The organism is Fibrella musci (genome assembly GCF_041321105.1).
GTDB lineage: Bacteria > Bacteroidota > Bacteroidia > Cytophagales > Spirosomataceae > Fibrella > Fibrella musci.
This window is the reverse complement of the sequence record NZ_JBGGWD010000004.1, coordinates 634,387-676,454: the sequence shown is the minus strand read 5'-3', so window position 1 is coordinate 676,454 and position 42,068 is coordinate 634,387. Positions and strand designations below refer to the sequence as shown.

The 42,068-nt window shown below is 56.7% G+C and carries 30 protein-coding genes; 13 read left to right on the top strand and 17 right to left on the bottom strand.

The window, feature by feature from the left end; translation table 11 throughout:
• Together ACAW74_RS15990 and ACAW74_RS15985 are read left to right on the top strand one after the other, a co-directional pair.
• A partial coding sequence (locus tag ACAW74_RS15990; RefSeq protein ID WP_370699210.1) for an RICIN domain-containing protein occupies nucleotides 1–1,702 on the top strand: 1,702 nt, incomplete at its 5' end.
• Nucleotides 1,703–2,005: 303 nt separating this feature from the next.
• Nucleotides 2,006–4,507: a zinc-dependent metalloprotease gene (locus tag ACAW74_RS15985; protein ID WP_370699209.1), complete on the top strand. Its 2,502-nt coding sequence runs from the start codon at nucleotides 2,006–2,008 to the stop codon at nucleotides 4,505–4,507.
• A 92-nt stretch (nucleotides 4,508–4,599) separates the two neighbouring features.
• Here the strand turns inward: ACAW74_RS15985 and ACAW74_RS15980 are convergent, their stop codons facing one another.
• Nucleotides 4,600–6,087 (bottom strand): mandelate racemase/muconate lactonizing enzyme family protein, encoded by a 1,488-nt coding sequence (locus ACAW74_RS15980; protein WP_370699208.1) that lies wholly within the window; start codon nucleotides 6,085–6,087, stop codon nucleotides 4,600–4,602.
• A 124-nt stretch (nucleotides 6,088–6,211) separates the two neighbouring features.
• On the opposite strand from ACAW74_RS15980, the gene ACAW74_RS15975 reads away from it, so the two are divergent.
• Together ACAW74_RS15975 and ACAW74_RS15970 are read left to right on the top strand one after the other, a co-directional pair.
• Complete coding sequence (locus tag ACAW74_RS15975) at nucleotides 6,212–7,132, top strand: RraA family protein (RefSeq protein ID WP_370699207.1); 921 nt, start codon at nucleotides 6,212–6,214, stop codon at nucleotides 7,130–7,132.
• A gap of 83 nt (nucleotides 7,133–7,215) precedes the next feature.
• Nucleotides 7,216–7,644: a GNAT family N-acetyltransferase gene (locus ACAW74_RS15970; RefSeq protein WP_370699206.1), complete on the top strand. Its 429-nt coding sequence runs from the start codon at nucleotides 7,216–7,218 to the stop codon at nucleotides 7,642–7,644.
• A 24-nt stretch (nucleotides 7,645–7,668) separates the two neighbouring features.
• Here ACAW74_RS15970 and ACAW74_RS15965 read toward each other — a convergent pair whose 3' ends face one another.
• Nucleotides 7,669–8,943: a hypothetical protein gene (locus tag ACAW74_RS15965; protein ID WP_370699205.1), complete on the bottom strand. Its 1,275-nt coding sequence runs from the start codon at nucleotides 8,941–8,943 to the stop codon at nucleotides 7,669–7,671.
• A 364-nt stretch (nucleotides 8,944–9,307) separates the two neighbouring features.
• On the opposite strand from ACAW74_RS15965, the gene ACAW74_RS15960 reads away from it, so the two are divergent.
• Both ACAW74_RS15960 and ACAW74_RS15955 read left to right on the top strand, forming a co-directional pair.
• A complete protein-coding gene (locus ACAW74_RS15960; protein ID WP_370699204.1) occupies nucleotides 9,308–10,336 on the top strand; it encodes an NAD-dependent epimerase/dehydratase family protein in 1,029 nt (342 codons plus the stop codon).
• Between the two features lie 333 nt (nucleotides 10,337–10,669).
• A complete protein-coding gene (locus tag ACAW74_RS15955) occupies nucleotides 10,670–12,073 on the top strand; it encodes a tetratricopeptide repeat protein (RefSeq protein WP_370699203.1) in 1,404 nt (467 codons plus the stop codon).
• Nucleotides 12,074–12,133: 60 nt separating this feature from the next.
• Here ACAW74_RS15955 and ACAW74_RS15950 read toward each other — a convergent pair whose 3' ends face one another.
• Nucleotides 12,134–12,529, bottom strand: coding sequence for a Dabb family protein (locus tag ACAW74_RS15950; RefSeq protein ID WP_370699202.1), 396 nt, complete (start codon nucleotides 12,527–12,529; stop codon nucleotides 12,134–12,136).
• A 284-nt stretch (nucleotides 12,530–12,813) separates the two neighbouring features.
• On the opposite strand from ACAW74_RS15950, the gene ACAW74_RS15945 reads away from it, so the two are divergent.
• Nucleotides 12,814–13,557, top strand: coding sequence for a ferritin-like domain-containing protein (locus ACAW74_RS15945; protein WP_370699201.1), 744 nt, complete (start codon nucleotides 12,814–12,816; stop codon nucleotides 13,555–13,557).
• Between the two features lie 18 nt (nucleotides 13,558–13,575).
• Nucleotides 13,576–14,385: a ferritin-like domain-containing protein gene (locus ACAW74_RS15940; RefSeq protein WP_370699200.1), complete on the top strand. Its 810-nt coding sequence runs from the start codon at nucleotides 13,576–13,578 to the stop codon at nucleotides 14,383–14,385.
• 80 nt (nucleotides 14,386–14,465) lie between these two features.
• On the opposite strand, the gene ACAW74_RS15935 is transcribed toward ACAW74_RS15940, so the two are convergent.
• The 10 genes from ACAW74_RS15935 to ACAW74_RS15890 all read right to left on the bottom strand — a co-directional run bounded on the left by ACAW74_RS15935 (nucleotide 14,466) and on the right by ACAW74_RS15890 (nucleotide 29,147).
• The gene (locus tag ACAW74_RS15935) at nucleotides 14,466–15,563 is read right to left on the bottom strand and encodes an ABC transporter ATP-binding protein (RefSeq protein WP_370699199.1); all 1,098 of its coding nucleotides are present in this window, start codon (nucleotides 15,561–15,563) and stop codon (nucleotides 14,466–14,468) included.
• Nucleotides 15,564–15,637: 74 nt separating this feature from the next.
• Nucleotides 15,638–16,930 (bottom strand): hypothetical protein, encoded by a 1,293-nt coding sequence (locus tag ACAW74_RS15930; RefSeq protein ID WP_370699198.1) that lies wholly within the window; start codon nucleotides 16,928–16,930, stop codon nucleotides 15,638–15,640.
• Nucleotides 16,931–17,041: 111 nt separating this feature from the next.
• Nucleotides 17,042–17,851 carry a carbohydrate ABC transporter permease gene (locus ACAW74_RS15925; RefSeq protein ID WP_370699197.1) on the bottom strand — a complete coding sequence of 270 codons (810 nt, stop codon included), beginning with the start codon at nucleotides 17,849–17,851 and terminating at the stop codon, nucleotides 17,042–17,044.
• Nucleotides 17,852–17,992: 141 nt separating this feature from the next.
• Nucleotides 17,993–18,844 carry a carbohydrate ABC transporter permease gene (locus ACAW74_RS15920; RefSeq protein WP_370699196.1) on the bottom strand — a complete coding sequence of 284 codons (852 nt, stop codon included), beginning with the start codon at nucleotides 18,842–18,844 and terminating at the stop codon, nucleotides 17,993–17,995.
• Nucleotides 18,845–18,941: 97 nt separating this feature from the next.
• Complete coding sequence (locus tag ACAW74_RS15915) at nucleotides 18,942–20,243, bottom strand: extracellular solute-binding protein (RefSeq protein WP_370699195.1); 1,302 nt, start codon at nucleotides 20,241–20,243, stop codon at nucleotides 18,942–18,944.
• A gap of 69 nt (nucleotides 20,244–20,312) precedes the next feature.
• The gene (locus ACAW74_RS15910; protein ID WP_370699194.1) at nucleotides 20,313–21,407 is read right to left on the bottom strand and encodes a LamG domain-containing protein; all 1,095 of its coding nucleotides are present in this window, start codon (nucleotides 21,405–21,407) and stop codon (nucleotides 20,313–20,315) included.
• An 87-nt stretch (nucleotides 21,408–21,494) separates the two neighbouring features.
• Nucleotides 21,495–22,997, bottom strand: coding sequence for a RagB/SusD family nutrient uptake outer membrane protein (locus ACAW74_RS15905; protein WP_370699193.1), 1,503 nt, complete (start codon nucleotides 22,995–22,997; stop codon nucleotides 21,495–21,497).
• An 18-nt stretch (nucleotides 22,998–23,015) separates the two neighbouring features.
• Nucleotides 23,016–26,153, bottom strand: a complete 3,138-nt coding sequence (locus ACAW74_RS15900; RefSeq protein ID WP_370699192.1) for a SusC/RagA family TonB-linked outer membrane protein — start codon at nucleotides 26,151–26,153, stop codon at nucleotides 23,016–23,018.
• Between the two features lie 189 nt (nucleotides 26,154–26,342).
• Nucleotides 26,343–27,740, bottom strand: a complete 1,398-nt coding sequence (locus tag ACAW74_RS15895) for a mercuric reductase (RefSeq protein ID WP_370699191.1) — start codon at nucleotides 27,738–27,740, stop codon at nucleotides 26,343–26,345.
• 189 nt (nucleotides 27,741–27,929) lie between these two features.
• Entirely contained in the window at nucleotides 27,930–29,147 is a 1,218-nt protein-coding gene (locus ACAW74_RS15890) for an NADP-dependent isocitrate dehydrogenase (protein WP_370699190.1), read from the bottom strand.
• A gap of 232 nt (nucleotides 29,148–29,379) precedes the next feature.
• Here ACAW74_RS15890 and ACAW74_RS15885 point away from each other — a divergent pair, with 232 nt between their 5' ends.
• Both ACAW74_RS15885 and ACAW74_RS15880 read left to right on the top strand, forming a co-directional pair.
• Entirely contained in the window at nucleotides 29,380–30,813 is a 1,434-nt protein-coding gene (locus ACAW74_RS15885; protein WP_370699189.1) for an amidohydrolase, read from the top strand.
• Nucleotides 30,814–30,861: 48 nt separating this feature from the next.
• Nucleotides 30,862–32,514 carry an amidohydrolase gene (locus ACAW74_RS15880; protein WP_370699188.1) on the top strand — a complete coding sequence of 551 codons (1,653 nt, stop codon included), beginning with the start codon at nucleotides 30,862–30,864 and terminating at the stop codon, nucleotides 32,512–32,514.
• 226 nt (nucleotides 32,515–32,740) lie between these two features.
• Here ACAW74_RS15880 and ACAW74_RS15875 read toward each other — a convergent pair whose 3' ends face one another.
• Entirely contained in the window at nucleotides 32,741–33,211 is a 471-nt protein-coding gene (locus ACAW74_RS15875; protein ID WP_370699187.1) for a hypothetical protein, read from the bottom strand.
• Between the two features lie 80 nt (nucleotides 33,212–33,291).
• On the opposite strand from ACAW74_RS15875, the gene ACAW74_RS15870 reads away from it, so the two are divergent.
• The gene (locus ACAW74_RS15870; protein ID WP_370699186.1) at nucleotides 33,292–35,175 is read left to right on the top strand and encodes a glycoside hydrolase family 127 protein; all 1,884 of its coding nucleotides are present in this window, start codon (nucleotides 33,292–33,294) and stop codon (nucleotides 35,173–35,175) included.
• A gap of 180 nt (nucleotides 35,176–35,355) precedes the next feature.
• Here the strand turns inward: ACAW74_RS15870 and ACAW74_RS15865 are convergent, their stop codons facing one another.
• From ACAW74_RS15865 to ACAW74_RS15855, 3 genes are all read right to left on the bottom strand, one after another.
• Complete coding sequence (locus tag ACAW74_RS15865; protein WP_370699185.1) at nucleotides 35,356–37,860, bottom strand: glutaminase family protein; 2,505 nt, start codon at nucleotides 37,858–37,860, stop codon at nucleotides 35,356–35,358.
• A 212-nt stretch (nucleotides 37,861–38,072) separates the two neighbouring features.
• Nucleotides 38,073–38,774, bottom strand: a complete 702-nt coding sequence (locus tag ACAW74_RS15860) for a hypothetical protein (RefSeq protein WP_370699184.1) — start codon at nucleotides 38,772–38,774, stop codon at nucleotides 38,073–38,075.
• 54 nt (nucleotides 38,775–38,828) lie between these two features.
• Entirely contained in the window at nucleotides 38,829–39,503 is a 675-nt protein-coding gene (locus ACAW74_RS15855) for a hypothetical protein (RefSeq protein ID WP_370699183.1), read from the bottom strand.
• Nucleotides 39,504–39,679: 176 nt separating this feature from the next.
• On the opposite strand from ACAW74_RS15855, the gene ACAW74_RS15850 reads away from it, so the two are divergent.
• Both ACAW74_RS15850 and ACAW74_RS15845 read left to right on the top strand, forming a co-directional pair.
• Nucleotides 39,680–40,294: an RNA polymerase sigma factor gene (locus ACAW74_RS15850; protein ID WP_370699182.1), complete on the top strand. Its 615-nt coding sequence runs from the start codon at nucleotides 39,680–39,682 to the stop codon at nucleotides 40,292–40,294.
• Nucleotides 40,287–42,032, top strand: a complete 1,746-nt coding sequence (locus ACAW74_RS15845) for a hypothetical protein (protein ID WP_370699181.1) — start codon at nucleotides 40,287–40,289, stop codon at nucleotides 42,030–42,032. Before ACAW74_RS15850 ends, ACAW74_RS15845 begins: the two co-directional genes overlap by 8 nt.
• The last annotated feature ends 36 nt before the right edge of the window (nucleotides 42,033–42,068 follow it).

The following is a 42,068-nucleotide window of genomic DNA, read 5'->3' as shown; positions in this document are numbered from 1 at the left end:
TTCTACTCAGGCTAACCCCGTGCTGACGTTCACGCCACAAACACCCCGGGCCAACACGGTCATCACTAATTTCAACGTCCAGCTCGTAGTGCGGGACAGCAAGGGGCTGGCCACGTCCAGCCAGGTGTTCAAGGTGTCGCTCACCGCCGCCAACCGACCGCCCGTAGTCGTCGCCACGTCAACCTCACTAACGGGTGCCTCGCCTCTGTCAGTGACCTTCACCGGCAGCGGTAGCAGCGACCCCGATGGTGACGCGCTCACTTATGAGTGGCGGGACGCTGACAACTTCAGCACGCTTTCTACTCAGGCTAACCCCGTGCTGACGTTCACGCCACAAACACCCCGGGCCAACACGGTCATCACTAATTTCAACGTCCAGCTCGTAGTGCGGGACAGCAAGGGGCTGGCCACGTCCAGCCAAGTGTTTAAAGTCTCCCTAACTACTACACCACCCACGGGGGTTACCGCCGTCGATCCCAGCAAGTGTTACCGGCTCGTATCGCGAGTCAGTGGAAAAGTGATGGGCGTAGAAGGCAATTCACTAACCGACGGGGCGCAGGTACGTCAGCGGAGCGATGCTAACCAGTTGGCGCAACGGTGGCGGTTTGAGTCGGTCGGCGATGGCTACTACAAAATTGGCGCAGTACACAGCAACAAAGCGCTCGACGTAATCTGGGGATCGCAGGATAACGGTATCGGCCTTCAGCAATGGACCTTCAACGGCAACTGGAGCTACAACCAGCATTTTGCCCTGCAACGCAACGCCAACGGGTTCTTCCAGATCACGGCCCGCCACTCCGGAAAGGCGCTCGACGTGCAGAACGGCAATACCGACGAGGGGGGGCTGATCGTTCAGTACACTCCCAACGGAGCGGTCAGCCAGCAGTGGACCCTCGAAGAAAGCGCTTGCACAACGGGCAGCAGCTCGACCACGACTACGCCGCCTGTATCGTCGACGGGTATCGATGTAGCCAAATGTTACCGTATCCAATCGCGCAGCAGCGGTCTGGTTCTGAACGTGCCGTCTGGCCTGGGCAACGATGGAATTTACCTGCGCCAGAACACTAACGCTGACAAACTCTGGCAGAAATGGCGCTTCACGGTAGTCGATGGCGATTATTACCGGATCTCGGTGCAGCACAACCAAAAAAGCATCCAGGTTGCCAACTCGTCGATGGCCGATAACGCGCCGCTGGAACAGTGGACCTATTGGGGCGGTAGCCATCAGCAATGGAAAGCTCAGCGCACGGCCGACGGTTTTTATACACTCACAAACCGCAACTCAGGCAAGGCTATCACTGTGCAAAATGCCAGCACGGCCGAAGGAGGCGACATCACGCAGCAAACGCTGGGTACAGGGGCTCACCAACAGTGGAGACTCACAGAAACAGCTTGCCCAACCGGCGGCCGGATGGCTGCTGCCGAACCTACGGCAGTATTCAGTTTGTGGCCCAACCCCGCCCGCGACCACGTACTTGTCGACCTCAGCCTCGCTACTGGCCAGCCAGTAGGCCTGACTATGACCGATTTGCAAGGGCGTTCACGCCAGCAGACGTACCTGGAAGCCGCTCCGGCAGAACCCTATCGACTCGACCTCGGCAGTTTGCCCGATGGCCTTTACCTGCTTCGGGTCGCTCCTGGCCAGTCAACCGCTGGCTCTGTAATTAACCCAACTACGTTGCGCGTCCTGATTCAGCGCTAAATTCATTACCCCTCCGCTTTTAGTTTCATACTGAAAGCGGAGAGAAACCAGTGTATGCACTGTCGAGAACGTACCTAAGCGCTGCTTATCGTAGTATAAGTAACGCTCAGGTACGTTCCTGTTTAGCTTCGGTAGCGTAGTACAAAAACGGGTTCCAGGTCCCGTACATTCTGCTTAGAGAAAGCAGGTAACAATCATCGAAAATGAGCCTTTTCAGCTGGATGAGCGTGTCATAAAAGGGAGTTAATCGGCGTAGAGCGTCCGTTTTGGGCGTATTTTGCCTACTTAACCGACTTCTTTATCATGCGCTTCTGCTACTCGGCTCTGCTTTGGCTGCTGACGACTTCGCTTTTCGCCCAGTCCAACGCGCCTGCTGCCTCCCCCACCATTACCTCCTTCACGAAGGACATGGACAAACGGGCGGGCTTTCTGACGTTTTACTGGGATGCCAAAAAAGGCAAAATCTGGCTCGAAATCGACCGATTCGGGCAGGAAATGCTTTATTATCCCACACTGGCGCAGGGTGTCGGCTCTAACGACATCGGCCTTGACCGGGGCCGGCTAGGTGCCGAGCACGTGGTTAAGTTTGAACGGAGCGGTAACAAGGTGTTGCTGATTGAACCCAATTATGGGTACCGCGCCCTGAGTCGCGATTCGCTCGAGCGGCGGGCTGTTGCGGAGTCGTTTGCCCAATCGGTTCACGCCGGTTTTGAGATTGCCGCCGAAGAAGGCCAGAAAGTACTGGTCGATCTGACGCCGTTTCTAATGCAGGATGCCGTGGGAGCCGTGCAGGCCATCGCCCAGACCCGGCAGGGGTCATTCCGGGTTGACGCGGGCCGCTGCGCCATGTACCTACCCCACACCAAGGCCTTTCCGCAGAACACCGAGTTTGAAACTACCATCACACTGACGGGCGATTCGCCGGGCCAATACCTTCGGCAGGTAGTACCAACGCCCACCGCCGTGACCATGCGGCAGCACCACTCGTTTGTTGAACTGCCCCCGCTCGACGGCTCCTACCAGCCCCGCCTGTTCGACCCGCGCGCGGGCCTGAACAACATCGAGTTTTTCGATTACGCCACGCCTGTCAGTCAGCCCATTATCAAGCGCTACATTGTGCGGCACCGGCTGGCCAAAAAAGACCCAGCGGCGGCCATCAGCGACCCGGTGAAGCCCATCATTTATTACATGGACCCCGGCGCACCCGAGCCCATCCGGCAGGCCCTGATCGAAGGGACGAGCTGGTGGAATCAGGCGTTTGAGGCGGCGGGTTACCGCAATGCGTTCCAGGTGAAACTGCTGCCCGCCGACGCCGACCCGATGGACATTCGGTACAACCTGATTCAGTGGGTGCACCGCTCCACGCGCGGTTGGTCGTATGGCATGAGCATCATCGACCCGCGTACGGGTGAGATTCTGAAAGGGAAAGTGACGCTGGGCTCACTCCGGGTACGTCAGGATTACCTCATCGCACAGGGACTCACGGCCCGTTTCGAGAACAACAGCGCCGATACCGCCGCCCTGATGCCTATGGCCCTGGCTAGGCTCCGTCAGTTGGCGGCCCATGAAGTAGGGCACACGCTTGGCCTGCCGCACAACTACATCGCCAGCACAGTCAATCGCTCGTCGGTGATGGACTACCCACATCCGCTGGTGGGCATTTTGGCTAACAACAGGCTGACGCTCGACAGTGCCTACGCCACCGGCATTGGGGCCTGGGATAAAGTGGCCATCACCTACGGCTACCAGGATTTTCCGAAGGGAACGAACGAGAAAGCCGCACTGGACAAACTGATTGACGATTACGTAAAAAAAGGGCTGAAATTCCTGAGTGATCAGGATGCCCGTCCTGAAGGCAGCGCCCACCCCGACACGCACCTGTGGGACGGGCAGGCCGACGCCACCGACGAACTGACGCGCACCCTAGCCATTCGCCGGATTGCGCTGGATCAGTTTGACGCGCGCAAGATTCCGATGGGGATGCCGATGGCTACGCTGGAAGAGGTGCTGGTGCCCATGTATATGTTTCACCGCTACCAGACCGAAGCCGCCAGCAAAGTGGTGGGCGGTGTGCTTTACAGCTACGCCCTGCGGGGTGATGGGCAGGTGGTGGCCGAGCCAGTACCGGCCGCTCGGCAGCGGAAGGCTATCGATGCGCTGGTCGCGACGCTGCAACCGCGCATACTGGCGCTTCCCAAAGGCATTCTGGCTCTGATTCCGCCACGGGCGTTTGGCATCGATGCCAACCCACGCGAAGTATTCAAACGCCATACGGGCCTGACGTTCGATCCGTTGGGGCCGCCCGAAGCCGCTGCCAACCTGACGCTTCGGCTGCTGCTCAACCCCGAGCGCTGCGCCCGCCTGCTCAATCAGAAAGCTTTAGACTCGGCTATGCCCGGCCTGGGCGACCTGCTGACGAGCCTGATCAACGTGACATTTGAACCGATGCGCCGCAACATGGGCGAGGCACGTACCTACGACGAAGCCATTCAGCAACTAACGAGCCGCCGCCTGCTTGAGAGCCTGATTGAACTGGCTTCCAACAAGGAAGCCGATGGCCGGGTACGTTCCGTGGCGCACGACGCCATCCAGCACATCCGGTACAAGTACCTCGCGCAGCGGGCCACCGATGCCCCGTTCAGTTACGTCGTGAGCGACGCGTCGCCCAACCAACTGCTCTGGCTGATTCAGCAATACGAACGGAATCCGCAACAACCGGCCGTCGCCAGCAGCCCGCTCGTCGCTCCCGATGGTGCCCCCATCGATCCCGGCTACGATTGGCTGGACTGCGAAAAGGAGTTTTAAGTTTTTAGTTTCGGGTTTTCAGTTGGCTGGCACATGAGTATACCGGCGTCCGCCAACTGAAAACCCGAAACTAAAAACTTAAAACTCCTTTTTTAGCTCCACTCCCGGTCCCACGAATCTTTCGTGTTCCAGACGTCGGTGGGAGCAAACCAGGTAGAGCCTTTCTTGAGGAATTTTTTCGCGACGTCTTCGTTCAGTTCTACGCCCAGGCCGGGTTTATCGGGGACTTTTACGAAGCCTTTTTCCACGATGGGCTTCAGGCCGGTAACAATATCCTCCCAGCCGTCGACGTCAACGCCGTGGTGCTCGAGCGCGACGAAGTTTTCGGTGGCGGCGGCGCAATGGACGTTGGCCATCATGCAGATGGGCGAACCCGCGAAGTGCATCGCCATCGGGATACCCGATTCTTCGGCATAATCGCCGATCTTCTTCGTCTCCAGAATCCCGCCCGACGACGCTAGATCCGGGTGAATCATGTCGACGGCGCGCTTATCGATGAGCTTGATAAATTCTTCTTTCAGGAAAATGTCTTCACCCGTCAGCGTGGGCGTGTCGATGGCCTCGGTAATCTGTTTCCACTGATCGCCGTAGAACCAGGGTACGAGGTCTTCGAGCCACGCCAGCCGGAAGGGCTCCATCGCCTTACCCATCTGAATAGCCGTGTTCACGTCGAAATGCCCGAAATGGTCGGCGGCCAGGGGCGTATCGTAGCCCACAATGTCGCGCACCCGCCCCACGTGTTCGGCTAGTTTGTCGATCCCTTTCTTCGTGACCTGAATCCGCGTAAAGGGGTGACGGGTCATGCCGTAGTTACCCACTTTGCTCGTTTGGCTGTTGCCATATTGGTTGGCCACATCCCAGACATCGCTGCCTACGAGCATGCCTTTCTGCCCGGCCAGCATCCCGATGCCAAAGTCCATCTTCAGGAAAGTAAAGCCCTGGTCGGCCCGCTTTTTCATGTTGACGGCAAAGTCATCGTAGGTTTTCCCCTCGGGCGTATCGGCATACACACGTACGTAGTCGCGAAACTTACCGCCCAGCATCTGGTATACAGGTACGTTGTAGGCTTTGCCGGCCAGATCCCACAGCGCCATCTCGACGCCGCAGACACCACCCGCCGCCCGGCCATGACCGCCGAAAGGTTTGATCAGCTTGAAGAGTTGCTCTACGTTGCAGGGATTTTTACCCAACAGCCGTGATTTCAGCATCAGCGCATAGTTAGGGCTGGCGCCGTCGCGCACTTCGCCCCAGCCAACCAATCCCTGGTTGGTATCGATGCGAATAATCGGGCTGGTAAACGGCACACCAGCCAGATGGGCAATGCGCAGATCGGTGATTTTCAAATCCGACGGCGCGGCTAGCCGGTTGACGCGCTGCGTCGTGAATTCTAGCTCCTGATCGACCGCAAACGGGCTTTTCAATCGATCGAACACCAGTCCCACCGACAAACCGCCAAGAGCCGACTTCTGGAGAAAGTCGCGGCGCGAGGGTGGCGTCGAAGACGTAGTTACGGGTGGCGTTGACACGATGGCTGGCCGGTCGGGGGTGCTGCGGAGCAGATCGAGTATGGCTTTCTTCATAACAAGGGATGGGAATAAGCCCCGCCGGATTAAACGGGGTATTTCTATCAAAACCCTTTGTTGCCAGTATTTTACTTAATACCCAATCTTTTACCGGTAAAATACCAAACGTTCCACTGGCTTGATGAAAAAGATCTTCCTGACCACCTTGCTCTCGGCAGCACTGCTCCCGGCCGTTGCCCAAATTGAACTACCCAAAGACCAGCTTCAGTTCTACACCGCCAGTTGGAAAGGCGAACGTACGCCCGACGGTCGGCCGCGAGTATCCGACGCCTTGTTGAAACGCCTCAAAAACGTGTCGCTCGAAGAAGCCTGGGGCATCCTGCGCAACGAAGGGTACAACAATCAGTTCGATGGCAACTGGCAGATCATCCGACCCAGCGAGCCGATGGTCGGCCGCGTACTCACGGCCCAGTACATGCCCAGCCGCCCCGACATGGAAAAGCCCATCAAAGAACTGGGTAAAAATCAGGGGCGCAAAGGCAATACCAACTCGTGGCCTATCGACATGCTTCAGAATGGCGACGTGTATGTGGCCGATGGCATGGGTAAAATCGTGTGGGGCACGCTAATCGGCGATAACCTCGGCAACTCCATTTTTGCCAAATCAAAAACGGGTATCATCTTCGACGGCAGCGTGCGCGATCTCGAAGGTCTGGAAGCCATTGAGGGCTTCAACGGCTGGGTACGTGGTTTCGACCCCAGCTATATCCAGGACATGACCATGACCTGTGTAAACTGCCCCATCCGCATTGGCCGGGCCATTGTGCTGCCGGGCGACGTGGTACTGGCCAAAAAAGAAGGCGTCATTTTTATCCCGTCGCATCTGGCCGAAAAAGTAATTCTGAACTCAGAGTTTATTTCGTTGCAGGATGGATTCGGCCATCAGATGCTGCGCGAAGGCAAGTTCACGCCCGGTCAGATCGACCAGGCCTGGACACCCGACATCAAGCAGGCCTTTATCAAATGGATAGACGCCAATCCCGGCAAAGTACCGATGCCCCGGGCCGACCTCGACAAGCTGCTGAAAGACAAAAACTGGTAGGCGATATCAGGAAAGAATACCGTAAAATGGGCGTTGTTAATGCACCAACTGGTGAGTTAACAACGCCCATTTATCATTTACCCATGCTTCGCCCCGCAACCCTTGACGACCTGCCGTTTGTGTATGAAAGCCTCTGTGATCTGGAGGAAACCACACTCCCCTATCCGGCTTTCGAGCGTATTTACCGCGATAATCTGAGCAACCCGGCCATCAGGTACGTGCTTAGCGAGGTGGACAACGTACCGGTGGGGTTTGCCAGTTGCCATGTGCAACTGTTGCTCCACCACGCCGGGCCGGTGGCCGAGATTCAGGAACTGTACGTCCGACCCGAGTACCGCAGTCAAGGCATAGGCAGGCAGTTGATCGAACACATTATGCACATCGCCCGGCAGGAAGAGTGGGTTCATCTCGAGGTTACCTCGAACCGGAAGCGGCAACGTACCCACGCCTTTTACGAACAGTTAGGCCTTGTCTGGACGAGCCAGAAATTTGTCTGGAAGGTGGCTCCCTAATCACAAATCGCCATTCTGGCCAGATCAGGCGGCTTTGAGTTTCTGGTAGCTCAACCGCGTCAGCCACACCAGCAGGAATACCTCGATCACCTGAATGACATAATCGGCCAGGAAAACGGGGTTGCTCAGCATCGACAGGTTGGTATACTGCGCATTATTGGCATACACGATCATGATGATAGGCTGTACCGTCAGCAGCACGTTCAGGAAGGCCATGCGCAACCAGTGAGCAGGTTGGTCGTCGAGCATGAAAAACGTGAGTGCGGCCAGTTGCACGAAGATGTAGTAACCCGGCGACGAAGGTAACAGCAACATAAACAGCGTGAACAGGAAGCAGAAAAACGGTACAAAAGCCCGCTCATAGCCAATGTGCCGCGCCTGCCACGCCACCCACGAGCCCCCGCCGATGGTGCCCAGCAGGCCCAACCAGTTCAGGCTGGTGAGGGTAGTGGTGCCGAAAATACTATTCAATACGGGCCGCAACACGCTGGCAAAGTTGGGCGCCATCGGGTACGACGAGTGCTGAATCGGCATCAGAAATTTGTCGCCCATCAGACCGTACAAAATCAGGATGGTAGGCAGACCGATGGTGAGCAGCCCCAGCACAAACCAGAGCCGTTGACGAATAAGAAAAAACAGCGGGATGATGAGTACGATGAGCATAAACTTGATTACGATCATCGACAGTCCCCACAACAGGCCCGCCCGGTAGGCGAAGGCGCGCGTTTCGGCTTTCAGGCCACCCGCCAGCAAGCCCAGCGATATCAGCCCGAACCCCCAGAACCAAATATCTTCCTCACTGCTCAACACGATGGCAATGAACGGAATGGGCAACAGGTAATACAAGACATAGCGGAGTAATGCCTTGCCGGTGTCGTAGTTAACGCGGCGGCGCGCATACTGAAACGTGGCGTTCAGGATGATAAACTCCATCGCTGCCATCAGCAGGATAATCGACCGGGCGTTATTCCAGATCAGCAACGGCAGTACCGTCAGGTACGTGAACAAGGGCGCGTGAAACGACAGAAAATCGCGGTAGACCATCTTCCCTTCCAGCGCTGGCACGGCCCGTTCGTAGAAAAAAGCGACGTCGGAGCGGGGTTCCTGATCGAGGATAACATAAATGACCAGAAAGGGTAGCAGGCGCGTTCCGGCCAGACAGAGCCAACGAACGGCGCGTTCATGGGGAGCCAACTGGGGGATTAGCCGGTTGCGCTGCCACCACACGAGCAGCACAACTCCAGCTAATAAAACAGAAACAATAGTTTTGACGAGCGACGTAACGTCTAGTGAAATCATGGACCAAAGCTACGGCAAAGACGCTTTTCAGGTTGACTGTTTCTGGCCGACAACCGCCTTCCAGCCAAAGAATGTGATTCATTGGCTACGACATTGCGGGTTCAGGCTACTAAAAACTGATGGTCTACTGACTCGAAAACACGCTGACTTTTGTACCAGTTTTGATCAGGTGCCCGCCTTTTGATAAAGTACGTCAGCAGGTACGTATATGTTCAGTGGCTCATCAGCCGGGCGTATCGTCTCCGGATAAGTAGGGTTGTAGCGTAGGTACGTGGCGGCCACTAAGCACTCGGTGTTCATACATTCAGCTAGCAGCCGTACCTTGGGCCGCCAACCGGTTTGCCTACCCTCGAATACATTCTGAATGACCTCATCGTTACCGCGTAACCTTACTCTCGTAACTGGTGCCACGGGCCTGATTGGCTCACACGTTGTCCGTTATCTGCTTCAGTTAGGGCGACCCGTGGCGGCACTGTACCGACCCGAGAATGGCTATGGCCTGCTCACCGACGTAGCCGACCAACTAACTTGGCACGAGGGCGACGTACTTGATATTCCTTCGCTCGAAGCGGCGATTACCCCCGGTGCCGATGTGGTGCATTGCGCCGCCATCGTATCCTTTGTACCAAAAGACCGCGCCCGCATGGAGCAGGTCAATGAAGAAGGCACGGCCAACATCGTCAATGTTTGTTTGAAGGCGGGAGTCCGTAAGCTGGCGTACCTCAGCTCCGTGGCGGCCCTTGGTCGGCCCGAGGTGAAAGGAGGCGAACCCGATGCGTCGGCGGTTGGTTTGCCAGCCATTGTGGTTACGGAAGAGCAGAAATGGCAGGAGTCGCCGCTCAACTCGGCCTACGCCAAAACCAAGTACCGGGCCGAATTGCAGGTCTGGCGGGGCAGTGCCGAAGGGTTACCCGTGGTGATCGTCAACCCCAGCGTGGTGCTGGGCGCGGGCGACTGGACGCGCAGCAGCACCCAACTGATTAAATACGCCTACGATGAAAAGCCATTCTATACCGATGGCACCATCAATTACGTCGACGTGCTCGACGTAGCCGAAGCCATCGTGAAGCTGCTGCACAGCGAACTGGTCGATCAGCGGTTTATTCTGAACGCTGGCACCATCCCATACCGCGACTTTCTAACCCAGCTCGCGCAGGCACTGGGCAAACGTCCACCCAGCCGCCGGGTGCCGCCGGGCCTGGCTAATGTACTCTGGCGCGTGGAGGCGGTGCGGTCGTGGCTGACGGGCCGCGCCCCGCTGATCACCCGCGAAACAGCCCTCAGCGCCAGCCATCGGTATACGTACCCCGGCGACCCGATCACGAAAGCGATCGATTTCCGATATCACTCCCTCGCCGACACGCTGCATCGCATAGCGCAAACCATAAAATAAGGAACGTGTGGGTGACGGCCAGACCGATCAGGGTCAAAAGAACAACGTTTGGCGCAGGTCGTTGACTTATTTGTCGCTAAGTACCAAGCGATTACTCCCTATCGTCTTATTGCACCGCGCTTTGATCTTACCTGTTACCGTTGCCCCGCTTCTATCCTACGAAAAGTATTTGAACGCGTTTGTCGGGATTTCCGTTTTTCTACGTATATTTCTTAACAACATCGGATAAATCGCGCCGGTGGTGCGTCCCCTATCCCGTGCGGTACAACTTTCGACCGGCGTATTCCGCTTTTCGGCAAATCGCAGGTGGTGGTTGTGAATCGACACAGCTACATGGAGCAAGAATTTGACGAACGAGCTGGCGACATCAAAGAGAGCATCCAACGCTTTGAGCAAATGCTCGCCAGTGAAGAAAATTTTTATTTCGACCTCGACGTCTATGAGCGTCTGGTTGAACATTATCTCAACGAAGCTGACCTCGACCGGGCGTTTAAAGCGGCCGAGGCTGGCCTGGATCACTTTCCTTACGCGCTGGAACTGATGCTTGATCGGGCACAGATTCTGGCCAACTATCAACGATTTGACGAAAGTCTCGATCAACTGGACAAAGCCGGGTTGTTTAACCCCGGCGACCTCGACGTGCAGTACATGCGTGGGTCGGTGCTAAACATGGCCGGGCGGTTCGAAGAGTCCATCGAAACGCTTCAGGAAATGCTCGACCGCACCGACGATAAAGACGACGTGTACTTCCAGATGGCGCAGAGCTACCAGAACTGGGGTAAGTTCGACGAGGCGGTTACCTTCTATAAAAAGGCAATTGACCTGAATCCGGCCAATGAAGGGGCGCTCTACGAGTTGTCGTTTTGCCTCGACGTGGCGGGTAATCTGGAGGAGCATCTGCCCTACTACGAGTCACTGATCGATAAGGATCCGTATTCGTATAATGCCTGGTATAACCTCGGCATCGCCTATAGTAAGCTAAGCCGCTTTGTGGAAGCCGCCGAAGCCTACGACTATGCCATTATCATCAAGGATGATTTTGCATCGGCTCACTTCAACCTAGGCAACACCTATATGAATCTGGGGTTGTTTGAAAAGGCCGAAGCTGCTTACCGCGAAACACTCAAATACGAAGAAGCCACCGCCGACACCTATTGCCACCTCGGGGCCAGCCTCGAACGGCAGGATCGGCTCCCGGAGGCGATTAAGGAATACCGCGAGGCCGTGAAGCTCGACCCGCTCTGGGACGAAGCCTGGTATGGCATCGGCGCGTGTATGAGTGAGTTGGGCAAATGGTATGAAGCCGTGCCCTTCCTGCAAAAGGCGATCAAGCTAAACGATAACAACGCCGATTACCACATTATACTGGCCGAGACCGAGTACAAAATCGGGAATGTCATCGCCAGTGTCGATGCGTTTGAGAAAGCGGCAGAGATCGATCCGACCAACGCCGATGTATACCTGCTGTGGTCGCTGATTCCGTTTGATCAGGGCGATTTTGCGCAGGCGTACCAGACCATTCAGGCGGGCCTGAGCGAACTGCCACAGGAAGCTGATCTGTATTACCGGGCCGTGGTGTATCAGATCTACGCCGGCAACTACCGCGACGCGCTACTAAACCTGGAAACGGCCCTCACGCTCGACTACGACAGCCATGTACAGTTGTTTGAGTTCTTCCCCGAACTTGAAAAACAAAAGGCCCTGTACAAGATCATTCAGCAGTACCAGGCGAAATAGCCTGGGGTTAAACAAAAAAAGCCAACCTTAAACGGTTGGCTTTTTTTGTTTAACCCCAGGCTATTTCGCTTGATTAACGAAATCGACCACGGTGACGTCGGCCAGCCAGGGGCCAACTACCGAACCAAATTGTTTGTGGGCCGGATGCGGCAGGTACGTATCCCGATCTTTGACGCTATCGAACGTCAGGATGAAGGCGTGCGTCAGGCCCTTGTCCAGCTTCTCAGGGCTGTTGTTGGTGCCCCACTGGAAGCTTTTGATCTCTTTGATTTTCGAGGGTAGTGCTTCAAAGGCAGCTACGATCTCCGATACCTTCTCGGGCGTGGTTTCTGGCTTGAATTTGAACAGGACAATGTGTTGGAGCATGGCTTTGGGCGCTTGCTTTTTTGGAGGATCAGCCAGCGCCGTCGTGGCGAACAGCAGGGCGGCGCAGAGCGAGCAGAGTATCTGATTCATGAACGAATAGCGACTGGTAAAAAAGTCATCGATAGGGTAAGACACACGCTTTATGAACATACTGTTTACGTCGATTCGCAAAAAATAATTTTCACTTACCTGAAAGTATAAATTGACCAAAGAGTGTCCTACAACGCGCCAATTGTCCCGTTCCCTCGAAATGAAACGATTTTATGATTTTTCAATCATTTCCTTAAATCCATCCGATACCCAATCCCGTTCATAACGCTGAATTGCCTGAAGGTCGGGCGGATCTATTAATCAACAATTTCTTTTCAGGTACTATGGAAATCGGTACGAAAAAGACCCCTACCCCAACCACTCCGGGTGAGTTTGTGGAGCAGGTTGGCCGCCGTCGATTCCTGCGTTATGCAGGTTTTTCGGTAGCCATGACGTCAGTAATTCTGGCGGCGTGCGAAAATAAAGACAGCGCGGTTGCACCTGGTGCAGACCGGGGTGCACGGGCAGCTGGTGACACAGTTGACCTGGGTTCTGGTAACATTGCTATCCTGAACTACGCCTACGCTCTGGAGCAACTGGAGGCTGCGTTCTACGATCAAGTGATCAAAACCCCTTACAAAGACATTACCACTCGTGAGTTTGAACTGTTGAAAGAAATCCGCAACCACGAGATCGTGCACGCTGAGTTCTTCAAAGCCGCTCTGGGTGCTGCGGGTCTGCCGGCACTGACGCCTGACTTCAGCAGCATCGACTTCACCGACCGTCTGTTCGTTCTGAACCAGGCTCGTCAGTTTGAAGACGTAGGAGTTTCGGCTTACAATGGTGCAGGTCGCCTCCTGACGGACGCGTCTCTGTTGCTGGTTGCCGGGAAAATCGTGTCAGTTGAGGCACGGCACGCTGGTTTGATCCGTACGCTGACCCTCTCGCCAAGCACAGGTTTCTTTGCTGGTGACGATGTAGTCAACAACAACGGACTGGATGTGGTACGTACACCGGCTGAGGTGTTACCAATTGCGCAGCGCTATATCAAAGAAAAAATCACGGCCAATAGCGTGCCCGTGATGTAACCCCTCAACGGAACAGACATGAACCTATTTCAACTCTTCTCTGACATCGAAAAAGTCGATGCCGAGGCTAACGAGCGGCTCCAACACTCACGTCGGAACCTGCTAAAGAAAACGTTTGCTGCCGCTGCTGTGGGTACTCCTACGCTGCTGGCCGCATCGATGAACAAGGCGTTTGGTCAGTCGAACATCATCGTCGACGTACTGAATTTCGCCCTGACGCTCGAATACCTCGAGCGCGATTTCTACCGGGCCGGCCTGTTCTCAGGCATCGTTCCGGGTGCTGACCGCGATGGTATCGTAACGATCACCAAGCACGAAGCCCAACACGTTGATTTCCTGAATGCCGCTCTGGGCAGCGCTGCTATCCCCAAACCTGCGAAGTATGACTTCACGGCGGGTGGTGCTTTCCCGACGGTACTGACGAACTACCAGACGTTCCTGACGGTGGCTAACGCCCTGGAAGACACGGGTGTTCGTGCCTACAAAGGTCAGGCTGGTAACCTGATGAGCAACAAAGACGTACTGACGGCCGCCCTGCGGATTCACTCAGTAGAAGCCCGCCACGTGGCAGGTATCCGTCGTCTGCGTGGCATCGACTACGTTTACTCGTCTGATACGTTCCCAATGGGCGTACCGACGGCCGTTTACCAAAACGAAAGCCAATACAACCAGGCTGGTGTCGATCTGCTGCAAGTAGCCGACGCTAAAATCATCACGCGTGCGACCCCGCGCGTAGCTGAGAAAGCGCAGGTGGTATTCGAATCGTTTGATGAGCCGCTGTCGAAAGAGCAAGTACTGGCAATCGCCGGTCCGTTCCTGCCGAAGTGATCTGAACGTACCTGAATAAAAAGCCCCGCAACGTATTAGGTTGCGGGGCTTTTTTGTAGGCTATGAGGAACGTACCTGGCTTACAACCGCAGCTCGGTTTCAGCGTCGAACAGGTGGCATTTTTCCGTTTGCCAGTAGAGCGTAGCCGGTTCATTCAGTTGCAGACCAGAGTCGGCAGGGAGCCGAGCCACGAACCGATTGCCCCCCAGCATACCATAGGCAAACAGCTCGTTGCCCAGCTGCTCAAGCGCATCAATGGCCATTGGCTGAGCGTGGTAAGCCGGATTAGGTTGATCGGTCAGATTTTCGGCCCGAATGCCCAACACCACCGAACGCCCCAGGTACGTGCCGAATGCCTCCCGGTGCGGGTGCGCGCTCAGGTCGATCGTTATCTGATCCGTCTCATCAACAAACTGCACTGTACTCACAGACCCACTCAATTTTCCTTTCAGGAAATTCATGGGCGGCGAGCCAATAAAGCCAGCCACAAACAGATTGGCGGGTTGATTGTAGAGGGTCATAGGCGTGTCAAATTGCATGACGTCGCCGCCGCGCAACACGCAGATCCGGTTACCGAGCGTCATAGCCTCTACCTGATCGTGCGTAACATAGATGATCGTCGCCTGTAGCTCCCGGTGTAGTTTCTGCAACTCGATGCGCGTTTGACCCCGCAGCTTGGCGTCGAGGTTGCTGAGCGGCTCGTCGAACAAAAACACCTTAGGATCGCGTACGATTGCCCGCCCGATCGCTACCCGCTGCCGCTGCCCACCCGACATGTCTTTCGGTTTGCGGTCGAGCAGGTTCTGAATATCCAGAATGCTCGCCGCCTTCTCGACCCGTTGCCGAATGTCGGCCTTGCTGAACTTGCGCAGTTTTAGCCCGAAAGCCATGTTTTCGAACACAGTCATGTGCGGGTACAGCGCGTAGTTCTGAAACACCATCGCGATGTCGCGGTCTTTGGGCGGCAGGTCGTTGATGCGGTTGCCATCGAGCAGCAGATCGCCATCCGTGATGTCTTCCAGCCCCGCAATCATGCGCAACAGCGTCGATTTACCGCAGCCGCTCGGTCCGACGAACACCACGAATTCGCGGTCATCAACCGTCAGGCTGACATCACGAATCACGCGCGGGCCATTGGCGTAGGCTTTGGCAATATGGGAAAGCGAAATTTGAGCCATAAAAAGAGAATGAGTGAATGAGCAGTCCGCCTCTGCGGTGATAGCCGTTCCTCCGCATCAGCTTACTCGCCCTTTCACTCTTTAAATCCGTATTTCTCGGCCATTTGAATGGCCAGTAGTGCTTCAATGGTTGATTCGGCGCCGGCATTGCGGCTGACACTCGTTGCCGATGAAATGCCGTCATAGCCCCGGCCCGTCGCGCGGTCATACATGGTGGCGTTGGCGGGGTTGCTGCCCAAAAACCAGCGCGTCAGTTTCTCGGCCTGCGTCAGCCATTTAGCGTCGTTGGTTTGCTCGTATAGCGCCAGCGTAGCCCAGACCATCGGCCGAACGCCATAGGCAATCTGCGAAAACTTCGACCGTTTCAGCTCCGTAAACGATTGACCCGACTGCCGCACCGAAAAGGATTCCAGAAAGCCTTCGTTCAGAATATACGGGTAAAAGTTCTCGACCTCGCGCCGCCCCGCTGCGATCCACTCCGGTTTGTTGAGCGCCTTGCCGACCGTCAGCAGCGCATAGGCCTGATCGTTGCCATAGGCGTGCCAGCCGTTGTCGAAGCTCAGAAACGCGCCATACGGATACTGCCCGGCATCGCCTTTCTGCATGAGCAGAATACCCGCTGCCAGTTTCTCCATCAGGCTCAGCACGGCCGGGGTTTGGGTTTGTTTATATACGTTGTTCAGCCCCAGCAGCATAATTGCCGCCTGATCGGAACCTGAGCCGTAGGGCAACCACTTGGGCACGGCCACACCCTCCACAAAATTGGCGTCGGTAGGGCGCGCCCCAAAGTCACTGACCATCACCGTCACCAGCCGGGTTACACTCGTCTGAATCCGACTGGCCAGCGCTGCATCGGTCGATTGGTAATACGGACCGGCTTCGCTCAGCAGCCACAGCGCCCGCCACGACCACCAGTCGGCCACGTTCTGACTGGTACGGAACGTGGTGTTAATGCGGCCATCGGGCCAGAGGAAGTTGTAGAAATAGCCCGATGCTGATTGCATCTCGAGCACGAACGACACCAGTTTTTTGAGCTTGGTCTGTTTGTCGGCATTAGTGGCCAGATCGGATTCGCGTAACAGGAACAACCCCGCCCGCGTTACATCGTCCACGCAGGTAAACCCTTCATCATCGTCGTCGACGAGTTTATAGGCACCATTGGCCTGCGGTTCGGCGTAGATCCAGATGGTACCGACTTCAGCACCAGTGGTGGTCACTTTGGCAGCCTGATACAACGTACCCAGCAGGTGATCGGTGTTGACCAGCCGCGTGGCCGCAGGTACGTTGCCACCGTTGGGATTGACCGATTTCTTGCAGGACGGTGCCAGCAAAACGAGGGTTGCGACTAAAAGCGAAAGTTGTTTCATAACATTGGTGCGGCCCGCCGCTGCGGGTCATTTGCCTTTGGCGTCATTCGTTGTGAAAAACAATTAATGACAATCAATGACTACGAATGACGGCGCAGCCTATGACCCTTTCTAATCTTTCAGGCCGGACGAGGCCATACTGCGGATGAAATGTTTCTGGAAGAAGAGGTACAGGATAATCACGGGGATAGCCAGCATAACGGCCGCCGCAATCTTGACGGCCAGCTGGGAGTCGGCGCGACCACCGACCGAGAAGAGCGTAACGAGTTGCGGCATGGTCATCGTCGGTTCGTCGCGCACCACGATGAGCGGCCAGAGTGCGTCGTTCCAGATGCCCATGAACGTCAGGATGGTAATGGTCACGACGGTGGGGAGAATGTTGGGCACCAGAATCTGAAAAATGATGCGCAGTTCGCCCGCCCCATCCATGCGTGCCGCGTCGATCAGCGCCTGTGGCAAACCCATGAACGCCTGCCGGAACAGCAGAATCGCAAACGAATTCATCACGAACGGAACAATCAGCGCCAGGTACGTATCGACCCAACCCAACCGCACCATCGTGATGTAGTTGGGAATCAGGGTAATCTGAAACGGCAACGTCATGGTGAAGATGATGGCGAAGAACAGCAGTTGCTTCCCGCGAAACTCAAGCCGGGCCAAGGCGTAGCCGACCATCGCGCCCAGAATCAGCACAAGCGTGGTGGTAACCGTCACGACGAAGACACTATTGAGAAACGCCCGGCCCAAGGGGATACGCTCCAGCACCGTGCGGTAGTTGGCCAGCGTCGGCTCAACGGGTAACAGCCGCAAGTCGCCCAGCCCCGCTTCCGACGACAACGACGCGCTGATCATCCAGACAAACGGATACAGAAACGAAGCCGCCGCCAGAGTCAATAAAAGGTATGTCAGGGCTTTATTCATCGTTGTGTTGACCTCACCCCCAGCCCCTCTCCTTGAAATAAGGAGAGGGGAGTCGAGTCAGGAATTTCTTATCTCCTCAAGTAGCTCTACAAACAGATTATTTTCGTTAAGGCTCCCCTCCCCCTGCTTTAAAGGGTGGGGTTAATCGGTGGTTTCGACATAGCGTTTCTGAATGGCCACGACGGTCAGAATCAGCAGGGCGAAGCAGAAGCCGAGCGTGGCCGAGTAGCCCATGTGGTAATACTGAAACGCCTGCCGGTAAATGTACATGACCGCGGACAGGGTGCTGTTGAGCGGGCCGCCCTCGGTCATGATGTAGGGTTCGATGAAGAGCGAAAAACCGCCGATCGTCGACAGCACCACCACCATAAACAGCGTTGGATTGATCATCGGCAACGTGATGTATCGAAACTTCTGCCAGGCCGTTGCTCCTTCCAGATCGGCGGCTTCGTAATACTGCGTCGGTACGGTTTGCAGCCCCACCAGAAACAGGATGACATACAGACCTACATTCTTCCAGGTGGCCATCAGCGCAATTGAGTACATCGCGACGTCGGGGCTTTCAAGCCAGGGCACTTTCGGGATGCCGATGCCCGTCAGCAACCGATTGATCATGCCCGCGTTGAATCCCAGCAGTTGTTGCCAGAGAATCGTGACCACCACGCCCGACACAATCACGGGCAGGAAGAACGCCCCCCGAAAAAACGCCCGCCCTCGAATGGGGCTGTTGAGCATTTCGGCCAGCGCCAGCGCCACCACAATCTGAAGTGGAATGTGCAGCAGCAAGAACCGGATGGTGTTCCAGAGCGCCTGCCAGAACAGCCGGTCCTTCAGCAGACGTGCGTAATTGTCGAGCCCTACGTATTGCATCGGCGAGATGATGTTCCAGCTATGGAACGTCAGCACCACCGAGAACACCACCGGAAACAGCACAAACACCGCAAGGTGCAGCACGTAAGGCGCAATCAAGGTGTAGGGGACAAGGCGTTTCATATCGGTTTTATCTGTAGAGACGCAATCCCTTGCGTCTCAGCTGTTGCGTCAGTTCGTCGATTGGATGAGACGCAAGGGATTGCGTCTCTACGTACGATCAATTTCCTAACAGCACATCGACGGCTTTGGCGGCATCGCTGATGGCAGTTTCGGGGGGTTTGCGGTTATAAACAACGCAAGCTTCGTATTCCTGCGAGATAATGTCGAAGACTTCCACGATCAGTTCGTGGTTATCCACGCCTTTCAGGTAGCGGGCCTGTTCGGCGAAGGGCTTCAGGCGCGGATGCTGCGCCAGGAATGGCGTAAAGTATGGGTCGGTCGTCAGATTCTTGCGGCGGGGTAGTTGCCCGGTCAGTTCCAGCAGGCGCAAGTCACCGGGGCGATCGACCAACGTTTTCACGAAAGCCCAGGCCGCCGTCGGGCTGGGGCAGGTATTGAAGATGACGATGTTTTTAGGGTCGGCATAGGTGTATATCGGGCCCTGATGCGCGTCAGGAACGGGAACCGAATAAAATTGGTAGCGAAGGTCTGCGTCGCCGTATTTTTCGAGGAAACCTACCTGCCAGGGTCCCGTAAACAGCGTAGCGATGCGTTGCGCAATGAACGGGTCGCGGGTGGCCGATAACCGTTCTTTAGCGAAATAATTATTTCGGTACAGGGTCTGCAAAAAGCGGAATACGCCCACAGCCGCCGCGTTGTTGAAGGCCGCCCGCGCTTTCTGGCCCGGCTGCTGCGTCAGCAACGGGGCTCCACCCGAAGCCGCCAGATAGAGCGGGTAGAAGTTGAACAGCCGTTCGTACCAGATGGGGCGCACTTCGGTATAGCCCAGCCACTGATCAACGTACCCGTCGTGGTTAGCGTCTTTCTGCACAGCCTGTCCGGCTTTCAAAAAGGCATTATAGCGGTAACTCCCGGCATTGGGGAGCAGGCCGGCCAGCATACCGGTGTTGCACAGGTTCATGATCGGATTCACCTTCCAGGGTACCTGATAGATATGTCCGTCGCCCGAGGTGATCTCGCGGATGGCAAGGCTGTCGCAACGTTCCCGAATGAACGCCAGAAAGCCGGGGATGGTGTCGAGTGGCACCAGTACCCCGGCTTTGGCATACATCTCGACGCTCCCCTGCCACATATTGGCGTAAATGTCGGGCGTGGTCTTGCCCACCACCGACGCCAGAATGATCTCTTCGCTCGACCGTCCTTCCGGAATGGGTTGATACCGCAGCGGCACCGTCGGCTGGGTACGTTGCCATTGGTCGGTAAACTCCTTGGCCAGCGTGATTTCGGCGGCATTATTCGAACACCAGAATACCAGCGGTCGGCTGGCATCGGTGTTTTCGGGGCGGCAGGCGGCAAACGAAATGAATAATGTACAATGTACAATGTACAACGGGTTCACTTTCCTAAACCAGCTATGTAGATGGGAGGCCAATCCATTGTGCATTGTACATTGTGCATTAGTCATTCTTTACAGACTCTTCTCGGCGTTGTAGATCGAACGTACCTGCGTACCGCTCAGCACGGCATTGTAGATCCGGATTTCATCCATTGCACCCGTGAAATAACCACCCCAAGGGCCGTTGAAGTTGTTGCCGTCGGCGTCGTCTTTCTCGTTGTTCTGGTACAGATTGTTCGGCAGATCCTGCCCGATCGTCAGGTTGATGGTATTTTTCACGCCTATCGGATCGCCCGTTACCGATGCGTCGGTCCAGGTCTTCACGGGTGTACCGTCAATATAGAAGACCATTTCGCCCGATTTATACGATACCGCAATGTGATACCACTTGTTCAGATCGAGCGTGGGCGATTCGTTATCATGGTCAACGTACTTGCTAGCGCCGGTTTTTACGGTCATAAACACCTTGTTGGCTTCCTGCAATTGCAGCTTGTAGCCATTCCAGCGGTTCAACGATACCAGATAATTGCTGGCCCGGATGGCCCCTGGCTTCACCCACATGGCGATGGTCATTTCTTTCGACGGATTCAACACACTGTTGAAGGGCACTTCGATGTTGGCCCCTTTATCAAAGAAATATGCTTTGTCGGCCTGCCCCAAGTGATCCTGGGTTAGCGTAGGTGTACCACCGCCCCAGCCCGAGAAGCTGTTGGCACCGGTGCTGGCAGCATTGGTTTTCAAGGTACCATTCAGGCCCTTGCCCGAGGCATCGTTGGCGTTCCCGTCGAGTTTCAGGAACAGCACCAGCTTATCGGGGGCAATCTCAGCGACCTGCTTGCTGCGGAACGTGGTAGTGGCCTGCCCCAGGTTCACGTAGGCGTTGTTCACCTGCGTTTGGGTCGAGGCCGTGTTGTTCAGTACCGACGTTGCTGCGTCGATCGCCGTTTTGTACGTAGCGCGTGAGCCTACTTCGTAACTACCGACGGCGGTACCTTCTTTGGCTCCATTATACAGCGTGTTGGCGCTGTCGATTCGGGCCCGCAGGGCCGTTGTATTCACGGGGTCGACCGTGGGGCCGTCGTCTTTCTTACAGGCCTGGAACACGCTGAACAGCAGTACGAAAGCCAGTAAGACTTTCAGCGAAGTCATAAACGATGAGCTTCTCATTGGGAATTGTGATTAAGGTGAAACTAAAAACTGGGTAAAGACATAGGACCACGGCGATCGAATCCGTTGGCCCCTGACAGCCGTTGGCTAGAACTTCAGGGCTTTGTTAGTGTCGCGCTCGCTTTGCGGAATCGGGAAGTAGCGGTTGCGGTCGTAGTTGAAATTGGGTTTGTCGCGCAGGGCATTCTGGGCGTAGTCTTTGCCGTAGCGCATCAGATCGAACCAGCGATGAAACTCGAAGCCGAGTTCGACGCGCCGTTCATGACGAATGGCCTCGCGCAGATTACCCTGACTAACGCTGCCTAAATCGGGCAGCAGGCCCGTAGGGACGGCGGCCGTACCGGTCGTGGGGCGCAGGGCTGTGTCGTTGAGGTAACTTTCGCGGGCTCGTTTGCGGAGCCGGTTCACCAGCGGAATGGCCTCGGCCGGGCGGTTTAGTTCGTTGAGGGCTTCCGCCGCCATCAGCAGCACGTCGGCGTAACGGATCAGCACGTAGTTCAGGTTGCCGTCGCCCTTGAGACTCACCGGAATCTCCGATAACGGCTGCACGTGCTTTTTGTTCAGGTAACCCGTTGGCGACCACGATGGATCGAAGGCTTCGCCGTTGACCCACTTGCCCCCTTGCCGCCCCACGGTGTAATCGAGTCGCGGATCGACCACGCCAGCGGTGGTTTTCTCGAATTCGTTGACGAAGGCAGTTGTAGGTACGTCGAAGAAATAGCCGTTTTCGCCGGAGCGGGGGGCAAACCACTGGTTGAGCCGATTGCCCTGAAACGGCACCTGCCCGGTCAGGTGTTGCACCGAGAAAACCGATTCGCGGCTGTTGCGGCCCGTGGTCTGGAAATTCTGAGCATACAGCGGCAACAGATCATATTGACCACTGCTGATAACAGCCTGCGCGGCGTCGAGGGCCTGCTGCCACTTGCCCTGGTAGAGCGACGCCCGTGCCAGCAACGCATTGGCCGCTCCTTTGGTGGCCCTGCCCAGGTCGGCACCGCCGAGCGTAGCAGGCAGCAGCCGGACGGCTTCGCGCAGGTCAGGTTCGATGGCATTGGTGTACACATCGGCTACGGGCGACTGCGTAATCTGCAACTGATCGGGGTTGCGCGGCTCCAGCGACACCGGGATGGGGCCGTAGATATTGGCCAGATAGAAATAGTAAAGCGCCCGCAGGAACCGGGCTTCGCCCAGCAACCGATCGCGAACGGCGGGCGTGATATTGGCCGTCGGAATTTGCGGAATACGCGCCAGAATCCGGTTGGTGCGGGCTACGCCTTCGTAGAATTGTGCCCACTGTGTCTCAACGGGGCCGTTGTTCGGAAACACCTGATAGTCATCGACCAGTCCGATGTCGGCTTGATCACCAGGGTCGCCCCCTTTCGCGGCATCGTCAGAGGCGACATCGCCAAACACCCACAGGCGATTGTTGTCGGAAGCAAACGACAAGGGCTGATAGGCAGCATTGACCGCCAGCACCGCCTGCCGTTCATTCTGATAAAACGACTCCTCCGAGTAGTCACCGCGCAATTCCTCGTTCAGGTAATCGCGGCATCCCGACAGCAGTAGTAGCAAGAGCAAATACTTTTTCATAACGTGGTGGGGAACCGGTTAAAAGTTCACATTGATACCGAGGGTATAGATTCTTGAGATTGGGTACGTTCCCCAGTCGATACCCACGGCCACGTCGCCCCGAAACTGTTCGTTGTTGAGGTTGTCGCTCGACTGTTGTTCGGGGTCCATGCCAGGGTACTTCGTGAACGTCAGCAGGTTTTGCCCGCTGACGTAAATCCGGGCGCCAGCCATTCGCCATTTGCGGACCAGACTAGCTGGTAGCGAATAGCCGATCTGCACGTTTTTAAGCCGGGTAAACGAACCGTCTTCCAGAAAGCGCGTCGAGGGAAGCTTGTTGTTGGTAGCCCCCCGCCACGACACCCGCGGCTGCGTGTTGCTGGTGCCTTCGCCCGTCCAATGCTCGTCGACGACCCGCTTCGTGATGTTGAACGATCGATAAAAGCCTTCAATGTCGGTGGCTACCTGATAGTAGACTTGGTTGCCCGATACGCCCTGCACGAATACCGACAGGTCGATGTTGCGCCATTGCAGATTGGCCGTTGCGCCATAAACAAGCGGCGGAATGGGGCTTCCCACGTGCGACCGATCCAGCTGATTGATCACGCCATCGCCGTTCAGATCGCGGAATTTTACGTCGCCGGGGCGGATGTCGTTCCCTTGAAAGGCGCTGGTGAAAATGTCGGCCTGATTCTGAAAAATACCGTCCTGCGCCAGCAGGTAAAAAGAACCGATGGGGTACCCTTGTTCGGTGAGTGTGGCGAAGACGCCGTTATCAATCCGCCCGCCTGGAATGGGTTGGCCATTTCCCAGCGAAAGCACCTTGTTCTTGATGTACGAGACGTTGGCATTGATGTCGTAGTTCAACTCGCGCACCCGGTTCCGGTACGTGAGTTCCAGTTCGATACCCTGATTCTGCACCCGGCCCGCATTGACGTAGGGCGCCCCTGCCGTACCGCCCGAACGCGGCACCGGCACCGGCAACAGAATGTCGGAGGTCTGTTTCAGGAAATAGTCGATGGTGGCTTGCAGGCGATTGTTGAAAAAGCCCATATCGAGGCCTACGTCGGTTTGCGTCGATGTCTCCCACTTCACGTTGGTGTTGCCACGCGAGGTCACGGTGTAGCCGGGTTGCTGCGCCGGGCCTTCGCCAAACGGGTAGTTGAAGCCCTGCGTGACGATGCTGGCGTAAGGGTAATTACCGATTTCCTGGTTGCCCAGCTGCCCAATGCTCGCGCGCAGTTTCAGGATCGACATGGTAGGTTGTAGCGCCCGGAAGAAGTCTTCCTGATCGATGTTCCAACCCACGGACCCCGAGTAAAAATTGGCGTAACGGTTATCCGCCGGGAATCGGCTCGACCCGTCGCGGCGGAAGTTGGCCGAGGCCAGGTATTTGCCTTTGTAATTGTAGTTGACCCGGCCAAAGAGCGAAAACAACTTCCAGCGCGAATCGCCCCCGTAGCTGTTCCGGCCGGTGGGGTCGGCACCGCGCCCGAGGTAGCGCAGGTTCGGGTCCTGATCGATAAACGAACGGTCGGAGCCCGTCAGGTCACGGCCTACATTCCGGATGGCTTCCGTACCAACCAGCACCGAGAAGTCGTGGCTGCCAACCTGTTTCAGGTAGTTGAGCGTGTTGTTCCAGGTCAGGTTTGTCGACGTACCTATGTTTTCGGTCAGGGTGGCGGGGCTGTTAATCCGCCCGTTGGTCCCCCAGTTTTCGTTGAACCGCTTTCGGTTCAGAATGCCCAGATCGAGCCCTCCGTCGGTGCGGAAGATCAGGCTTTTCGTTAGCTGAAACTGCCCATAGAGATTACCAAACGCCCGATATTGCCGCTCCTTGTTGTCTTGCTTCAGGGCCAGCCCAACGGGATTATAGCCGTCGCCAAACAGGTCGGGGCGGGCGGGCAGGTCCGAGAAATCACCCGTTGTGGGGTCGTATACCGGAATGGCGGGGGTGCGAAACAACGCATACCGGACTACGCTACCTCCATTGCCGCCGTAGCCATCGCCCGACGACGGGATGATGTCGCGCTCGCCGTAAGTCAGGTTCAGGTTTGTGCCGATTTTGATAAAACCCGCGATGTCGGCGTCGATATTGGCTTTGAGCGAATAGCGCCGATACCCCGAGTTGAGCACAATGCCCTGCTGATCGAAGTAGGCCCCGCTGATGAGGTAGCGCGACGAAGCCGTACCACCGCTGAACGACATCTGGTAGTTGTTGATGGGCGCAACCCGAAAGATTTCCTTTTGCCAGTCGGTATTGGGTAAGGTGGCCTGAATTTCAGGCGTAATGAGTTTCCGGAACAGGCTGGGATTAGTGAACTCGGCGTTGTCGTTGTTGGCGGCTTCGTTGTAAATCCGGACATACTCATCGGTATTGGCCATCGGAATGAGCCGCCCATGCTGTTGCAGGCCCGTGTAGGCGTTGAAGCTGATTCGGGCTGAGCCGGTCGCGCCTTTTTTCGTCGTAATCAACACAACGCCGTTGGCCGCCCGCGCGCCGTAAATGGCCGACGACGACGCGTCTTTCAGGATCGTAATACTCTCAATATCGCTGGGCGTGAGAATGCTGAACGCGTCTTTAGTCGGAATACCATCGACGATGTAAAGCGGATTGTTGTCGTTGATGCTGCCCGTTCCGCGAATCCGGACGGATACGCCTTCGCCCGGGGCGCCGGTATTCTGTGTGACACGTACCCCCGGCGATTTCCCCTGCAACGCCTGATCGACGCCCACCAGCGGTAACCGGCTGATTTCTTTAGCACTCACCGTCGAAACAGCCCCCGTCAGGTCCGATTTCTTCTGAGCGCCGTAGCCGACCACCACTACTTCCGTCAGCGACTGCGCTTCTTCTTTAAGCTGAACGTCAATGGTCGATTGCGTGGTAACAGCTACCTCTTGGCTAACGTACCCAATGTAGGAAAATTGAAGTGTCGTGTTCTGACCGTCGGCGATGGAGATACGGTATTTTCCATCAACATCCGTGCTGGTGCCTCGTTGCGAGCCTTTGACAACCACATTGACACCCGGTATACCCTGTCCTTTTTCGTCGCGGACTATCCCCGACACAGTGCGGTCGCCCGACTGCGCCCATAGGGACGGGCAATACAGTAGTAAACTAAATAAAATGACAAAAAAACGCCGATCCAAGCGGCGGCAAGGTACATCTTCGTTCATAGCGTCGAGCAGTCAGGTGGTGTAACCCCCGTTATACAATCCAAATATAGTTTAACAAAATGGCTGAATTGTTAAATCTTATCGAATGACCTAATGACTAAAAAATAATGCTGATAAATTAGTAAGTATTGACATCGTTATACCTATTGACTGATGGGTATGTTCAGTTGATGAATTCCGGAAAAGCCATCAATCGAGCGAGGCAAACAGATTGTTGAACGCTTCAGCCAATGTTGGGTGAGCGAAAACGGCGTCTCGAAGCCGTTGATAGGGCAATTGACCCATCATAGCGAGTTGGAGCATCGTCATCAACTCGCCGCCTTCCATACCGAGTATAGCCGCGCCAAGCAACTGATCGGTTTTTGCGTCGATGAGCACCTTCATCAGACCGTTGGTATGACTCGTTTCGATGGCCCGCGCCACTTTGCTCATGGGCATACTCGCCACACGTACCTGACGGCCCTGCTTTTTGGCTTCCTGCTCACTTAGCCCAATCCGCCCCAGTTGCGGGTCGGTAAACACCGTGTAGGGCACTGGGCGATTGGCGATGCTGGCCTTGCCCCCATCGAGCAGGTTCTGTTTCACAACCCGGTAGTCGTCGTAGGCAATGTGGGTGAAGGCTGGTCCGCCTTTGATATCGCCCAGCGCGTAGATGCCGGGCTGCGTCGTTTCGAGCCGATCATTAACCTGAATGAACCCTTTCTCGTCGGTCGTCACGCCAGCGGCTTCCAGATTCAGTGCGTCGGAGTTGGGCGTTGTCCCTACCGCTACGAGCAGATGTGAACCCGTTAGCGTATGATGCTGATCGTCGGTGTTCAATGTCAGCTTGATCGTCGTTGCTCCAGACTGACGTACCTGCGTGACCGCCGTGTTGTACCGAATCACGATGCCTTCGTCGGTCAGAATCTGGGCCAGCGCCTCGCTGATATCCGGGTCCTCGTGGGGCAGCAGGTGCTCATCCCGAACCAGCATCGTGACTTTACTACCAAACCGACGGAACATTTGACTGAACTCGACGCCAATGTAGCCGCCACCAATAATCACCAGATGTTTGGGCAGTTCAGGTACGTCCATCAGCGTAGTCGACGTCAGCCAGTCGACCGTATCCAGCCCCGGTATAGGTGGTGTGGCGGGGCGAGTACCGCAGTTGATAAAGATCTGATCGGCCGTCAGCCATTGCTCCTTGCCATCGCTCTTGTGTACCACAACGGTGTTGGCATCGGCGAAACGGGCTTCCCCATAGAGTAGGGTCAGGTGCTTGGTTTCGGCAAACGATGCTTCGATACCTCCCCGGAATTGGTCCACCATCGTATTCTTCCGGTCGATCACCGCCGCAAAGTCAACCACCACCTTACCTGCCCGGACGCCGTACTCGCTCAGACGGCGCGCTTCATGGGCAGCCTGTGCTGATGCCAACAGGGTTTTGGTAGGCGTGCAGCCGTAGTTGATGCAGGTACCGCCCACCCATTTCCGCTCGATTATGGCTACGGAACGGCCCGCTTCGGCCAACGCCATGGCCAGCGGTTTACCGGCCTGTCCAACGCCGATGATGATGGCGTCGTAGCGCCGGGGAGTGTGTGATGCCATGGTGGTGCGTCGGTTCAGGAACACGGCTCGTAATGCCGTTTCACTTGAAACCACCGTAGGCCGTTTTGGTTAGCGAGTATATACGTCTTTTCTATTCACCCTACAGTACGACAAATGCCTGCACAGAACCGTCAGAAAAGACAGTTTCGTACAGGCATTCGTCTACGCTGTGTTAATCAGGGCTATACCTTACGCCAGCTTGGCTTGCAGCGCCTGATCGAGCGCTTCAAGGAAATCTTCAGTATTGAGGTAATGCTCACCTGCTACCAGCTTCGTGCCAACAGGGTATGCCGACAAGGCCAGGTCTTTGGTCATCTTGCCGCTTTCTACCGTTTCCACGCAAACCGCTTCGAGGGCGTTGGCGAAATCGATCAGCTCCTGGTTGTTGTCGAGCTTGCCCCGGAAGGCCAGACCCCGCGTCCAGGCGTAGATCGAGGCGATCGGGTTCGTGCTCGTTTTGTTGCCTTTCTGGTACTCACGGTAGTGGCGCGTCACGGTGCCGTGGGCGGCTTCCGCTTCCATCGTTTTGCCATCGGGCGTTACCAGTACCGAGGTCATCAGACCCAGTGAACCGAAGCCCTGCGCTACCGTATCCGACTGTACGTCGCCGTCGTAGTTTTTGCAGGCCCACACGAAGTTACCTTCCCATTTCAGGGCTGAGGCCACCATGTCGTCGATGAGGCGGTGCTCATAATGTACTTTGCCCGCGTACTCGGCGTCGTAGATTTCCTGGAAAATGTCTTTGAAACGACCGTCGTACTTTTTCAGGATCGTGTTTTTGGTCGACAGGTACAGCGGCCAGCCTTTGTCGAGGGCTACGTTGAAGCAGGCCCGGGCAAAGCCACGGATCGACTCGTCAACGTTGTACATACCCATGGCTACGCCACCACCTTTGAACTGGTACACGTCGAACTCCTGCACGCTGCCGTCTTCGCCTTCAAACTTCATCGTCAGCTTGCCGGGACCGGGTACCACGAAATCCGTAGCGCGGTACTGATCGCCGAACGCATGCCGACCGATGATGATGGGGGCCGTCCAGTTGGTAACAAGGCGGGGTACGTTCTTCATGACGATGGGCTCGCGGAATACGGTGCCGTCCAGAATGTTCCGGATCGTACCGTTGGGCGACTTCCACATCTGCTTCAGGTTGAACTCCTTCACGCGGTCTTCGTCGGGCGTGATGGTTGCGCACTTGATACCCACGCCGTATTCTTTAATGGCGTTGGCCGCGTCGATGGTTACCTGATCATTGGTTTCGTCGCGGTATTCGATACCGAGGTCGTAGTATTTAATGTCGACGTCAACGTAGGGCAGAATCAGCTTGTCTTTGATGAATTTCCAGATGATGCGGGTCATTTCGTCGCCGTCCAGTTCGACAACCGGATTCGCCACCTTAATCTTTGCCATTGTGTTATGATTAGATACGAGAATAAACACTACAAAATTTGGCCGCAAAGGTAGCATGTAACACCGGAATAAAATCTGGTGCGCGCGCTGCTTCGCGGGGGGAGATTGTTCGTGCTATGCTAACAAGGCTACCGTAGCGCTTATCTAACCGGAAGCAGGCCGCTCTCTGGCCGAGCCTCACTTGCACCAGATGCAATCCATTGCTACTTTACAAAAGCAACCTGCATCCTCCATGAAACATACCTACCTACTCTGGCTCAGTCTACTAGTGAGCCTCCCCCTCTGTGCCCAACCCGAAAAAGCAATTATTAGCCAGCTTGACCGGCAGTACCCACACTATGCCGCGCTAGCGGGCCAGATCTGGAAACTGGCCGAACCGGGGTATCTGGAAGAAAAAACCAGCCGCCTGTTACAGGATGAACTCCGGCAGCAGGGTTTCACCATCACTCAGGGCGTTGCGGGCATTCCTACGGCCTTCGTAGCCAGTTACGGACAGGGGGCGCCTGTGATCAGCCTGCTGGCCGAAATGGATGCGCTACCGGGTCTTTCGCAGGATTCGGTGCCGACGCGCAAGCCACTCGTTCCCAACGCTTACGGTCATGCTTGTGGTCATAACCTGTTTGGCGTAGGATCAGTAGCGGCGGCGATTGCCACGAAAGACTGGCTTAAACAGACCGGACGATCGGGCACGATTCAGCTCATCGGGACGCCCGCTGAAGAGGGCGCGGGCGGGGGCAAAACGTATCTGGTGCAGGCAGGCGTATTCAAGCCCGTCGACGCCGTGTTGCACTGGCATCCGGGCGACCACAACAGTGCCAGTCCGGCCTCGTCGCTGGCCTACCGGGTAGCCTTGTTCCGGTTTAGTGGTCGCGCTGCGCATGCGGCGGCAGCCCCCGAAAAAGGCCGCTCGGCGCTGGATGCCGTCGAGGCGATGGATTACATGGTGAACCTGATGCGCGAACACGTCACGCCCGAAACCCGGATTCACTACGTGATTAAACAGGGCGGACTTACCTCCAACATCGTCCCGGATTATGCCGAAGTCGAGTACACTATTCGCCACCCCTCGGCGCAGGGGCTAGAAGAGGTCTGGGCGCGCATCATGAAAACGGCACAGGCGGCGGCGCTAGGCACCGAAACCACCATGACCTACGAAGTGATGGCCGGACTCTACAACCTATTGCCTAATGAAACGCTGGCGCAGGTGATGCAAACCAGCCTGCAAACGGTGGGCGGCGTACAACTCACACCAAGTGAAGTCGATTTTGCCAATAAAATCCGGCAAACGCTGGTAACACAAACCCTGCCGCCGGTCAGCAGCGCGGGTGAGATTCTGCCTTACGCGTTGGGTGGCATTACCCCCGCCTCGACCGACGTGGGCGACGTAAGTTGGGTCGTTCCCACGGCTGGCCTTTCCACGGCGACCTGGGTACCCGGCGTACCGGCGCATAGCTGGCAGGCGGTGGCCTGCGATGGCATGTCGATTGGCTACAAGGGCATGATGGTAGCGGCCAAGACACTCTCGATGGCGGCCATTTCGCTTTTCCAGCACCCCGATTTGATCACCAAAGCCAAAACCGAACTCGACAAAGCGCGGGGTGGTGCCACCTTCACCTACAAATCGCTGGCCGGCGACCGAAAACCACCCCTCGACTATCGCAAATGAACGTACCTGTTCGCTAAATTAACCACGAATCAACCTGTATAGAACCCAATGAAACACACGTACCTCTTCCTCCTGCTGCTGCCCATACTGGCGTTGGGTCAGTCCAAAAAAAGCGCGAAACAGGCCGCCACCACGCCGCTCGACAAGCTCAAAGCGGAAGCCGTTGCCGCCGTGGAGGCTCGCAAAGACCAGGCGCAGCAGATCAACGACATGCTGTTCAGCTTCTCGGAGTTGGGCTTTCAGGAAGTCGAAACGTATACGTACCTGACGACGCTGCTCGAAAAGGAAGGCTTTACCATCCAGAAAAACATTTCGGGTATGCCCACCGCCTGGATCGCGACCTGGGGGAGCGGCAAGCCCGTCATTGCCATCGGTTCCGACGTCGACTGTATTCCGAAAGCCAGCCAGAAACCCGGCGTGGCTTACAAAGACCCGATCGTAGACGGCGCACCCGGCCACGGCGAAGGGCATAACTCAGGCCAGGCACTCAACATTGTGGCGGCACTGTCGGTGAAGAAGCTGATGGAGCGCGACAAGATTCCAGGTACGTTGATGCTGTGGCCCGGCGTAGCCGAAGAGCTGGTTGGCGCTAAGGCGTTCTACATTCGTGATGGCTATTTTAAAGATGTCGACGCCTGCATTTTCACCCACGTGGGCGACAACCTCGTCACGTCGTACGGCGACGCGGGCAACAACGGGCTGGTGTCGGTACGGTTTACGTTTGAAGGGTCGGCGGCGCATGCGGCGGGTGCTCCCTGGCGGGGTCGGTCGGCGCTCGACGCGGTGGAGTTGATGAACATCGGCTGGAACTACCGCCGCGAACACCTCGAACTCACCCAGCGCTCGCACTACGTAATCTCCGACGGCGGCGATCAGCCCAACGTGGTGCCGTCGAAGGCGTCGGTCTGGTATTATTTCCGCGAACGCAGCTACCCCAAAATCCGCAAACTGTTTGAGACGGGGCTGGCCATTGCCGAAGGCGCCGCCAAGATGACCGAAACCAAGGTTACCTACGAAATTCTGGGCTCAGCCTGGCCGGGGCATTTCAACAAACCTATTGCCGAAGCCGCCTATCAGAACATCAAAAAAGTAGGACTGCCTACCTGGTCGGCAGAAGATCAACTGCTGGCTAAAGCCACGCAGAAGGAACTGCAATCGCGCAAAACAGAAGGGCTGGCTGTGAAACTCGACAGCCTTGGCCTACCCGCCAACACTGCTCCCACCGTGATGATGGGCGGGCAGAATTTCGTACCGCTAACGGGCGGCTCCGACGACATTGCCGATATCGCCTGGTCAGTGCCGACGATTGTGCTGCGTTATCCGAGCAACATCCCCGACCTCCCCGGCCACCACTGGAGCAACGCCATCTCGATGGCTACGCCCATCGCCCACAAAGGCGTAGTAGCGGGTGCAAAAGCTGAGGCCATGACCCTACTCGATCTGCTGCTGAAACCCGACCTGATCCAACAAGCCAAGGATTACTACGTCAACGAGCAGACGAAAGAGCAGAAGTACACGCCGCTGATTTCCAACAAAGAATTCCCGGCGGTGTACCTCAACCAGAAGATCATGACCGATTTTAAACCGAAGCTCAAGCCCTACTATTACGACCCGTCGAAATACAAGACGTACCTGGAGCAACTGGGCATCACGTACCCAACCCTCCGCGACGATCAGCGGGCCGAGTTGATCAAGAAGTGATGCATGCTGAACAGTAAGCAGTGGGCGGCATTTTTGTCATCCCAACGCCAGGAGGGATCTTGATGCGTCATTAGTCTCAAGTGAGGATACATCAAGATCCCTCCTGGCGTTGGGATGACAAAAAGCACTACTTAACTAGCTTACTTATCAGCCCACCCTTACTTAGCACGATTCAGCCTGTTTTCCACCGATGTTATCGTTTATGTGGAAAACAGGCTGAATCGGTTTACTGAGCAGTCAATTCCAGGCGCTGCTGGGCAGTCGTAATCACTAATTCAGTAGCGGTTAAGCGTTCGATTCGCCACACTGTACCTGTAGTAAGCTCTGACAGGCGACAACTGACCGCTACACAAATGGGATCAGCCACCTCCGGCCCCAGAAACTCGATCGTGGTATCGGTCGCCCGGAAGCGGGTTGGTGCGCAGCAAATCGCCAGCTGTTGAGCGTCCCCGAAACGTACCTCGTTCTGCCGCGTCAACGTGACGATGGCTGTTTGATCGGTGCCGCCGGGATTCTTTTGAACGTACGTATAGGTCCGATAAAGTAGGTCGGGTGTAATGTCGGCAGGCGTACTACACGCCATCACGAGAAGAGTCAGTAAAGAGACGATATAGCGCATCGGAGAAAGCTTTTTCGCATTAGACCGCTGGGTACGTCCGACCGTTGGAACGGCCACTTCTCCGGGCGGAGAATCCACAAGAAATCGCTTTTTGCCCCGAAATCAGTAAGTCCGTCCAGGCAACGACTCTCTGATGCAAACACCGAAAACCCGATGGTATGCGTCTGTTTCCCGTAAGTCTGTTCGCGTTGGCCGGTTGGCTGGTTACTCTTCCGTGTAGTGTGGCGCAGGTCGTGGTCAAACTGGCCGTTGTCGATCAGCTATTGCCCACCCTATCGGCCCGACTGACGGGCTTTGTGGGCGACAAACTGGACGCGTCGTATCAGCATCGCATTCTGGCGCAGGACGTGGACCGGCTCGTAGCCCCGTTTCGCGACCGCTCCGAAACCCGCTGCTGGCAGAGCGAATTCTGGGGCAAATGGTTTACCTCGGCCGTATTGGCCTACCGTTACCGCCCCGAGCCCAAGCTCAAAACCGTACTGGACAAGGCCGTTGCCGACCTGATTGCCACCCAGACACCCGACGGCTACATTGGCAACTATGCCGACGCCAGCCACCTGCAACAATGGGACATCTGGGGCCGCAAATATTGCCTGCTGGGGCTGCTGGCCTACTACGATCTGACGCGGGACAAACGAAGCCTGACCGCCGCCCGCAAGGTGGTCGACCACCTGATGAATGAACTGGCGACGCGGAAAGCGCTGCTGGTGAAGCAAGGGAACCACCGGGGTATGGCCGCGACATCGGTACTGGAGCCGGTTTGCCTGCTCTACAGCCGCACCGGCGACAAACGGTATCTCGCGTTTGCCGAGGCCATTGTGCAGCAGTGGGAGTCGCCCGAGGGGCCGCAACTGATCGCCAAAGCCGATGTGGACGTAGCCAGCCGATTCCCGAAGCCCAAAAACTGGTTTGGCTGGGAACAGGGCCAGAAAGCCTACGAGATGATGTCGTGTTACGAAGGCCTGCTCGAACTATACCGGCTGACGGGGAAGACCGCCTACAAAGTCGCCGTTGAGAAAACATGGCAGAACATCCGGGATACCGAGATCAACCTGGCGGGGTCGGGGTCGAGCGTGGAATGCTGGTTTGGCGGCAAAGCGCTGCAAACGCTGTCGATCAACCATTATCAGGAAACCTGCGTGACGGCCACCTGGATCAAGCTGAGTCAGCAACTACTACGCCTTACGGGCGACGCCCGCTATGCCGATGCCATCGAGCAGACGTATTACAACGCGCTGCTGGGGTCGATGAAAGCCGATGGCTCCGACTGGACCAAATATACACCCCTGAGCGGGCAGCGGCTGGAAGGCGGCGAGCAGTGCAGTATGGGCCTCAACTGCTGCGTCGCCAGCGGCCCACGGGGACTGTTTACGCTGCCCCTTACGGTCGTGATGAGCCGCGCAGATGGTATTCAGGTTAATTTTTTCGTCGAAGGAACGTACCTGACCAGTACACCGGGCGGGCAGTCGCTCACCCTGCGCCAGCAAACCGACTACCCGGTTTCGGGGCAAAGCACACTGCACCTGTCGCTCCCCAAGGCCGAGTCGTTTACCGTCCGGGTACGTATCCCAGCCTGGAGCGCACAGTCGACCGTAACGGTCAACGGGCAGGCGGTATCGGCAGTGGTGGCGGGTGAGTACATGGCGATTAACCGCACCTGGCAAACGGGCGATCAGCTCAGCCTGACGCTGGATATGCGCGGGCGGGTGGTCCGGATGGGCACTACCCCGCAGTATCTGGCCATTGTGCGCGGCCCCGTCGTGCTCACCCGCGACGCCCGGCTAGGTGGTCCCAGCGTGGATGAAACCATTAGCCCCGTGGTTGGGCCGGATGGGTACGTCGACCTGAAGCCGGTATCGGCAGCGCAGGGCGGGTTTTGGATGCAATTTGACGCCCTATTCCGGCTCGAATCGCACAAGGAAGGCGACAACAAGCCGGTGTTGCTTCGTCTTTGCGACTACGCGTCAGCGGGAAATACCCTCGACGACCAATCCCGCTTCCGGGTCTGGCTCACGCAGCCCATCGACCCCCGATTGAATTAAAGGGAATTGACTATTTTTTGTCATCCCGACCGGGACGCGTAGTCGTCAGGAGGGATCTTGGCGTATTCTTACCCTCTAGCCAGGACGCTCCAAGATCCCTCCTGACGTCGGGATGACAAAAAAACATAAAGCTCTATTAATCAGAGCGCTTTCTTACTCAATAACACAAAGGAACGGTTGTTATTTCTTCGCCTTGAACTCTTTTTCCAGCATCTTGATGTAATAGCCGCCCACCACCGAGCGGGCCTGAAAACCGACCTGTTTGGCATCGGTGGTTTCGTGCCAGTCGGTTAGGGGGACGCGGGAGGGCGTCTCGTTGGCAAACTTCCAGACGGGCGCGATCAACGCCTGAAAATCCTTGTCGGAATCGGCCATGGTGGCGGTCCACATAATCCAGTCCGATTTGGTGTAAGTCTTGCGGCTGTCGAGCGGCAGGCCGTAGGGTTGCTGCTTGGTCAGGTAATAGGCGATTTCCTGTTGCGCCACCGCTTTGGGGAAGATGTTCAACCCCAGCAATTTGTCCCAAACCAGGTTGTATTTCTGGCTCCAGGTATCGGCGCTGTTCTCAAACGTCAGGTCGTAGTGCTTGTTGTCGGCGGCGAGTTTTTGCCAGCGGGTAGCCATGTCGCGGGCAATGCTCAGGTACGTGTCGGCGGTTTTTCGATCGCCTTGCATGGCGGCCATCTGCCCGTAGGCCGCAATACCCAGAATTGCCTTCAGTGACAGGTTGGCGTTGCGGGCCAAGTGACCAGCGAAGTCGTCGGTGCAGAGCTGATTGGCCGGGTCGAAGCCGTTATCGCGCAGGTAGTTTACCCAGGTCGTCAGCACGAGCCAGTGCTTTTTGGCGTAGGCGGCATTGCCCTGCGCTTTCACAATCGCTGCCGTCAGCAGGAGCATGTTGCCGCACTCTTCCACGGGCATGTCTTCGCCGTAGGTTTGCCCGTTGGCCTGTGGGTACGTGCCCACGTCGTGTGCGGCAAAGGGTTTGGTCCAGCGGCCACTTTCCGAGTACTGAAAAATCGGTTCGGTCATGCCCGTCAGCAGGGTGGGATTGTACAGCAGGAATAAGGGGGCTGATGGGTACGTTACATCCACGGTACCGATAGAACCGTTGCTGAAGTTTTCTTTCGAAAAGAAGAACACCTCGCCTTTCGGGCCCGCCACGATTTTGTGCGCCGCAATTGCCTGCCGGTAGGCGAGCGCACACAGATCGGCGTATTGTTTACCGCCCGCTTTCAGGGCATCGGCATACAGTTTCTTGTCGAAAGCATCGCTCTGCTTCACCAGTTGGCCATAATCGGCTTCGGCCGTGCGTAGCAGAGCGGGCATATCGGTTTTGTTGTCGCGCCGCCACCAGGGCCGCAGGTTCTGTCCGAAATACTGTACCGAATACTCATCGTCGTACGCCAGCATGATGTGCCTTTGTTCCACTGTTTTTTCCAGATGCTCCATTGGCAAACTCACAGCCATTCCTACATCGCTGGCCGACCCAATTAGCTGTGCTTGGCTGGTCGATTCAGTGACGCCCTGCCCGATGAAAGCCCGTTTCAGATCAACCAGGTTACCCATCGCTAGCTGAGCGGTTGTCTGGGGTGGCACGGCCAGATACGCATAGCCCCAGTCGATCCGCACGTTGTCGCCTTTGCGCTGAAGAACAGGCTGTTGTTGCGTACCAACCCGCATCCAGTGAACGGTATTCCAGGAGGGGGTCATGTTCGCACTGGCTACCACATCCTGCCCCGGCGTATGCGTTGCCAGTGTACCAGCCACACTCAGGTAGAGTTGCGCGGTATGCATCTTGCCATCCGTAGAGCCCGCCGTGACTGTCAGGTACGTGATGGGACGCGCGGCAACGTCGATGTTGTTGAGCAATAGTGGTGATAGAAAGCTGGCCGTCAACGACACCGGTCCCGCCAAGAAGGTATAGTTGGTTTGGGTGGCCGTGACCGTCACGCCAGTCTGCGTAGCTGGGGTCAACCCGGCCGACGTGGGTGCCGGTACGATCAGGCCCACGTCGATGAACGAGCCGCCGCGCGGGCTTACACAATGCACCGCCAGCACGTTCCGACCTGTGCGCAGGGCTTTCTGGCCCGCCGCCGACAGGGGCAGATTCACGTATTCGCTGATGTAGTCGGCCTTTTCCAGAATGAGCGAGCCGTTGAGGTACACCTTCACGTCGTCGTAGTGGTTAATCGACAGCAACATGGCCGAGGGGTCGCTTTTTCCGTCGTAGTCAAACTCGCGGCGGTAGTAGATACCGTCGGGATTAGTGCGGACATTCCGCCAGCGGGTTTTGGCTTCGGGCGTGTCGCCAAACGGCCCCATGCCCGACTGCCAGCCAGTCGCGTTGAAATCGGGGGCCTCCCAACCGGCGGCGGGTTTCGAAAAGGTGTATTGAGCCGGATAAGGTTTCACTTCGCCCGTGGCCAGGATCGTGCGGTAATTGGTCGGGATAGCACCGAGGAATTGATAGGCTTTGCCATCCACCCGAATGACACCTTCCAGCGACTGCGCCTTGCCCGTCCAATGGCGGGTGGGCGACTCCGTCAGTTTGTCGGTAGTACTCCAGACGCTGAAATACGGTTCGTGGGTAATGAGCGGATAAGCGGGCGGACGCAAGGACTGGGCTTGGACAAACCCGGCAGAGAGACAAACTGATAAAGAGAAGGCAAGGCTACGTAGCATCGCAAACGTTGGTTTTAGGACGAATACGACCCGCTATCAAACAGCCTGGCGGCTGATAGGGCAAGGTATACTAGCGTAAGTCGCAACACAGCCATTTTACCCTTAACCATCGCCCGGATAATTGGCTTCGAGAAACCGCAATTGAAACCCACCGACACAAAAAAGCCCCTACTAAGAGGGGCAGGGGCTATCATCATAGGTTAAGTAATCGATCAACCACCATTGCCGGGACCGCCAGGCCCGCCACCGGGGCCACCAGGGCCTCGTTTGGGTGCCTGAAGGTTGCCGTTCACGTCGAAGTGGGCGTCGCGGGTTTTACCGTTCAGCGTATAGCGCACATCGTAGAACAGCACAGCGCCGGTTGTGGGGTCGGTAACCACTTCAGCCTTCACGAACGTATAGCCGGCAAAATTGGCCGTCATGTAATCGAGTACCGGCTTGGGCAGTTTGTCGATGGTGATGTCGGTCCGGACGGGGGGCGTTGGCGTGAAGCTCTTGGGTCCGCCGGGGCCTCCGCCGGGGCCATGTCCTTTCGGGCCGTTGCCGGGGCCAGCCAGTACGGTGCCCGCTGCGTCGAAGTGGAGTTGCCGCTTCTTGCCATCGAGCGTAAACTGAATCTCGTAGAAAGTCGCGCCGGTAGGATCGGTGCCCTGCTCGGCCTGCACAAATACGTAGGTTGGGTACGTCTTGGCCAGATAGTCGAAAATAGCCTGCGGTACCTGCGCTTTGTCGATCAGGGTTTCGCTACAGGGTTTACCCGTGACGCCCGTAGCGTTGTTGGGATTACCCAGCCGGGCCAGTGAACTAATCACCGCGGTGGCCTCGTCGTCCTGCGGATCGAGTTTACTGTTCTGCTGGGTACAGGCCGCTACGGCGACGAGCAGCGCCAGCCCGAATAAGAGTTTTTGGAGCATAGTGGTTTAGTGAATTGGAGAGTGGTTATATGAAACGCGTATTGGGTAAGGTGATTAAGACGTAGACGGTCGACGCCAGCGGGGCGGGGGCACGGGATCGTGTTCAAGCAGTTGGGTGTGCAGGGCACTGCCCAGCAGTTCGTGTGCCAGCTCGTTGAGATCATCCGTCGTATCAGTCTGGAAGAGCAGGCTTTCCTGATTGAGTGTCGAGGCTACATCGAAACAGGGAATTCCCCACAGCCGGGATTCATCGAGGAAAAGCGACTGGGTTAGCGTTTGCTGCAACGACGACGCGCGGCGTTGCGGCAGTGGTGGTACCATCAGCGTACGGTTGCGATAGGGCTGCGCCAGCATGAGCACCGTGGCCAGCTGATGCCGAAGCACACGCATGGGAGCCGTCTGATGCCGCCGCATCCATAAATGCAACTGACTGATCTGCCGCTGTAACCACGTACCCAGAACCCGTCCGGGTTGGCTGATGGGGTAACGAACCGGCCATTTCTCCTGTAGTTCGGCATCGCCCAGTTGCAGAAGCAGGTAGTCGTAGTCGTACAGTTTCAGCCTCGACAGCAACGTGGCCGCTTCCGGCAACGTCAGGGGCCCATACTGATCGACCTGTACCGCGTAGCCATCGGCCCGGAGCCGCCTGATCAGCTGGCCCACGTAGCTTTTGCGGTCAGGCAGGCCAGGCCCGTAGGCTTGTATTCCACCCAGTATAAGTATATTCATTGTCCTATCGATCATTTGCCAATCGTTACGCGGCGGGCCGGGGGAGCGTTGCACCAGACGCTCAACGAATTGTTGTGTTTTTTTCGATCGATTTAGACCCGGAGGCTGCAACGCTTCCAGGCGTTATGGCGTAAGAAAAAATGACTTCTGATTATGGACCTTAGCTACTAACAGGCTTGCTGTTTCGCCGAAAATCTACGTTTACCGATAACGACCTGCTGAGTGTTATCGAGGCTTGCCGAGGCAACGACGTTCGCGCGCAACGAACGCTGTTTCGGCAATACTATAGCTATGCCAAGAGCATATGCCTGCGCTACATGGCGAATGTCGATGAGGCCGACGATGTGCTGAACGAAAGCTTTCTGAAAGTGTTCCAGCATCTGGGTTCCTACGACTCGGCGCTGCCGTTCAAGGCCTGGCTCCGCACTATTGTGGTGAATACGGCCATCAGCTACCACCGTAAATACCACAAACTCGACACGATCTCATCGACCCCGGCCAACCCGGCGCACACGCCGCCCGACGTCGCCAATACCGACGAGTCGGTGGTGGATCGCCTCTCGGCCGATGAGATTCTGAGTCTGGTGCAGCAGTTGCCGCCCGTGCCCCGCACCGTGTTTATGATGCACGTGGTCGACGGCTACAGCCTGCGCGAAGTGGCCGACAGCCTTAATGCCAACGAGGCCACGGTGCGCTCCCATTTTCTGCGCGCGCGGCTTCGGCTTCAGGAATTAGTTACGATGGCCCACCGGTCATCTCATCCACAGTCTTCTTCCCGCTACTATGAATAAGGACCGTTTTGACGACGCACTTCGGCGAAAACTGGAGGAGGTCAATCCGCCATTTCAAGAAAAAAACTGGACGCAATTGCAGCGGTTTATGGCCAGCCGGGGTTTTCCGCCTTCGATCTGGCATGCCCCCGTGCATTGGCTGCAACCCGCCCTCACGGCCGCGGCAGCCGCCAGCCTGCTGGTCGTGTCGATCTGGCAATACCGCACCAACCAAACCCTGAACGACCGCATTCAGACACTGACCACCACGGTGTCGAAGCTGGAACAGGTGCAGACGACCCTGCAAAAGACCGTTACGGACATTGCCAGCCAACCCCGCCCCGACACGGTGTATGTGGTGCAGCGCGTGCCGGTGGCTATGCCATCGCAACTGGAGCCGGATGGTGGGGCAGGTACGTTCGCGCCTGAAGGCAGTGTATCAGGTACGTCGCTGTCGCGCGCTGCCGTTCCGCAGCGGGTGTTGCCCAATTCAGTGCCAAATCCGGTAGCCGAGCCGAACGCCGCCGACGCGCCAGGTACGTTGCCTGCCGAACGCTGGTCGACCCGAACGGGTCAGCCGCAGGGTGCGTTGCCGCGGGCTACCGACGAACGAATTGTGGCAGCCCCTGCCTCGCCGCCCGAGTCAGCCGTTACGGTGCCCGACGCCGGTGTGTCGCCGAGCAACCCCGAACGCACCAACGCCTTCCCAGCCGATCGGGCAGCCGCCGACCGAACTGTTGTTCGGAAGGGCAACCGGCGGACGTCGTTGGCGCAGCGAGCCTCACCCAACTCGGTGGGCAATCAACCGTCAGGTACGTCCAATTCGTCAGTTCCCAATTTGTCAACGCGTTCCTCATCCCCTCTTTCGAATGAAACACCTGTTTACACAAACGCCAACCCGGCGAATCGGGTAACCAACTCAAGCGGCGCGGGGTCATCAGCCGCCGCCCCCACTCAGCCAACAGAGACTTCGTTTCTGGCAACGGTTAAATCGGTTGATCGGATTGCCAGTCTAACGCAGTCCGGCGAGTTTGCCGATAACTGGCAGCGGCGACTACGGCGGGTGCGGTACCGGTCGCCCTACGCCCCGGCTCTTGCCGACGTTGCCACGGTAGCCCCCGAGAAACGCACCAACCCAACAAGTCTTCGCTGGCGGCTGGGCGTAGGCGGCGACGCAACCACCGCGATGACTACGTATGGAATTTACGGCGAACTGGTCGTTAATAACCAACTAACCATCAGCGCGGGATTTGGGCAGGCAACTTGGTCGGGCGACTCATACCAGACAGAAATTCAGTTCAGCGAACGCACCAAGCGCGATTTCCGCCGCGAATACCCCGACGAGATGTCGGCGGGCAACATGGGACCCGGCAACCCATTCCCGATGGTACGCAAGTTTTATGACATCAACCGGACCGCCTCGGCCCTGCTGATACCTGTTCAGATTGGCTATCGGCTGCCTATCGGACAGAAGTTTTTCCTGACCCCGTTCGTTGGAGCAACGATTGGCCTTGCCCCAAGCGAGACCGTGAGTTTTGCCTACGAACGCGTCCCGCGCGACTACGAACACCGCAACACTACCTATTCGCGGCCTGTCGGGCTGTATAGCAGTTGGACGCTCGGCGCGGGTCTGGAACGGCAGGTTGGGCCATTCGTGGCGCAGCTCAGCCCCTTGATATCGGTACCGGTCATGGGGCAACGCAGCGGCCTGAACGCCTCATCGGTCGGCCTGCGCGCCAGGGTTTATTATCAGTTTTGAGTTTCGTGTTCACCGGTCGACGTCTGTTTGAACTGG

Bases quoted from the DNA above. Each gene is read 5' to 3' on its own strand.
- ACAW74_RS15985 (WP_370699209.1), top strand. From the start codon at position 2,006: ATGCGCTTCTGCTACTCGGCTCTGCTTTGGCTGCTGACGACTTCGCTT.
- ACAW74_RS15980 (WP_370699208.1), bottom strand. From the start codon at position 6,087: ATGAAGAAAGCCATACTCGATCTGCTCCGCAGCACCCCCGACCGGCCA.
- ACAW74_RS15975 (WP_370699207.1), top strand. From the start codon at position 6,212: ATGAAAAAGATCTTCCTGACCACCTTGCTCTCGGCAGCACTGCTCCCG.
- ACAW74_RS15970 (WP_370699206.1), top strand. From the start codon at position 7,216: ATGCTTCGCCCCGCAACCCTTGACGACCTGCCGTTTGTGTATGAAAGC.
- ACAW74_RS15965 (WP_370699205.1), bottom strand. From the start codon at position 8,943: ATGATTTCACTAGACGTTACGTCGCTCGTCAAAACTATTGTTTCTGTT.
- ACAW74_RS15960 (WP_370699204.1), top strand. From the start codon at position 9,308: ATGACCTCATCGTTACCGCGTAACCTTACTCTCGTAACTGGTGCCACG.
- ACAW74_RS15955 (WP_370699203.1), top strand. From the start codon at position 10,670: ATGGAGCAAGAATTTGACGAACGAGCTGGCGACATCAAAGAGAGCATC.
- ACAW74_RS15950 (WP_370699202.1), bottom strand. From the start codon at position 12,529: ATGAATCAGATACTCTGCTCGCTCTGCGCCGCCCTGCTGTTCGCCACG.
- ACAW74_RS15945 (WP_370699201.1), top strand. From the start codon at position 12,814: ATGGAAATCGGTACGAAAAAGACCCCTACCCCAACCACTCCGGGTGAG.
- ACAW74_RS15940 (WP_370699200.1), top strand. From the start codon at position 13,576: ATGAACCTATTTCAACTCTTCTCTGACATCGAAAAAGTCGATGCCGAG.
- ACAW74_RS15935 (WP_370699199.1), bottom strand. From the start codon at position 15,563: ATGGCTCAAATTTCGCTTTCCCATATTGCCAAAGCCTACGCCAATGGC.
- ACAW74_RS15930 (WP_370699198.1), bottom strand. From the start codon at position 16,930: ATGAAACAACTTTCGCTTTTAGTCGCAACCCTCGTTTTGCTGGCACCG.
- ACAW74_RS15925 (WP_370699197.1), bottom strand. From the start codon at position 17,851: ATGAATAAAGCCCTGACATACCTTTTATTGACTCTGGCGGCGGCTTCG.
- ACAW74_RS15920 (WP_370699196.1), bottom strand. From the start codon at position 18,844: ATGAAACGCCTTGTCCCCTACACCTTGATTGCGCCTTACGTGCTGCAC.
- ACAW74_RS15910 (WP_370699194.1), bottom strand. From the start codon at position 21,407: ATGAGAAGCTCATCGTTTATGACTTCGCTGAAAGTCTTACTGGCTTTC.
- ACAW74_RS15905 (WP_370699193.1), bottom strand. From the start codon at position 22,997: ATGAAAAAGTATTTGCTCTTGCTACTACTGCTGTCGGGATGCCGCGAT.
- ACAW74_RS15900 (WP_370699192.1), bottom strand. From the start codon at position 26,153: ATGAACGAAGATGTACCTTGCCGCCGCTTGGATCGGCGTTTTTTTGTC.
- ACAW74_RS15895 (WP_370699191.1), bottom strand. From the start codon at position 27,740: ATGGCATCACACACTCCCCGGCGCTACGACGCCATCATCATCGGCGTT.
- ACAW74_RS15890 (WP_370699190.1), bottom strand. From the start codon at position 29,147: ATGGCAAAGATTAAGGTGGCGAATCCGGTTGTCGAACTGGACGGCGAC.
- ACAW74_RS15885 (WP_370699189.1), top strand. From the start codon at position 29,380: ATGAAACATACCTACCTACTCTGGCTCAGTCTACTAGTGAGCCTCCCC.
- ACAW74_RS15880 (WP_370699188.1), top strand. From the start codon at position 30,862: ATGAAACACACGTACCTCTTCCTCCTGCTGCTGCCCATACTGGCGTTG.
- ACAW74_RS15870 (WP_370699186.1), top strand. From the start codon at position 33,292: ATGCGTCTGTTTCCCGTAAGTCTGTTCGCGTTGGCCGGTTGGCTGGTT.
- ACAW74_RS15865 (WP_370699185.1), bottom strand. From the start codon at position 37,860: ATGCTACGTAGCCTTGCCTTCTCTTTATCAGTTTGTCTCTCTGCCGGG.
- ACAW74_RS15860 (WP_370699184.1), bottom strand. From the start codon at position 38,774: ATGCTCCAAAAACTCTTATTCGGGCTGGCGCTGCTCGTCGCCGTAGCG.
- ACAW74_RS15855 (WP_370699183.1), bottom strand. From the start codon at position 39,503: ATGAATATACTTATACTGGGTGGAATACAAGCCTACGGGCCTGGCCTG.
- ACAW74_RS15845 (WP_370699181.1), top strand. From the start codon at position 40,287: ATGAATAAGGACCGTTTTGACGACGCACTTCGGCGAAAACTGGAGGAG.